At 33.9% G+C, this 57671-nt stretch carries 49 protein-coding genes, 1 tRNA gene and 1 pseudogene (2 of these 51 running past the window's edge); 24 read left to right on the top strand and 27 right to left on the bottom strand.

All coding sequences use genetic code 11. The features are described from left to right. A protein-coding gene (locus tag AC3WRL_RS16425; RefSeq protein WP_492330769.1) for a hypothetical protein crosses the window boundary here: on the top strand, positions 1–494 show its 3' portion. The gene continues 157 nt to the left of window position 1, outside the view; 494 of the gene's 651 nt are visible here — the last part of the coding sequence; its start codon lies beyond the left edge, outside the window; it ends in the stop codon at positions 492–494. 71 nt (positions 495–565) lie between these two features. Here the strand turns inward: AC3WRL_RS16425 and AC3WRL_RS16430 are convergent, their stop codons facing one another. From AC3WRL_RS16430 to amaB, 12 genes are all read right to left on the bottom strand, one after another. Continuing rightward, positions 566–943, bottom strand: a complete 378-nt coding sequence (locus AC3WRL_RS16430; RefSeq protein WP_214825281.1) for a membrane lipoprotein lipid attachment site-containing protein — start codon at positions 941–943, stop codon at positions 566–568. Between the two features lie 26 nt (positions 944–969). Beyond that, positions 970–1043: transfer RNA gene (locus AC3WRL_RS16435), tRNA-Ala, on the bottom strand. A 578-nt stretch (positions 1044–1621) separates the two neighbouring features. Next, positions 1622–2101 (bottom strand): MarR family winged helix-turn-helix transcriptional regulator, encoded by a 480-nt coding sequence (locus AC3WRL_RS16440; RefSeq protein ID WP_214825283.1) that lies wholly within the window; start codon positions 2099–2101, stop codon positions 1622–1624. Further along, positions 2101–2595 carry a GNAT family N-acetyltransferase gene (locus tag AC3WRL_RS16445; RefSeq protein ID WP_492330770.1) on the bottom strand — a complete coding sequence of 165 codons (495 nt, stop codon included), beginning with the start codon at positions 2593–2595 and terminating at the stop codon, positions 2101–2103. Before AC3WRL_RS16445 ends, AC3WRL_RS16440 begins: the two co-directional genes overlap by 1 nt. Positions 2596–2739: 144 nt before the next feature. Then, positions 2740–4155: an efflux transporter outer membrane subunit gene (locus AC3WRL_RS16450; protein WP_214825288.1), complete on the bottom strand. Its 1416-nt coding sequence runs from the start codon at positions 4153–4155 to the stop codon at positions 2740–2742. Positions 4156–4246: 91 nt separating this feature from the next. Beyond that, a complete protein-coding gene (locus AC3WRL_RS16455; protein WP_214825290.1) occupies positions 4247–7393 on the bottom strand; it encodes an efflux RND transporter permease subunit in 3147 nt (1048 codons plus the stop codon). Beyond that, on the bottom strand, positions 7393–8577 hold the full coding sequence (locus AC3WRL_RS16460) for an efflux RND transporter periplasmic adaptor subunit (protein WP_214825292.1): 1185 nt from the start codon (positions 8575–8577) through the stop codon (positions 7393–7395). The genes AC3WRL_RS16455 and AC3WRL_RS16460 overlap by 1 nt, the downstream gene beginning before the upstream one ends. Before the next feature lies 1 nt (position 8578). Then, complete coding sequence (locus AC3WRL_RS16465) at positions 8579–9034, bottom strand: transcriptional regulator (RefSeq protein ID WP_214825294.1); 456 nt, start codon at positions 9032–9034, stop codon at positions 8579–8581. A gap of 114 nt (positions 9035–9148) precedes the next feature. Continuing rightward, positions 9149–9661, bottom strand: coding sequence for a GNAT family N-acetyltransferase (locus tag AC3WRL_RS16470; protein ID WP_492330771.1), 513 nt, complete (start codon positions 9659–9661; stop codon positions 9149–9151). A gap of 154 nt (positions 9662–9815) precedes the next feature. Next, a complete protein-coding gene (locus AC3WRL_RS16475) occupies positions 9816–10046 on the bottom strand; it encodes a DUF2007 domain-containing protein (RefSeq protein ID WP_214825298.1) in 231 nt (76 codons plus the stop codon). A gap of 61 nt (positions 10047–10107) precedes the next feature. Next, positions 10108–11433: an L-lysine 6-transaminase gene (lat, locus tag AC3WRL_RS16480; RefSeq protein ID WP_492330772.1), complete on the bottom strand. Its 1326-nt coding sequence runs from the start codon at positions 11431–11433 to the stop codon at positions 10108–10110. 88 nt (positions 11434–11521) lie between these two features. Beyond that, positions 11522–13072 (bottom strand): L-piperidine-6-carboxylate dehydrogenase, encoded by a 1551-nt coding sequence (gene amaB / locus AC3WRL_RS16485; RefSeq protein WP_214825303.1) that lies wholly within the window; start codon positions 13070–13072, stop codon positions 11522–11524. A gap of 133 nt (positions 13073–13205) precedes the next feature. Between amaB and AC3WRL_RS16490 the strand changes: the two genes are divergently transcribed. Then, the gene (locus tag AC3WRL_RS16490; RefSeq protein ID WP_214825305.1) at positions 13206–13400 is read left to right on the top strand and encodes a hypothetical protein; all 195 of its coding nucleotides are present in this window, start codon (positions 13206–13208) and stop codon (positions 13398–13400) included. A gap of 153 nt (positions 13401–13553) precedes the next feature. On the opposite strand, the gene AC3WRL_RS16495 is transcribed toward AC3WRL_RS16490, so the two are convergent. The 7 genes from AC3WRL_RS16495 to AC3WRL_RS16525 form a co-directional block, all read right to left on the bottom strand. After that, a complete protein-coding gene (locus tag AC3WRL_RS16495) occupies positions 13554–13748 on the bottom strand; it encodes a type II toxin-antitoxin system antitoxin (protein ID WP_214825307.1) in 195 nt (64 codons plus the stop codon). Positions 13749–13821: 73 nt separating this feature from the next. Further along, positions 13822–14688 (bottom strand): SPFH domain-containing protein, encoded by an 867-nt coding sequence (locus AC3WRL_RS16500; protein ID WP_214825309.1) that lies wholly within the window; start codon positions 14686–14688, stop codon positions 13822–13824. A gap of 173 nt (positions 14689–14861) precedes the next feature. Further along, positions 14862–18128 (bottom strand): cytochrome c biogenesis protein, encoded by a 3267-nt coding sequence (locus tag AC3WRL_RS16505; RefSeq protein WP_492330773.1) that lies wholly within the window; start codon positions 18126–18128, stop codon positions 14862–14864. 196 nt (positions 18129–18324) lie between these two features. Beyond that, positions 18325–18906 (bottom strand): Crp/Fnr family transcriptional regulator, encoded by a 582-nt coding sequence (locus AC3WRL_RS16510; RefSeq protein ID WP_214825314.1) that lies wholly within the window; start codon positions 18904–18906, stop codon positions 18325–18327. 78 nt (positions 18907–18984) lie between these two features. Beyond that, entirely contained in the window at positions 18985–19542 is a 558-nt protein-coding gene (locus tag AC3WRL_RS16515) for a cysteine hydrolase family protein (protein ID WP_492330774.1), read from the bottom strand. Positions 19543–19732: 190 nt separating this feature from the next. After that, a complete protein-coding gene (locus AC3WRL_RS16520) occupies positions 19733–20242 on the bottom strand; it encodes a phage tail-like protein (protein ID WP_261512105.1) in 510 nt (169 codons plus the stop codon). Between the two features lie 64 nt (positions 20243–20306). Next, the gene (locus tag AC3WRL_RS16525; protein WP_492330775.1) at positions 20307–23354 is read right to left on the bottom strand and encodes a DUF8202 domain-containing protein; all 3048 of its coding nucleotides are present in this window, start codon (positions 23352–23354) and stop codon (positions 20307–20309) included. 836 nt (positions 23355–24190) lie between these two features. On the opposite strand from AC3WRL_RS16525, the gene AC3WRL_RS16530 reads away from it, so the two are divergent. The 4 genes from AC3WRL_RS16530 to AC3WRL_RS16545 all read left to right on the top strand — a co-directional run bounded on the left by AC3WRL_RS16530 (position 24191) and on the right by AC3WRL_RS16545 (position 29721). Then, positions 24191–26701, top strand: coding sequence for an FtsK/SpoIIIE family DNA translocase (locus AC3WRL_RS16530; protein WP_214825320.1), 2511 nt, complete (start codon positions 24191–24193; stop codon positions 26699–26701). A gap of 69 nt (positions 26702–26770) precedes the next feature. Then, positions 26771–27418 (top strand): outer membrane lipoprotein periplasmic chaperone LolA1, encoded by a 648-nt coding sequence (gene lolA1 / locus AC3WRL_RS16535; protein ID WP_261512102.1) that lies wholly within the window; start codon positions 26771–26773, stop codon positions 27416–27418. 66 nt (positions 27419–27484) lie between these two features. Beyond that, complete coding sequence (locus AC3WRL_RS16540; protein ID WP_214825324.1) at positions 27485–28942, top strand: LptF/LptG family permease; 1458 nt, start codon at positions 27485–27487, stop codon at positions 28940–28942. A 128-nt stretch (positions 28943–29070) separates the two neighbouring features. After that, positions 29071–29721: a hypothetical protein gene (locus tag AC3WRL_RS16545; protein WP_214825327.1), complete on the top strand. Its 651-nt coding sequence runs from the start codon at positions 29071–29073 to the stop codon at positions 29719–29721. A gap of 101 nt (positions 29722–29822) precedes the next feature. Here AC3WRL_RS16545 and frr read toward each other — a convergent pair whose 3' ends face one another. Continuing rightward, positions 29823–30377 carry a ribosome recycling factor gene (frr, locus tag AC3WRL_RS16550; RefSeq protein WP_214825329.1) on the bottom strand — a complete coding sequence of 185 codons (555 nt, stop codon included), beginning with the start codon at positions 30375–30377 and terminating at the stop codon, positions 29823–29825. Between the two features lie 142 nt (positions 30378–30519). After that, positions 30520–31227 (bottom strand): UMP kinase, encoded by a 708-nt coding sequence (pyrH, locus tag AC3WRL_RS16555; protein WP_214825331.1) that lies wholly within the window; start codon positions 31225–31227, stop codon positions 30520–30522. Positions 31228–31395: 168 nt separating this feature from the next. Here pyrH and porQ point away from each other — a divergent pair, with 168 nt between their 5' ends. From porQ to AC3WRL_RS16580, 5 genes are all read left to right on the top strand, one after another. Next, on the top strand, positions 31396–32385 hold the full coding sequence (gene porQ, locus AC3WRL_RS16560; protein ID WP_214825333.1) for a type IX secretion system protein PorQ: 990 nt from the start codon (positions 31396–31398) through the stop codon (positions 32383–32385). A 64-nt stretch (positions 32386–32449) separates the two neighbouring features. Beyond that, complete coding sequence (gene cmk / locus AC3WRL_RS16565; RefSeq protein ID WP_214825335.1) at positions 32450–33124, top strand: (d)CMP kinase; 675 nt, start codon at positions 32450–32452, stop codon at positions 33122–33124. 96 nt (positions 33125–33220) lie between these two features. Next, positions 33221–33568 (top strand): YtxH domain-containing protein, encoded by a 348-nt coding sequence (locus AC3WRL_RS16570; RefSeq protein WP_214825338.1) that lies wholly within the window; start codon positions 33221–33223, stop codon positions 33566–33568. 83 nt (positions 33569–33651) lie between these two features. Beyond that, positions 33652–33960, top strand: a complete 309-nt coding sequence (locus AC3WRL_RS16575) for a phage holin family protein (protein ID WP_214825341.1) — start codon at positions 33652–33654, stop codon at positions 33958–33960. A gap of 3 nt (positions 33961–33963) precedes the next feature. Continuing rightward, positions 33964–34461 carry a phosphoribosyl-ATP pyrophosphatase gene (locus AC3WRL_RS16580; RefSeq protein ID WP_214825344.1) on the top strand — a complete coding sequence of 166 codons (498 nt, stop codon included), beginning with the start codon at positions 33964–33966 and terminating at the stop codon, positions 34459–34461. 35 nt (positions 34462–34496) lie between these two features. Here AC3WRL_RS16580 and AC3WRL_RS16585 read toward each other — a convergent pair whose 3' ends face one another. Beyond that, positions 34497–35228, bottom strand: a complete 732-nt coding sequence (locus AC3WRL_RS16585; RefSeq protein WP_261512095.1) for a TrmH family RNA methyltransferase — start codon at positions 35226–35228, stop codon at positions 34497–34499. On the opposite strand from AC3WRL_RS16585, the gene tamL reads away from it, so the two are divergent. Next, positions 35214–37823, top strand: a complete 2610-nt coding sequence (gene tamL, locus AC3WRL_RS16590) for a translocation and assembly module lipoprotein TamL (RefSeq protein ID WP_214825348.1) — start codon at positions 35214–35216, stop codon at positions 37821–37823. The genes AC3WRL_RS16585 and tamL overlap by 15 nt on opposite strands. On the opposite strand, the gene AC3WRL_RS16595 is transcribed toward tamL, so the two are convergent. Further along, positions 37820–38419, bottom strand: coding sequence for a SanA/YdcF family protein (locus tag AC3WRL_RS16595; protein ID WP_390882597.1), 600 nt, complete (start codon positions 38417–38419; stop codon positions 37820–37822). The two genes, tamL and AC3WRL_RS16595, sit on opposite strands and share 4 nt — an antisense overlap. A gap of 14 nt (positions 38420–38433) precedes the next feature. Continuing rightward, the gene (locus tag AC3WRL_RS16600) at positions 38434–39558 is read right to left on the bottom strand and encodes a flavin reductase family protein (RefSeq protein WP_492330776.1); all 1125 of its coding nucleotides are present in this window, start codon (positions 39556–39558) and stop codon (positions 38434–38436) included. Positions 39559–39587: 29 nt separating this feature from the next. Between AC3WRL_RS16600 and AC3WRL_RS16605 the strand changes: the two genes are divergently transcribed. The 10 genes and pseudogenes from AC3WRL_RS16605 (at position 39588) to AC3WRL_RS16650 (ending at position 50162) form a co-directional block, all read left to right on the top strand. Continuing rightward, on the top strand, positions 39588–40151 hold the full coding sequence (locus tag AC3WRL_RS16605) for a TlpA family protein disulfide reductase (RefSeq protein WP_492330777.1): 564 nt from the start codon (positions 39588–39590) through the stop codon (positions 40149–40151). A gap of 25 nt (positions 40152–40176) precedes the next feature. Next, the gene (locus tag AC3WRL_RS16610) at positions 40177–41148 is read left to right on the top strand and encodes a FecCD family ABC transporter permease (RefSeq protein WP_214825355.1); all 972 of its coding nucleotides are present in this window, start codon (positions 40177–40179) and stop codon (positions 41146–41148) included. A 500-nt stretch (positions 41149–41648) separates the two neighbouring features. After that, a complete protein-coding gene (locus tag AC3WRL_RS16615; RefSeq protein WP_492330778.1) occupies positions 41649–42572 on the top strand; it encodes an ABC transporter ATP-binding protein in 924 nt (307 codons plus the stop codon). Between the two features lie 166 nt (positions 42573–42738). Further along, entirely contained in the window at positions 42739–43188 is a 450-nt protein-coding gene (locus tag AC3WRL_RS16620) for a MarR family winged helix-turn-helix transcriptional regulator (RefSeq protein ID WP_200249134.1), read from the top strand. Between the two features lie 62 nt (positions 43189–43250). After that, positions 43251–45656 carry a 3-hydroxyacyl-CoA dehydrogenase/enoyl-CoA hydratase family protein gene (locus tag AC3WRL_RS16625; protein WP_214825361.1) on the top strand — a complete coding sequence of 802 codons (2406 nt, stop codon included), beginning with the start codon at positions 43251–43253 and terminating at the stop codon, positions 45654–45656. A 120-nt stretch (positions 45657–45776) separates the two neighbouring features. Beyond that, complete coding sequence (locus tag AC3WRL_RS16630) at positions 45777–46958, top strand: acetyl-CoA C-acyltransferase (RefSeq protein WP_214825364.1); 1182 nt, start codon at positions 45777–45779, stop codon at positions 46956–46958. Between the two features lie 129 nt (positions 46959–47087). Beyond that, positions 47088–47357 (top strand): annotated as a pseudogene (locus AC3WRL_RS16635) (four helix bundle protein). Between the two features lie 58 nt (positions 47358–47415). Further along, positions 47416–49197, top strand: coding sequence for an acyl-CoA dehydrogenase FadE (locus AC3WRL_RS16640; RefSeq protein WP_214825369.1), 1782 nt, complete (start codon positions 47416–47418; stop codon positions 49195–49197). 102 nt (positions 49198–49299) lie between these two features. Further along, positions 49300–49635, top strand: coding sequence for a YegP family protein (locus tag AC3WRL_RS16645; RefSeq protein WP_492330779.1), 336 nt, complete (start codon positions 49300–49302; stop codon positions 49633–49635). 80 nt (positions 49636–49715) lie between these two features. Beyond that, positions 49716–50162 carry a phosphohydrolase gene (locus tag AC3WRL_RS16650; protein ID WP_214825373.1) on the top strand — a complete coding sequence of 149 codons (447 nt, stop codon included), beginning with the start codon at positions 49716–49718 and terminating at the stop codon, positions 50160–50162. Here the strand turns inward: AC3WRL_RS16650 and AC3WRL_RS16655 are convergent. Together AC3WRL_RS16655 and AC3WRL_RS16660 are read right to left on the bottom strand one after the other, a co-directional pair. Then, positions 50159–50875, bottom strand: coding sequence for a DUF2490 domain-containing protein (locus AC3WRL_RS16655; RefSeq protein WP_492330780.1), 717 nt, complete (start codon positions 50873–50875; stop codon positions 50159–50161). The two genes, AC3WRL_RS16650 and AC3WRL_RS16655, sit on opposite strands and share 4 nt — an antisense overlap. A 52-nt stretch (positions 50876–50927) precedes the next feature. Beyond that, positions 50928–52739: a TonB-dependent receptor plug domain-containing protein gene (locus AC3WRL_RS16660; RefSeq protein WP_492330781.1), complete on the bottom strand. Its 1812-nt coding sequence runs from the start codon at positions 52737–52739 to the stop codon at positions 50928–50930. Between the two features lie 655 nt (positions 52740–53394). On the opposite strand from AC3WRL_RS16660, the gene uvrA reads away from it, so the two are divergent. After that, the gene (gene uvrA, locus AC3WRL_RS16665; protein ID WP_492330782.1) at positions 53395–56187 is read left to right on the top strand and encodes an excinuclease ABC subunit UvrA; all 2793 of its coding nucleotides are present in this window, start codon (positions 53395–53397) and stop codon (positions 56185–56187) included. A gap of 62 nt (positions 56188–56249) precedes the next feature. Here uvrA and AC3WRL_RS16670 read toward each other — a convergent pair whose 3' ends face one another. Next, entirely contained in the window at positions 56250–56888 is a 639-nt protein-coding gene (locus AC3WRL_RS16670) for an NAD(P)-dependent oxidoreductase (RefSeq protein ID WP_492330783.1), read from the bottom strand. Positions 56889–57251: 363 nt separating this feature from the next. Here AC3WRL_RS16670 and AC3WRL_RS16675 point away from each other — a divergent pair, with 363 nt between their 5' ends. After that, positions 57252–57671, top strand: the beginning of a protein-coding gene (locus tag AC3WRL_RS16675) for an epoxide hydrolase family protein (protein WP_261512087.1). The gene runs 690 nt beyond the window's last position; 420 of the gene's 1110 nt are visible here — the first part of the coding sequence; the start codon lies at positions 57252–57254; its stop codon lies off the right edge, out of view.

Genomic DNA, 57671 nt, shown 5'->3' on the forward strand with positions numbered 1-57671 from the left:
CTGAGTTTGGGCATTGTTCTAAAGTGGGAAAAACAATTCGCCAGGCACTTGATTCTTTCATTAAGGCAGCGGAAGATCCTCTACTCTATCAGAGCTTTGCTAAGCTGATGACGGAAATAAAAGATTTGGATATTGTATCGGGAAGAGGAAAGCGTAGTGTAAAAAACGGTATTTCTTTACAGGAAGGAAAAGACTTGCTCAGGAAGTTTCAATTTGGAAAACTTCCTAATTTAGAAGCAATTGCTTCAATTTCATTTGACCTATGGGAAAATAACCTTCAAATAAATAAAAGATTTGACGCTGATGAAGTTATTATTGTTACTTTAAAAATGGATTTTGATTTATATTCGATCGAAAAGTTTGAAGAAATCATCTCTCTGAAACAACAATCTGAAAGTATAAAATTTGAAAAGCATTTTTCTGATGATGATCTTATTCTTTATTTTATTGTTTTAAAGAATATCGGGGAAATCGTAAATATGGGATTTGTTTAAAAATGACTATAAAAAATTAAAATAAAAAAGGCTACCAATTGGGTAGCCTTTTTCAATATTATAATGTCATATTATTCCTGCTTATCTTTTCCTCCAGACCATGATCCGGATCTTGTAGGAGTTGGAACTTCATTTGTCCAGCTTCCGCTTCCTTTTTTATCAGTTCCTAAATTCCCTCTGAAATCACCATCTGCTGGTAAACCTACTGAAGCATTTAATTCTCCTGAATCGTTAAGGTGACCACTAATTTTGTAGTTCTCATTATTCGTATCAGAATGCATTGTTCCATTTACAGTTCCGTCACTCCCTACCACGATGTTCCAAATTCCTTTGTCACTCCCGTCATAAGTTCCGGACCAGGTTCCAATGTAGTCATAGATCGTATCATCATCTGAACTACATCCTATTAGTGCAAAAGTCGCTAACAAAAGAAAAAAAAGTTTCTTCATAGTTTAATAAGTTTTACCAATATATGTGGAGAATACGGGGATCGAACCCGTCACCTTTAGACTGCCAGTCTAACGCTCTAGCCAGATGAGCTAATTCCCCAATGTTTCTCACTTCTAATTTCTGAAGCGGTACAAAAGTAAGTATTTATAGCACATATACAAATAGTTTGTTAGATTTTATTTAACAAGATTAGCAATTAACTGGATAATAGTTACAAATTTTGTGAATTTTTAGACGATAAATAATTCAAATTGGAAATATTTTAGAACCATCATATTTTACCGTCTTACTTTAAAACAAAAAATCTCTAGTAAAAACTAGAGATTTATCTTAAATAATATATAAAAAAATGATGTGGTGTGCTGCTTTTATTAAAATCAATTGTAAAGAAAACTTCAATATTGATGCGTCTTAAAGCATAGTTTGCATTTGCGTTTTTGTTACTTGCAAATACTATACCCTATGTCGTAATTATTTTAATAAAATTTTAAGTTTTTTTTCAACTGATGCAGTATCAACACATTAATTTTATACTCTCTTCAGGTTAAAATATAAATAAAAACAAAAATTGAAAGACAAAATCGAAAATTACCATGAAATAACAAACAAACCCAGAATAAACGGGGTTTACAATAGATTCAAAATGATCAGATTTTAATTCTTACAATCTTGTAATACTATTTGTTATTCTTAAGTTGCAATGTGCGCTGTAAGAATGATTGATTGGCAATTTTTTCCTCAGCTTCATCAATTGCTTTCAGCAAATGATTTTCGTTATCTGCTATCTCCGCCAATACCGTTGAAATCAACTCCCATACAGGTTTCATTTTCTCTATAAGTTCAAGACCTTTAGGAGCAAGTTCAATCATTCGTTTCCGTTCATCATGTTTATCTTTTTTTGAGATGATCATTTTTTGTTTTTCAAGCTCTTTCAATAAGCTAATAGTGGACGGGTGAGTATATCCTATCTCATTTGCTATTTCTACAACACTGAGTAATTTTTTATGATGCAATGTAAAGATGACTGGAAACCACTTAGGTTCAAAGTCAATACCGAAAGCTTTATAAATTAAAGCCCCATCCTTCCGCAACTGCTCACTAAGCCTTTGTAATCTCGTGGATATAGCAAGAATACCTGATTCGTTAATAACATTCATTAGACTTCATTTAGATTACGTATATAAAAAATATTATCTGCATTCATCAGAGGAAATTTAGCTGGAAGATCTTCTTTAGCTATTACTTTAAATTGGTTACGCTCATAAAAACGCATTGCAGCATTCAATACTGAAACAGTACCCAACATGATCTTATCGATCTTATTTTCAATACAATAAGAGATCAAAATTTCCAGTAATTTCTGTGCAAGCTGATGTTCTTTGCCTCTGAATTCTTTCTTAACGAACATTTTTCTGATGGCTCCGGCATTGTCGTCAAATTTAACTAAAGCTATAGTTCCCACAAGTTCTCCATCTATGAAGGCTCCCCAAAAGTTCCCCCCTCTTTCTCTGTAAAAGCTTTCTATCTTTAGAAGATCCGGTTGGTCTTCAATGGTAATGGGAATATTAAATTCTTTTTGCTGAATATTCAGAATCAAATCTATGACCTGCTCAGAATATGTATTGCCGATGGGTTGAATTTCTAATGTCATCACTTTTTCTTTAATGTACAAAACTACGTAGTTAACTACATATATGCAAATTAAATTGTATAATATTGATTAATTATTCTATCTATGAAATAAAAAAGACGCATGCAATTCCGCATACGTCTTTTATTCTGACTCATCGTTTTATTATTTCCAGCCTCCTCCAAGAGCCTGATATAAGTCAACACTAGCTTTCATTTTGTTATATTGAGCATTTGAAATATTCAATTCAGCGTTCAATGAATTCACACTCGCATTCAACACTTCAAGATAGTTGGCCATACCATAGTTAACCAATTCCTGAGAGAAGTCAACTGATTTCTTATAAGCATTCAGTTCTTTTCTTTTCAAATCAATGAAAGAATCCTGAACGGAATAAACACGGATTGCATCAGAAACTTCTTTCCCTGCTGTAAGAACTGTTTTTCTAAAGTTTAAATAAGCTGTTTCCTGATTCGCTAAACTAACGTCGTAATTGGTTTTGATCGTTCTTCTGTTTAAGATCGGCTGTGCCAGTCCTGTAACAACGTTAGCAAACAATGAATTGACACTAAATAAGTGATCAATATCTACTGATTGAACTCCCCCTGTTCCTGTTAGTTTTAAAGTAGGATAAAACTGTGCTTTTGCTGAATTTGTCAGTTCAAAAGCATTCATCAGGTTGTACTCTGCTTTCATAACATCAGGTCGGTTAGCTAATAATTGAGCCGGGTATCCTAATTTTATATCATTTGGAAGGCTTTGGTTTTCTAAAGTCGATCTTTCGATTGCATGAGAAGGCTCTCCCATTAATAAGCTCATTGTATTTTCCAATGACTGAATTTGTGTATCAATATCAATCAGTAATGATTGGGCATTAAAAACAAGTGCCTCACTTTGCTGAACTGCAACTTCAGTTACCGTTCCTGACTCTTTTAAAGCTTTTGTTGTTTCCAGATTTTTTTCACGAACGTCAATCGTTTCCTGAATAATTTTCTTTTGTGAATCAAAAGTCAGCAATTGGTAATAAGCAGATGCCACAGATGCTACGAGACTGCTCTTTACTGCTTTATGGGCAGCAACAGTTCCTAAATAACTTGCTAGCTGAGCTTTTTCCTGTGCTTTCAATTTACCCCAGATATCAGCTTCCCAGCCAATACTTGCTGTAATATCAAATTGGTTGACATACCTTCTTTCTCCAATGATCTGACCAAACTGTGTATTAATAGACTGGGTCTGAAATGTGTAGTTAGGTCCAACTGAAACAGTGGGTTGATATGCTGCTTTACTCTGCTTTAAATAAGCTTCTGCAGATGCAATACTTTGCAAAGCAATTCTAATATCTAAATTATTTTCTAAAGCTTTTGAAATATGTCCCTGCAATATTGGATCTGTGAAAATTTCTTTCCATGAAATATCTGCGATAGATGCACTGTCTTTAGGAAGCATATCCGTACGGAAAAGCTTTTCGTCCACAACATTTTTCGGTCTTTCATAGTCTTTTCTTGCCATACAAGATGAGATGGCAGCCAGTACGAAAGCTGAAAAAGTTATTCCTTTTATGATGTTTAATAAACTTTTCATTTTTAAAAATTGGAAGTTAGAAATTAGAGGTTAGAAGCTAGATTTAAGATTTTAGACTAATATCTAACCTCTAACCTTTCTAATCTATATTTTATTCTGCTAAATTGATGTCTTCTCTTTTAATAGGCTTGATCTTTTCTTGCAGTGTTTCGAAAATCACATACAACACAGGAATCACAATAAGTCCTAATACTGTTCCTATCAATAACCCGATTGCTGCACCGGTTGCAATAGATCTGTTACCTACCGCTCCGATACCACTTGCTAATACCAATGGCAATAATCCAAAGATGAAAGCAAAAGAGGTCATCAAAATTGGTCTTAATCTCGCTTTCGCAGCATTGATCGCAGACATTACAATGGTTTCACCGTGGTGCCTTCTCTGAACAGCAAATTCGACAATCAAGATGGCATTCTTCGCCAGCAATCCAACCAACATGATCAAGGCGATCTGGAAATAAATATTATTTTCCAAGCCCATGATCTTTTGTCCAAAGTAAGCCCCCATTACCCCTAAAGGAAGTGAGATCACAACAATTAACGGAAGAATATAACTTTCGTACTGAGCAGAAAGGATAAAGTAAACGAAGATCAAACTTAATCCGAAAATTAGTAATGTTTGAGATCCTGAGTTCAATTCCTCTCTCGTTAATCCAGTAAATTCTACATCATAATTCTGATTCAGGGTTTCTTTTGCTACTTGCTGTACTGCAGTAATAGCATCCCCTGAACTGAATCCCTGAGAGTTACCACCAGTGATTTTCACAGATGTAAACAAGTTATAACGGCTAACAGATTGTGGTCCGTATGCCTTTTTTAACGTTACAAACTGTGAAATTGGCGACATTACTCCTGAACCTGTTTTTACATATAGTTCATTAAGATTATCTATATTTTTTCTGTTCTCAGGAAGTGCCTGAACCATTACTCTAAACTGTTTCCCGTATTTCGTAAAGTCAGCCGTATAAATCCCTCCGATATACCCTTGCATTGTACTTAGGATATCACTTACAGAAACTCCTAATTGCTTAGACAATGGAACATTAATTTCCATTTGATACTGCGGATATTTTGTATTAAAAGAGGTTTGTGCAAATTCGATTTCGGGTCTTTCTACAAGCTTACCAATGAATTCATTGGTCTTATCATCAAGAGCTGCATATTCACCACCCGACTTATCAAGTAATACCATCTCAAACCCAGCACTGTTACCAAAACCAGGTACACTTGGTGGTTGGAAGAATACGATTTTAGCATCCGGTACATTTCCAGAAATTCCAAATAACTTTTTCGTGATATCTTCAGAAGTCAGATTATCTTTTTTCCTTTCATCGAAAGGTTTCAATTTGATGAATGCAAGACCATTGTTACTTCCGTTTCCTGATAAAAATCCTCTACCTGTTGAAATAGTGACATTCTGCACTCCCGGAATTTTCATTGCACTGGCCTGTAGTGTTTTCAATGCGTTATATGTTCTTTCCATAGAAGCTCCCGGAGGCAGCTGTACATCGGTAAAGATAATTCCACGGTCTTCGGTAGGTACAAAACCCTTTTTCATTGTTGAGCTTGCCCAGAATAAGATTCCTCCTGTAACAGCAAAAATGATCAGAGTAACCCACTTATGTCTTAACAAGAAAACGAATCCTCTTCCGTAACGTTCAGTAGTTGTTCTGAAAGCAATATTGAATTTATAGAAAAACTTCTGAAGGAAATTCAGTTCCTTGTATTCTTTATGATGTTCAGAGTGAGGTTTCAGGAATAATGAACATAAAACCGGACTTAATGTTAATGCATTAACAGCAGAAATGATAATCGCAACAATAAGCGTAATACCAAACTGCTGGTAGAATACCCCTGTAGGACCTGTAATAAAGGTTACCGGAATAAATACGGATGCCATTACCAATGTAATTGAAATAATAGCTCCTGTAATCTCATCCATTGCTTCTACAGTTGCCTTTTTAGCATCAGAAATACCATGTTCCATCTTGGCATGAACGGCCTCGACGACGACAATCGCGTCATCCACCACAATACCAATTGCTAGTACTAGTGCAAATAAGGTTAAAAGGTTTAATGAATATCCAAATAAATTCAGGAAGAAAAATGCTCCTACAATAGATACCGGAACTGCAATGGCCGGAATCAAAGTGGATCTGAAATCCTGTAAGAAAATATATACCACAATGAATACCAGAATAAACGCTTCAATTAAGGTATGAACAACCTTTTCAATAGACGCATCTAAGAATTCATTGGTATCAAAGTTAAAGGTATATTTTATCCCTTTAGGAAAAGTTCCTTCAGCTGATTTTAAATAGATTTTAATATTTTTAATGATCTCCTGAGCATTAGAACCCGGTGTCTGAAAGAATCCCATACTAATAGAGGGACTGTTTCCGTTTTCCCCAATTCCTGTATAAGATTGCCCGGCTAATTCAACTTTTGCAACATCCTTAAGCATCAAATTCTGTCCGTCTCCTAGAGACTTGATAATGATGTTGTCATATTGAGATTTTTCGTTGAATTTACCAACATATTTAATGATGTACTCAAAAGAGCTACCGCTGTTTTGTCCGATGGACCCAGCTGCTGCTTCTCTACTTTGTTCATTAATAGCTCCTGTAACGTCATCCGGTGTTACTCCGTACGCTGCCATTTTTGCAGGATCCAACCACACTCTCATAGAATAGTTTTTCCCACCAAAAACAGTGGCATCCCCTACACCATTAATCCTTTTAATATTAGGAATAATATTAATATTCAGGAAATTTTGAAGGTATACATCATCAAGATCCTTATTTTCAGAATAGAAGGACATATACATCAAGGCACTGGTCTGCTGTTTCTGAGTAACAACCCCTGAACGCGTTACCTCACTCGGAAGCAATGGTGTTGCTCTTGTTACACGGTTCTGTACGTTTACCGCTGCAATATCCGGATCAACTCCTTGTTTGAAGAAAACCTGGATATTTGCAGAACCATCGTTACCAGCTGAAGAAGTAATATAATCCATTCCTTCTACCCCGTTGATCTGTTCTTCCAAAGGAACTACTACACTTTTCATTACAGTCTCCGCATTGGCTCCCGTATAGTTCGCTGTAACACTTACTGTAGGAGGTGCAATATCCGGATATTGGGTGACAGGCAATGAAATAAGGCCTAAAACACCGAGTATAACAATTAATATTGATATAACAGTGGATAAAACCGGTCTGTTAATAAAGTTTTTTATCATTAGAATTTCGGTTTTATAGATTGAACCAGGCTATCCATTTTTACAGGTTTTGGTTTTACAGCAGTTCCTGATTTCAATCCACCGATACCTGCTGCAACTACTACTTCTCCTTTATTTATTCCTGATTTTAATAACGCCATGTTATCAATTCTGTCAATTACACTGACAACTACATTCTTAGCAGTGTCTTTTTCTACTTTATAAACGTAAACAATTCCCTGTTGTTCATAGGTAGCACTTTCAGGAACTACCAAAACATTATCGTAAGCTTTAGGTAATCTAATTGTTCCACTATTTCCATTACTTAGTAATTTTTGAGCATTTGAAAATGCCACTCTGAACTGAATAGTTCCTGTAGTTGGATCAATTTGCCCGGTAATGGCCTCGATCTTTCCTTTTTCAGGATAAAGACTTCCATTAGCCAACTGTAAATCAACCATGGGAAGATTTTTGATTTTTTCCGGCATAGTTGCACCTACAGATTTCTCCAGAAAGTCAAAATATTCCTTCTCATTCATTGAGAAGTAAGCGAAAACCTGAGAAGTATCAGAAATCGTTGTTAGCGGAGTCTGATCTGTCGGACCTACCAAACTACCTACTTTCAAAGGCAGCTTTCCGATAACTCCTGAAATAGGGGCACGGATAATAGAATATTCGATATTCGCTTCTACTCCTTTATAATTAGCACTTGCCTGACGTTTTGAAGCAATAGCCTGCTGTAATTGCGCCTGAGCTTGTGCTAAATTAGCTTGTGCTGTTTGTAATTGAACGTTACTGATGATATTCTTCGCAACCAAAGGTTTTAGCTTATTTACTTCTACCTGAGCTGCATTTACTGAAGCCTGTGCCGCTGCAATTGTAGATTCGGCAGCGCCAATTCCTGCTTTTGCTGCAGCTGCATTTTCAGTTAATATATTTGTTTCCAAACGGAATAAAGGCTGTCCTTTCGTTACGTATTGTCCTTCATCAACTAAAAGCTGTGTAATATATCCCTGAATTTTAGCTCTTACATCATTGTTTACTCTACCTTGTATACTCGCAGGGAACGTTTGATATCCAATGATATTTTTTTGTTCAACCGAAATTACAGGATAAGGCTTGGCACCATCCTGTTTCGGAGCTTCTTTTTTGCAGGCCGTCAAAGAAATAGCTGCAACAGAAAGTATAATTAGTTTATTTGTCATTTTATAGTTTATTAATAGATTCCTGAATATTTGAAATATTTTTGTTTAATAGCGCCTTATAAATTGTAAGTTTTTCATTGTAGTCTTCATCTTTTACTTTTCTTAAGTTGTTTAAATCATTTAATAATTTTAATTCGTCTTGTAATCTTTGTACTATTTTTTCAAATCTTATCTTCATATGTTCATCATTAATAAAAAAATACCTTTTCCTCTCATCCATCTTATTAAGATCTATAATAAGCTGTGAGTTTAGCAACAATGAAATACTGGTGGAAACGGAACTTTTACTGGCAGAGAGTACCTCTACAAATTCGTCAAAAGTAATTCCTACTTTCTCAAAATCGAAAATGAGGTAGGAATAGATTTTTGAAGCTAATGGTGGTATATTCAAAGAGCTGCCATAAAATTTCACAGCATCTTGAAAAACTTTTTCATCAACTTCTATACTTTGATGCATAATTTAAATTTGAACAAAAGTATAAATTAGTTCAGAACTAAACGAACAAACTCAATAGAGTTTATAAATACATAGCGTTTTAAAAATTCAATGGAAGTTGATTTAACTTTTTACTCAAATTATAATCTTCTCAAATGCTTTTCTTACGCCGCCTGCTAAAACGACTTCACCACAATAGGAGTATCCCTGTTTCTCAAGAATCTTCAGCATGGCAATATTATCGTAATTGGTATCTACTTTTACACTTTGAACCCCTTGGGATTTTGTGTAATCTTCTATGCGTTCAAAAAGTTTCTTAACTAAACCTTGTCCTGCAAATTCTTCGGAAACGGCTACTCTGTGTACAACCACAAATTCACCATTGCTTAGCCAGGCTCCTTCAATCGTGCTGTAAGCAGGTTCATCATTGAATATTAAAGCAACATATACTGCAACAGCTTCATCTACTGTAAGTACAAATCCAAAACCTTTGGCAATATCACTTTCTACAGTATCAGCATTAGGATATCCATTCTGCCATTGGGTACTCCCATCCGCCTTCCTCCTTTGTATAGCTTGCTGGATAATTTCCCAAATGATATTTCTGTCTTTAATTTCTGCCTTCCTGAATTTAACTTGCTGCGTCATATATTTTTAATTGTTGAAAAAATTTAAAAGACAAAAAATAGGATTATTTTAAATCATTTATATTTCCTTAGCATTAAATTTAAATAAAAAAACCGAAAACTAATTAAATTAATTTTCGGTTCGAAGTAGTAAAATTTAAAATTATGAAATTCTTTTATTGGTTTGCACTTTGTTGTATATAAGTGTCAATAATTTCGAATGCTTTTTTCTCATCCTCTAAATCCACCATAACTTTTAGTGATGTCGCTGTTGGCGTTGTCGTAAAAGTTAAATAATTATTTTCAACAGTGTTTGTGATTTGGGCGTCATCTAATTTAGATTTGATCAATTGAATTTCTGAAGGATTATCACTTTCAAAAACTGATACTCGCGTACTTCTTTCCATATTTTATCCTTTTTGAAATCTAAATATAGTAAGATTTTTCCAAAATTACAAATCTGTGGTTTTAAATTTTGTTAATATTATTTTCTATTTTATCCAAAGCAAGCTGAATTTCTTCTCTGGAAACATTCAGATGTGGTCTAAAACGAATCGATTGATCTCCACACGATAAAATAATTAAACCATCATTGAAAAGTTCATTAATTAAATGGTTTCTCTGCTCTCCCGAAGGAAGGTCTATAGCACACATTAATCCTCTTCCTCTTGCATTGGAAATTTTTTCAGGATACTTCTGAGCTAAATTCTGTAAGCCTTCTAATAAGTACTCACCTACCAGCTTAGCATTCTCCACAAGATTTTCTTTTTCAATAACTTCCATTACCAATTGGAAACGAAGCATATCGATAAAATTCCCTCCAAAAGTGGAATTAATTCTTGAACTTTCTCTGAACACATTATTAGGAATCTGGTCAAATTTCTCTTTATTTGCTAAAACTCCACATACCTGTGCTTTTTTACCAAAAGAAATAATATCTGGTTTTGCAGTAAAATGTTGGAAAGCCCACATTTCTCCCGTAATTCCAATACCGGTTTGTACTTCGTCAAAGATTAAAAGAATTTCATTCTGATCACACAGTTTTCTTAATTCAACAAAAAACTCATCTCTAAAATGGTTATCTCCACCTTCAGCCTGAATAGGTTCAATAATGATACAAGCTACTTTGTCAGGATTGGAAATAATAGCTTCTTCGATATGCAATAGCGCTAATCTTTCATTTTTGATCGTTTCCTCTAAATTCTCTTCAGTGATTGGAAAGCTCAATTTTGGATTAAGGATTCTTGGCCATTCAAACATTGGGAAATATTGATATTTCCTAGGATCAGAAGTATTTGTTAAACTTAATGTATAACCACTTCTTCCATGGAATGCCTGTCTGAAGTGAATACAAATTCCAGCTTCAGTTTGAAGTCCTTTTTCAAAATTCTTACGTGTTTTCCAGTCAAAACATGCTTTCATTGCATTTTCAACGCCTAAAGAACCACCTTCAATAAAGAAAGCTAATTGTAATTCTTCGGGGATAACTACTCTTTCAAAAACCTCTAAAAAATGAGCATATTCCTCTGAATATACGTCTGCAAGCGTTGGTTTATTAACCGCCATTTTTCCTAGCCATTCTGATTTCCCTACAAGGTAAGGGTGATTGTATCCGATAGATGCTGAACCGAACATCGAAAACATATCTAGAAATTCTTTATCTGTAAGCCTGTCATACAGCCATGAACCATGAGATTTTTCGATATCCATTACGAAATCAAAACCGTCTGCCAGTACGTGTTTTCCTACAGTCTCTTTAACTTTATTTGCTTTTATATCAATTGTCTGTTCCATATTGTTGTGATTGAAAGATTAAAGATTGAAAAAAAATTAATTAAAATATATACATTTTTCAATCTTTAAATGATTTTAAATGTTTTAATTAAATATCAAACTTAATTCCTTGTGCTAAAGGAAGACTTGTCGTATAGTTGATCGTATTCGTTTGTCTTCTCATGTAATATTTCCAAGCATCTGAACCCGATTCTCTACCGCCTCCTGTTTCTTTTTCACCACCGAAAGCACCTCCAATCTCAGCACCAGAAGTTCCTATATTTACATTCGCAATTCCACAGTCTGAACCCGCTTGAGAAAGGAATAATTCTGCTTCTCTTAAATTTTGAGTCATAATTGCAGAAGACAATCCCTGAGGAACATCATTTTGAATAGCAATTGCTTCTTCAAGAGTTTTGTATTTTATTAAATATAAAATGGGAGCAAAAGTTTCATGTTGTACAATTTCGTAAGAGTTTTTTACTTCAGCGATACATGGTTTTACATAACATCCAGACTCATAGTCTTTACCGCTTAGAACACCTCCTTCAACAATGAACTTCCCACCTTCTTTTTTACATTTTTTGATTGAATCTTCATATTGAGTAACAGCACCTTTATCAATTAGTGGTCCAACATGATTAGTCTCATCTAATGGATTTCCGATTTTTAACTGTCCGTATGCTTTTACCAATCTATTTTTTACTTCATCATAAACATCTTCATGAATAATCAGTCTTCTCGTAGATGTACATCTCTGACCCGCAGTTCCTACAGCTCCGAAAACAGCACCAATGATCGACATATCGATATCAGCATCTTTAGAGATAATAATGGCATTATTTCCTCCCAGCTCAAGGATAGATTTACCAAATCTTTCAGCAACTTTAGAAGAAACCATTCTTCCTACTCTTGTAGAACCTGTGAAAGAGATTAATGAAACACGCTTGTCATCAACTAGTTTTTGTCCGATCTCGTGATCAGAAACCATCACACTTGAAATTCCTTCAGAAAGGTTATTTTCTTTAAGAACTTCAGCTAAAATATTTTGACATGCAATTGCACAGAAAGGTGTTTTTTCAGAAGGCTTCCAAATGGTTACGTTTCCACATATCCAAGATAATGCTGTATTCCAAGCCCAAACAGCTACCGGGAAGTTAAATGCTGTAATAATTCCTACAATTCCCAGTGGATGATATTGTTCATACATTCTGTGACCTGGTCTTTCAGAATGCATGGTAAACCCGTGAAGCTGTCTTGATAAACCAACAGCAAAATCACAAATATCAATCATCTCCTGAACTTCACCAAGACCCTCCTGTAGAGATTTTCCCATTTCATAAGAAACAAGTTTCCCTAAATCATCTTTATATTCTCTTAATTTTAGACCTAACTGTCTTACAATTTCTCCCCTTTTTGGTGATGGGATCATTCTAAATTCCTGAAATGCTTTTTGAGCAGATTGAATTACCTTTTCATAATCAGCTTCATTTGAAGTTTTTACTTTAGCAATTAATTTTCCATCAACAGGAGAATAACTTTCTATTATTTTTCCTGATGCAAAGTACTTTCCACCTACGGAAGTTCCTTTGTTATCATCTTTAATACCTAGATTTTTAAGCGATTTCTCGATACCGAAATCCTTGACTTTTTTAGACATAAAATATTCCTTTTCGTTTTCTCTAAAGATAAAAATATTATGCGAAACCCAAAATTTTAATTTTCGTTGCGTTTTTATTTGGACTAATTATAAACATGCTTATCTTTGTAATACCAATATTTTAATTTCAGAAATGGAAAATAAGAAACCAATAAACGAACCCGAAAAAGAGGATACTTCAAAATGGAAACAATGGGTTAAGCGTTTTGGGATCGGAGGGATTATATTTTTTACTGTAAAAGGGATTATAACTTCTACACTGATCTATTTCCTGGGAAAGAATTTCTGGACTATTATTAGCACGTATTTTACTACTTTATTTGATTAATAAGGTTATTCATAAAATAAAAAAGCAGAGAAAATTTCCCTGCTTTTTTACTATGCTTTAGTTAAGTTTTCTTTTATTAATCACAAAGCGGATAAAAATCAATAATTTTCTATATCAATTCTGCAACTTTACGATTTGAGTTTTCACTTTTAACTATTCCTTTTTCTTTCTTCCGGACTCAACAAGATTTTGATGAAGCAAATACTCAATTTGTCCATTTACACTTCTGAATTCATCATTTGCCCATTTTTCCAGAAGTTTGTAAGTAGATTCTTCGATCCTTATCACAAAGGATTTTTTGCCTTTTTGAGTGCTTTCGGAAGAATTTTGAGATTTTTGAGGTTTCATTTTTTATTTTTAAAATTTCAAACAAAGACTTTTTTAAATTTCAAGTCTTCTTGCTTTTAAGTTGGCAGGAATTTTAATTATATAAAGTTCCTGCATTTAAAATAGGCTGTGCCGCTTTTTCACCACAAAGAACCACCATAAGATTACTAACCATTGCAGCCTTTCTTTCATCATCTAATTCTACGATATTCTCTGCAGAAAGTTTTTTTAATGCCAGATCAACCATTCCAACGGCCCCTTCTACAATTTTTGTCCTTGCCGCAACAATAGCAGTGGCCTGCTGTCTCTGAAGCATTGCTCCCGCGATTTCTGATGCATATGCCAGATGTGATATCCTAGCTTCCTGAATCACAATTCCTGCCTTTGAGAGACGATCTGTAAGTTCCTGTTCCAGGATAGAATTGATCTTGTCACCACCCTCTCTCAAGGTAATCGGAGCATGATCATCCTCTAAATTATCATAAGGAAAACTCATAGCCAAATGACGCACAGCAGCTTCACTTTGCATTTTTACAAAATCAGAATAACGCTCAACATCAAAAGCTGCTCTATAAGTATCGCCCACTTTCCATACAATAACGACAGCAATTTCAATTGGATTTCCCATCTTATCATTCACTTTTAAAGTCTGTCCCTGTAAATTTTCAGAACGGAGTGATATTTTTTGTGAGGAATACAATGGGTTAATAAAGAACAGTCCGTTATCTTTTACTGTTCCAACATATTTTCCAAAGAAGTTCAATACTCTTGAATGATTAGGCTGAATGATCATTAAGCCTTTCAAAAAGAAACAAGAAGTTAGAAAACATACCATTGCTAAAACAACATAAGTAATACTTTGATCTACTCCACTTATAAATAAGTAAACAGCAGCTATAAATAAAACAAGGCAAATTACCAGTGTTATATAGCCGGACATAGGTTTTAGGATTTTTTCCATATAAATATAAATTTTAAAATGATATTATTTTGATATCATAAAGATATAAATTAGTTTTAAAATATAACAGATAAGTTTCAAGTTTTTAAACCATTAGAAAAATTCCTTTGCAGATCACAACAAAAAATCCCGGAAAATATATTTCCGGGATTTTGTTATTTTAATTGCAAACCTTATTTTTTATTTAATGCTTTAAATTTAAAGTAAGAAGCAGCGGATAATAAGAGCATAACAGATAATCCGATATATACCCAAGCCGGAACCGGAACCGGATCTCCTGCTGCGTAAGAGTGAAGACCTGTTAAATAGTAATTAACTCCAAAATAGGTCATTACCATCGAGCAGAAAGCAAACATCGTAGCTACATGGAAAGCCCATTTACTTCTCAATCCAGGAACCAATCTCATGTGCAGTACAAAAGCATACACCATGATAGAGATGAAAGCCCACGTTTCTTTTGGATCCCAGCTCCAGTATCTACCCCATGACTCATTCGCCCAGATCCCCCCTAAGAAGTTCCCTACAGTTAAAGCAAATAAACCTATAGTAAGAGACATTTCAGAAACAATTACCAATTCTTTTAAAGTGGTATCATGGTGAATTTTATAGGTCTTTTTACTTGAAATAATATAGAATACTAATGATATCACTGCAATGATCATAGATAGGGCAAAGAACCCATAGCTTGAAGTAATGATCGCTACGTGTACAATTAGCCAATATGACTTCAATACAGGTACCAAAGGTGTAATTTGTGGATCAAGAGCAGATCCTCCGTGTGCAAATCCCATCATAATTACTGCAACCATAAATCCTGCAGCAGGAATTAGTGCATTGGCATTTCTGTACAATAATAATCCTGCAGAAATACCGACCCACGAGATAAATATAATAGCCTCATATCCATTACTCCAAGGTGCATGACCTGAAATATACCATCTTGCCACAAGACCTAAGAAATGGAATATATATCCTATCAGACCTAAAACAATAATTGCTTTGATTACTTTACTTAATACTTTGTTAGGCTTGAATAAATCAACAAAACCTAATAACAATAGCAATCCGCCAATTAAAGTATAGAAAATTAATAATTTAAAGTTGATATTCACTTTGTTCATGAACACCTCAAGATCTACTTTAGATTTTGAAGGAACTACACTTTTCCCCCACTTTTGCTGGTAATCTGAAAGCTTCTTCAGTTCAGTATCAGCTTTTTTCCAGTATCCTGATTTCTGAGCAGTTAAAGCTTCTGCAAAATAAGGTCCCATTACCTCCTGAGATTCCATATCCGGTTCAAATTTTTGATCCAACCAAGAATGCCAAGTGTGATTCGGGTCATTTTTCACAGGAACAATTCTCATAAACTGCCCACTAAAAAATTCGTTGAAAATCTGAACTCTTTCATTTACAGAAATAATCTCTTTATCATAATTAGTCTGTTCAGCAGGTTTTTTACGGAAAGCGATGTTATAATCGTGCTCCAGAATATAAGTAAGATTACCATTGGCATCCGCTGGGAAAAGATTCATTAATGAAGTATAACCTTCATCATCAGCCTTTGTTTTATTCTTTAATTCGTCTCCTCCTTTAGAACCTACTTTAATAATAGGAACCATTGTCCAGCTTGGGGTATCAGTATTGATAGACAGAAACCATTGATTGGCTGTAAGAGACTTTCCATCTGTTCCTTTAAATTCGTCCTTTTTGTATAGTTTTCTTAAAACATCCAGCGCTTCAGTATTGATAGGAACAATTCTTCCTTCAAAATTCTGAACTAAAAGATATCCGAATTTATCTGCGTGTTCTTTACTTATTTTATTTCTAGCAATAATTTCATCTGCAGAAATCATTCTCATTTTACCTAATGGACTAGCTAATGAATTTTGTCGCGGAGCTATTTCTTGCTGGTTCGTTTCAGGAACTTGTGCATGAGAATGCCCATCGCCTTCTATATGAATATGTTCTCTGCTTCCATCAGTGGTTCCGTGAGTTTCAATTTTTTGAGCATTTAACCCTAAACTTAATAGCAATAATACGACTGTTGCCGCTCTTTTCTTATTAACATCTCTCAACATTTTATTTAACTTCCAGAAATGAGTTCCTTTCCAGAAGAAAATAATAAACATTCCAAGAAATAATAAATTGTATCCCAAATAAGAAATCATAGTTCCCCAAAAATCATGATTTACAGATAATACAGTCCCCATTCTATCCGGATCAAAACTTGCCTGGAAAAAACGATATCCGCCATGATTAAGAACGTGGTTCATATAAATTTTATAAGGTGTCTGCTTTCCGCCATCAATAATTTTCACATGGCTTTCGTAAGCACTTGGTGAAGAACTTCCAGGATAGGTTTCCATTACGAAATCATCCAGTTTCAATGCAAAAGGAGTATTATATACTTTAGGACCAAAACCAGCCATAATATTCAGCCCGTCCATGGTAATTTGCTTATAGGCATTTGGATTTCCTTTTTCTACAGACAACTCAACAAGCTGTTTTGTTTTAGGACCCTGAATTTCAATTTTCAACATATCAGGAACAGCCTGATCCTTCTTTCTATCGCCTTCAATAGCCAATAACTTCCCTTTTCTAAGTCCTTCAGGTACTACCAACTTTAAATCATTGATACTGTATAAACTTCTTAATGCTAAAGGTTGGAATTCATCTTTTTTAGTATTTCCGGTAGCCTGAGTTGCCATCGTCATATAGGTTGCATCAACCGGAGTTTTAACGAATAACTTCCCGCCTTCATTTTTAAACTCTACAGCACCTTCAATGGCTCTGTTAAAAGTAACAAGAGTTCCATTGATGGATTTTGTCTCTCCCGGTTTGATATAAATATTTTGTCTTCCGGTCTGTCCTGTTGAAACCAAATGAAGGTATTCTGCACCATTCAGATCAGCAATCAGACTGTCTTTTTTTCTTTGAATATATTCTTTAGCAAAGATCTTAACTTCTTTTCCATGGAAATCATAAGTTGCACTAAAGTCTTTATGTAATGGAGACATTAGATAAGGAATATCCTGATAGTTCAGAACATCTCCTTTTTCTTCGATCTGAATTTTGAAGAAATTCTTATCCGTTACAATTTCGTTTGAAGTTTCGCCTTCTCTGATGTGCATTGTTCCTTCAAAACTTACATATCTTGTAATGGCACCACCTATAAAAATAAAAACAAATGCGAGGTGAAACATAAGAACCGGCCACTTCTCTCTCTTCCATAGTCTATATCTACCGATATTTCCAATGAAATTTAAGATCAGCAATACCATAATCAGCTCAAACCATTTTGCTTCATAAATTAATGCTTTCGCTGTAGGGGTTCCATAATCGTTTTCGAGAAACGTTGCATACGCCATAGAGAATGCAAAGACCAGCAGCAACACAGCCATTGTTCTGGTTGAAATAAGAATATCTTGGATCTTCTTCATGATTTATTTTACTTGACATGCAAAAATAAGCATGATTAAGTAAAAGGTCGATAAAAAAAGATGTTTTTTATCATTTTAAAGCCTATATTAGTTATTTTGAATTATTCTTAATAAGCCGAAAAACATTGAGGAAAATTTAAAACTAAAAACCCCGGGATTGTGAATAAAAAAAAGCTATGTGTATTATTGAGTACATCTATTTACCAAGCATTGTTTTCTTTCTTATTTTACTTAAAAATTCATGAGAAATACCCAGGTAAGAGGCCACTTGCTGTTGTGTTATCCTTTGTTCCAGTTCAGGATATTTTTCCAGAAATTCAATATAACGTTTATCAGCTGTCTTATTTAATAATGAAAGTATCCTTCTTTGTAGCGCAATTGAAGATTGTTGATTCATAATTCGGAAGAGCTTTTCAACTACTGGCATGGTTTCATACAGATGAAGCTTTTCTTTTTTTGAAATCATTAATACTTTACTGTCTTCCAGAGCTTCAATATTCAGTGTACTCGGAACGTGATTAATGAGGCTGTCCAGATCTGTGATCCACCATCCTTTGACTGCAAAATACAAAGTCTGCTCGGCACCATTTTCATTTAAAAAACAGACCTTAAAACAGCCCTCTGTCACAAACCCTTCAAAAAGACAATAATCTCCTTCCTTAAGAACTACTTCTTTCTTTTTAAACGCTTTAAGTTTAAAAGGTTCAGAGAATTTTTTAAACTCTTCATCTGAAAACAGGATGTGCTGGTTTATGTTTTTATGTAGTAGATCAAGCATAAAGTTTTAAAAAATTTATAAAATATAAAGATACCAACAATGATGGTATCTTTATAATTCTACTGAAATTTTAGATATTTACCTTTCTTTAAGAAATTCTTCTGTGGTCATTACATTTGCATACAAGTTACCTAAAGCTGTAAATCCAGCAAGATAAGATGAGTGTATCTCTTTTGCATTTATTGCTTCACCATACAACTCACGATTTTCAGTTGTACAGGCATCACCAATAACCGTTGTTTTAAAGCCAAGATCCATCGCAGCTCTTACTGTAGCATCTACACAAACATCCGTCATCATTCCGCATATAATTAAATTTTTAATCCCTTTTTTCTGAAGGTGTGCTAAAAGATCCGTATTTCTGAAACTGTTGGGATAATTCTTAATAATGATTCTTTCTCCTTCTACTGGTTGCACAAAGGCATTTATTTCGGCTCCATAGGTATCCGGTAAAAAGAAATCAGCACCTTCATTCACAGACAGATGTTGAATATGAATAATTTCAATTTTTTTACTGCGGACATACTCCAATACTTTACATGCATTTCTCCCTGCCTGTTCGGAACCTGACAAAATGTGTTTACCATCTGGAAAATAATCATTTTGAATATCGATGATCAAAAATGCTTCTTTCATAATAATTCTAATTTTAAAATTTAATAAAGCAAAGTTATTCCCATCCTATTTCCTGACATTTGAACTAGTTCAAAAAATAAAACTATTTAAAATATAAAGGCGGCTAAAGCTGGATTATCATATAGAATCGGGGCATAACCGTCCTATCATAATCAGCATTTAGACCGCCAAATATTATTTGATCATCATATTACTTCCAATAGCTCCATTTCAGGCCGTCAAATACGGCTAAAGTTTTACTAGTAGTATCATAACATATCATTCCGGGAAATGGACTTTTCACATTGATATGGGGTGTTGCCACTTTCGGCAGTATCAATGCTTTGTCGAGGGATTCCAACACCAATACTCCAGGCGCATTGGAAGTATGAGATCCCATGATTATTCTGTTTTTTCCCGATAATTCATTATTAGTATTAAAAACAACACCAGTAATAGATCCCGGATCACTTAATTGAACCCACGCAGCACCTGTATTCATTTTTAGAATTTTATCATTTTTATCCATTAAGATAGTACCCCCTACAGCATCGTCAGGAAGTATTTCTACAATTGGCAACAAAATACCATTTGTAGTATTCGCTGCAAAATCAAGAAGACCATCCCCATCCACTTTCTCCTTATTTATTGCTATCTGTGCATGCATTGATCCAATAAACAACAACCCTACTATCGTTATAATTCTATTTATTTTTTTCATTTTGTTTTTTGTTTATGCCATCCATTTTATTCAACGATTTATGGAATTAATGGCTTTAAAATTATTAATCGTTACAAGATCTTGATATACAATTCCATGTAGTACCGTTATAAAGTTTATAACACTTATCGGTAGTATCAAAAATCAACATCCCCTCTACAGGACTAACTATTTTATCAGAAGTAGTTCTGGTAATTACAAATCCTTTGTTCTTTGATTCTAATGCTAAAAATCCATTAGGAACATTAGCTGGCCAGTTTTGCTGCAGATTAGTATGCCCGCTAATACCCATTCTTGTTATACTATTAGGGGTTCCCGATGCTGGATCTTTGGTACATATCCCATTACAAAGAGGAAGAAGCAAAGCATTGGAATATGCTGTAGAAGTACTACTACAAGGATTATCAGGATCTATTTCTATAATAAACTGACTAACAATGCCTGAGGTATTATTGTTATCATAAGAGTCTTGTAGATTTACCACCATATCAATTGTACTTGTACCTACCGGTATGGTAACATCATTTAAATGAAATATAGTTGCTCCTACTGGATTTACAGCTGGTGTTCCAGTAATTCCGTTGAGAATATAGCTTTCTATTGTCTGACCACCCTCAAGGTTTTCTTCTAAATTTGCTCCTGTTACTGGTGCTCCAGAATTATTCTCAATTGTTAATCTATATGTTACTTTTTGGTTATTTACACCACAAGATACATTAACAGATTTTGTTAATTTATATTTTGAGATATCTACTTCTTGGCCCTTTAATACTTCTAAAGGAGAAGTCTGAAAGCCGGGAACTGAAGCATCTCCATCACTTTTGTAATTATTTCCCGTATTAAGCACAGTGAAATCGGCTTGTGTCTGATAAGTAGTCCCCGTATTATTTGTAGGTTTCACGTCCACATAAATAGTGTGAGTTCCAGGTGGAACCACTAAATTATTTAATGAAAAAACTTTCCCGGCATATGTTGGTTGCGGATTACCTGATAATTCTACATCATTATAGCTGTCGGGTACATACGCTAAACCTTCAGGAAGATTATTGCTGATACTAATCTTTCTATTAGCCGAATTGTTATTTATAATTCTCATAATCATAGTTGTTTCATTACAAGAATAGACAGGATTGGTTGTAAATGACTGGTAGATATTCATATGATCAGCTGTTGGTTCTGGATTGGCAGCACATTCCAATGCCATATCGCCCCAAGTTAATGATCGCAAAGTTTTTCTTGCGTTAACCCGATTTACTTTACATTCAATTTCTATTTTCTGTACAGGACGATCAAATACAATATTCGCAGTAGAATATAAATAAGTGAAACCTCTAAATGGTCTTATTCCAGTCAGCAAATTTCCATCTATGGAAAAAGTCGTTCTTGTATCATTTACAGGGTATGCATAAGTAACTTTAGGATATACTACCTTTCCATCGCAATATCCTTTTACAGTAAATAGATTTCCATTTCTCAGATAGGTATTAATATTGGAAATTTGAAATCTTGCCTTTACAGATTGATTAAACTCCACAAAATGTCTTGCAACAGCCTTAGTATTATCATACCTTCTAGTAATCACCCAGGTTCCCCGATACATTCTAGGATAAGCTCTTGGTGCATATTCCATTGAAGGGTTTTCTGTATAATCGGAAACCATTTTAACAACTCTAAGCCCTCCCTCTGTGGTATTTCCTAATAAAATATTAGAGATTTCATTCGAAGTTCTACCTGACTGCCCTGCTTGTAACCATGCATAACCTGTTCTGAATCTATATGTTTTTCCTCCTGTACATTGTACACAGTTACCTTCTGTAATCTCCCCTCCGAAAGTAATGTAGCTGTTTTTAGAAAAAATATGATTAAATACGACCTTACCACCGGCATTTATTACACCGGGAACTATTACTAAATTGTTTTGAAAACTTGCATCATCGGCCACCATCATAAAAATATTCGTGTTAATCGAATATGCTGATAAGTCGGCTTGAAGCCATACAGAGCCACTATTATTTGTTTTTTCTACCTGCCATACTCTCTGGATTCTTTTTCTTTCTCCATTTGGATTTATAACTGCTGGAACATCCGTAACATTTCTAGAGGTATTGTTATTATCTCCAAACATCAAAAAAGTATTGTCTGCAGTAAAAGACGTTCTGCTTCCTGAAGAATTAGCTGAAGTAAAATCATTAACAGTAGCAACAGTAAGTATCGTTCCACTGTTGATGCTGTTAGATACTCTCTGATCTAATGCTGTCTTATCATCTTTGGCCAGTCCAAAAATATTGCTGTTAAAGCTAGAATTCCTATTGGAATTCCAGGAAATAGTTGTTCCGTCAGAGGCTATATAATTTTGAGGCTGAGCTAATGTAACGCCATATTTAATAGCCAAATAAGAACGAACTCTGTTTCTTTCCCCCAGCGTAATATCTCTTTGAAAACCAATTACTTCTGAAATATCAGCTGCTGCAACTTCTCTCTGTGAGCCTAGAATCGCCCCACCAGTCAGTCTATTAGAAGCAGCCCTGATAATGGGTCCTGAACTATTTATCCCATCAAGACCTGATCTCACAGAACCGCCTTCACTGTAAGAAAAATCAATTAAATGGTTTTTATTTAATGTTCTTCCAACAGTACTTGCTGCTGTAGGATAAAGCAATGCAGAGGTATTATTATTGTTATTATTAGTGATTACAGGAAGGTTAGCTTGTGATAAACTCGAACCTGTAGTAGTTCCTCCAAAACCAATATAATCATGAAACCCCACTAAGTCCTTTGCACTAACCATCATTAGAACAGTGTTTGCTGATTTATTCGTGTATGGTCCGCCATTAGGCACCACCATAAACCTAGCATCAGTAGCACTTGAGGCTCCAAAATCAGCAGAAGGATTAAAATTATGTTTTGGTGATGGCAATATAAGAAAAGGCCTTCTAGTGCTGTTGCTTTGAGTAAAGTTATTACCGGAACCTGAATGGTCCTTCCATGAGTTTGATGAAAACCCATCATTGGCTTTGAGCCAGATTCTTAAATTCGCGTTGACACCTCCGGGTGATTGCCCCCATAGCATATAGCATAGGGTAAAGGAAATAAAAATAAATAATTTCTTCATTTTGTATAATTTTCAATATATGTTTAATTATTGGAGTACTTTACAAGTCGCATTCATTATTCAAAAAAGTAAGTTGATCAAATAATAGAATTTTCACCTCTTAAGAGCTCGCGGAGATAGAAATCAATTCTTCTATAAGAATATGATTTAATCACCTGTGTGTATGCATAATAACATACGCAAGCAGCCAAAGAAGTACTCTTTGCTATCTAATGCGGATTGTAAATTATTTAATTGAGATCCTATAAAACTATAGATAAGTTTTTTTAATCGTAGCTAGAAACAAGTTCTGATCTTATTAAAAGAATCCTGAATTGTGGATATTCTTTTCATAATAACTCATTATAGAATAAATAACAAGGGGAAAACTGATCGATTTAATAGTGTTTAATTTCATACTTGTGTGTGTGTGTGTTAAATATATGCCAATCAAACGATTCGCTTTCTACTAAGGGTTAAATCCTTAACACAGTGCAACAATACAAAAAAAAAATTAAAGGAATAGGCATTGGATTTTAGGAAAAATCATACAAACATAAAAAGTTATCAAAGTCACACGAATAATACGAATAAAAATTTAACCCATTATAGGACCATACTTTATATTTATTAAATATCAAGAAAGAATATAAATTGATCAAAAGAGAAAATATACCTGTTTCTGGTTTAAAATTATAGATACCCTTATACATTTAATAATAGTTCTCTTCTTCCTCTGGTACTCATTACAATCGTATGGCAAAGACTGATTATTTTGATTAAAGCTAAAATCGAAAAGTTAGTTAAAAAATATTCTTTAGTATTGAAAAAACACTAAATTTGCCGACATTGATATTATGGATAAAAAGACACAAACTAAGCAACAAGATATGTCTGAAAAGGGCAAAATTCTATCTAAACCCCGTATATTTTTCGGGCTTACTTTCATACTTTTTTCTGTCGTCCTTATTTTCTCTTTCATTTCTTATTTAATGAATTGGAAAGCTGATCAAAGTCAGGCTGGAACAATGATGGATAAAAGCATACAATCTTCAAATGTTTTTGGCAAAGTTGGAGATTGGTTAGGAAACATTTTTATATTTGAAAGTATTGGTGTAGCCTCTTTTATCATTGCATTTTTGTTTTTAGTGGTTGGAACATTAATTTTAAAAAAGAAAATATTCAAACCTTGGAAAACCATAGGACATTCTTTGTTTTTTATTTGCTGGGTTCCCATTTTCATGGGTGCCATTACAAAAGGTCAAGGTGTTTTAGGTGGAGTTTATGGTTATCAGATCATGGATTCTCTTAATGCAATTATAGGAACAGTAGGGCTTTGGTTGGTATTGGCTTCAAGTATTGCATTATATTTTATTTTGGAATTCAATCTTCGTCCTAGCTCTATTAAAGCTAAATTAAATAACATCAATGAAAATACAATAGGAAAAGTAAGATCAATGATGCCTAGTTCAGATGAAAACTTTGAAGCAGACGAAGAACTGGAAGAGGAGGTTACTGAAGATCACCCAAATATTTCGGTTACTGACACAACAGTCTCTGCTAAGGCTCAGGAACCTGTAAATGTACCCAAAGGTTTTCCGGATGTTCCAGTATCAACAAATCTTGAAACTATTGCCACCCCTAACCATACTTCATTTGAAGGAGATGAGGATCTTTCTAAATCACTTAATTTAAATCTTAACACCAAACCTACAATACCGGTTTCAACACCTGAACAGGCATTTGATATTAAACCAACTACACAAGATGATATCAAATTTAATGTTGAGATAGCTCCAGTAATTGATGTTTTAGATGATACAGAAAAGAAATCTCAAGAACTTATCGAGAAGCATGGTCTTTATGATCATAAACTGGATCTTCCTAATTTCCAAATGCCAACGGTGGAACTGTTAAAGGATTACGGGAATGAGGAAATCTCTATTAATAAAGAGGAGTTAGAAGAAAATAAAAATAAGATTGTTGGTCTGTTAAAAAACTTCAACGTAGGTATCGCTGAAATAAAAGCGACGATTGGTCCAACCGTTACTTTATATGAAATTGTTCCGGAAGCAGGAATCAGAGTAGCGGCTATTAAAAAATTACAGGATGATATTGCTTTGAATCTTTCGGCATTGGGAATCAGAATTATTGCTCCGATGCCAGGAAAGGGAACAATTGGAATTGAAGTGCCAAGAAAGAACCCTACTATGGTTTCTATGCGTTCTGTAATTGCATCACATAAATTCCAGAATACAGATATGGATTTACCTGTGGTTTTCGGGAAAACAATTTCCAACGAAATCTTCATGGCTGACTTATCCAAAATGCCTCACTTACTAATGGCAGGTGCAACAGGACAGGGTAAATCAGTAGGTATTAATGCTATTCTTACTTCACTACTATATAAGAAACACCCTAGTGAATTGAAATTCGTGATGGTGGATCCGAAGAAAGTGGAACTCTCTTTATACTCTAAAATAGAGAGACATTATTTAGCGAAACTTCCTGATACGGACGATGCAATCATTACAGATACCAATAAGGTGATCAATACTCTGAACTCTCTTTGTGTTGAGATGGATAACCGATATGATTTACTGAAAAATGCTTTCTGTAAAAATTTAAAAGAATACAATAAAAAATTTGCTGAAAGAAAATTGAACCCTGAAAACGGACACCGTTATTTACCTTATATTGTCTTGGTAGTTGACGAGTTTGCAGATTTAATTATGACTGCAGGAAAAGAAGTAGAATTACCAATTGCAAGATTGGCGCAGCTGGCAAGAGCTGTAGGCATTCACCTTATTGTTGCTACTCAAAGACCTTCCGTAAATGTAATTACAGGGATGATTAAAGCTAATTTCCCTGCAAGAGCAGCATTTAGAGTAATTTCAAGTGTAGATTCCAGAACGATCTTAGACTCTACTGGAGCAGATCAGCTGATAGGAAAAGGGGATATGCTTTATTTTAATGGAAATGAAATTTTAAGACTTCAATGTGCATTTGTTGATACTCCTGAAGTAGAAAGAATAGCTGAATTTATTGGTGAACAAAAGGGATATGCTTCTGCATTTTTACTTCCTGAATATGTTTCTGAAGATTCAACAAGTACAGTGGGCACTTTCGATCCCAATGAAAAAGATGCGTTATTTGAAGAAGCAGCAAGAATTATTGTTTCAACACAACAAGGTTCCACTTCTATGCTTCAGAGACAATTGAAGTTAGGATATAACAGAGCCGGAAGAATTATGGACCAGCTTGAGGCTAGTGGTATCGTAGGTGGATTTAATGGAGCTAAAGCAAGAGAGGTTATTATTAGTGACCTTCATTCTTTGGAACAGTTTTTGGAAGATCTGCGTAAATAAAGGGAAAACACCCTGTGCTGTTTAACTTTTTAAACAGGAAAATGTCTAAAGATTAATAAAAGTAAAAAAATGAAAAGTATTATCTCAAAAATTATATTAGGAGGATTTGTGGTAGGGGCTGTTGGTTTATCTAATGCACAGAAGATAGATGCAAAAGCGAAAAAGATATTAGATGATATTACTGCTAACTATAAATCCAAAAAAAACACCTATTTCAAATTTTCTTTTGGAAGCGGTGTTAATGGACAAGTTGCTAAAACTGAGCCTGGAATTTATTATTCTGCAGGCGATAAATATAAATTGAAGATCATGGATACGGAACAGGTGTTCGATGGGAGTAAAATATATAATATCAATGCAGATGATATGGAGGTAACCATTGCCAAGCCTAATGGAAGTGGCACCATGTTCTCCCCCATCAATTATCTTTCCACTTATAGAAATGATTACAATGTAGCCTATGGTGGTAAGAAAACCGTAAACGGTGTAAGTACAGACCTTATTAAGTTAACACCTGTTAAACCAAACGGTCTAAGTTATGTCTATCTATTTGTAGATTCTGCAAAGAAACAGATGGTGAAACTGGAACAACATGGAAATAATAAAGACGTTGCTGTAATTGCTATTAAAGAATACAAAGAAAATCAGGAATTAGATCCTAATATGTTTGTTTTCGATAAGAATAAATTTAAAAATTACGTCATTACAGAATTGTAATTTAAAAAAGTAATAAAATGTAAAGTCACAAAGTAAACTTTGTGGCTTTTTGATTAATTTTGGCGAATGTTAAAAATACTAGACCGATATATTATAAAAACCTTTTTCGGACCATTTTTCTTTATATTCAGTGTATTGTTTTTCATATTTATTGTAAACATTATCTGGGTTCAATTAGGGCAATTTATGGGAAAAGGATTAAGCTACTGGCAAATCCTTAAACTTCTTTTTTATCTCGGAGTAAGCGTTATCAGTATGGTATTACCGCTTACTATTCTTTTGGCGAGTATTATGTCCTTCGGGGAATTCGGGGAACGCTATGAACTTGCTGCTATGAAAGCAGCCGGAATCTCTTTAACCAGAGTTATGGTCCCTCTTTTAGGGGTAACTGCCCTATTGTCCATAATGCTTTTCTTCTTCTCTAATAATATCATTCCGGACTTCCAAAGGAAGGCCAAGAATATGCTTTTTAACATTGCTCAGACAAAACCGGCCCTTAACTTTACTCCGGGACAGTTTATCGATCAGATCCCAGGATATATGGTAAAGTTTGATAAAATTCAGGGAGAAAATGGTGAAAATATCGAGGGCGTTTTTATTCACAGAAAAGCCAGTACTTTTGAAAATCAACAATCTATTGTAGCGGAAAAAGGAAAATTTATTCCTGCTGCTAATAAAAACTATCTGAAGCTTGTTTTATACAACGGATATGTATTTGAAGATAACTTTGCAGGTAAGGGAGAAGCTGTAAGATTAAAACAGCCTGATCAAGCCATCAAATTTGACACATTGGTTTCTCACTTTGACATTAGTGAGATCATTAATAAAGCAATTGAAGAAGAACAAATCACAGATGATTACCGTTTCCAGACTTTTAATCAACTGAATAAGACCATTGATCTTAATAAAAAAGATAATGACAAATTTTTCACTACCATAACAGGTGATGTTTTGAATCAGACCAATTCTGTGGTTACCTATATGGATAAAAATAATAAATCCAAGGCTCCGGTTAAACAGCAGTTAAAGTTGGATACTGTAAAGGTTAATAAAAGAATGGAGATCATTTATAATGCCTACAATCGTTTGGAAAATTTAAAATCAACTCTTGACGGGAAAACAAATGATTTTAAACCGAATGTTAAATATTTCAGTAAAATCGTTATTTATCAGCAAAGGATACTCTCCTATTCGTTTACATGTATCATATTCTTTCTGATTGGCGCCAGCTTAGGTTCTATCATCAGAAAAGGAGGAATGGGTCTTCCTGTCATTATTGCGATTGTCATATTTATCATTTTCTATGTAATTAATGTGGGTATGGAAAACCTTGCCTGGGCGGGCACCTTAAATCCTTATCTGGCTGCATGGCTTCCTAATATTATACTTTTCCCATTTGGAGTGATCATGACCTATAAAGCACTTACAGATTCACAGTTATTTGATGCTGAGAAATACAAAGCATTACTCAAACCTATTACAAAACGATTCTCAAAAAATAAAGAACATAAGAGATACCAATAATAAAAAAGATCCGGAATTACCGGATCTTTTTTATTTTAATTTTTAAATTTACATATGAAATAAGATGATAAATGAATCTAGTAGACAGGGGAAAATTTCTGAGTCCTTTAATCTTAAATTATCTTTATATGAAACTCCTATTTCTTATACTTAGCCTGGCATTTATTTTTTCGTGTAAAAAAGAAACCAATAAAATTCCTGTAAAAAATACTGATTCTTCAGATACATTAACTTCCAACCATAAAAGGGATTCTTCAACGGTGAATAATAAGTTGTTAACCATTGAGGACATCAGAAAGGAATATTATACGATAAACAAGCAATTAAATAAGAAAGAACTTGATTCGGTAAGCTTTGATTATAATTGTAATAATGAAAGATCAGGAACAGTCACTTTTTTTTCCGATCAGAGTGGGCTTAAAATAATAAAACACTTTTATGCAGAGTACAGTCATTTTTCTTCCGTTGAAAGTTATTTCATTAAAGACAATACCCTGTTTTTTATTTTTAAGGAAGACACTTCATGGAATTTTGATGGTGGAACACCTGAAAAGCCAGAAACAAAAGATGATATTATTGAACAGCGTATTTATTTACAAAATAGCAAACCTATTAAATGTTTTGAAAAAAGATATACTATACGCTCAAAGGAATCTACCCGTCCCGATATTGATAAAATTGCCAATAAGGAAATACCATGCTCAGCTGATGAGTTATTGAGTACCTATCAGCAGCTCTTAAAAAACAAAGAAAAGAGAGGCGAAATTAAATGTCTGTAAAAAAGAAACTATTGATCCATCGCTTTCCCCTTATAGATTTTTACAAAAAAGAAGCTGCCCAATCAGACAGCTTCTCTTATATTATTTAAAAAAACTAAAAATTATACTTTCATAATTTCAGCTTCTTTTGTTTTTAAATGGTCATCACAAGCTTTTACATACTTGTCTGTTAACGATTGAATATCATCTTCAATCCCTTTGATAACATCTTCAGAAACGCCTTCAAGTCTTTTAAGTTCTTTCAAACCATCCTGTCTTGCATTTCTTACAACAATCTTTGTTTGTTCTGTTTCTCCTTTAGCTTGTTTTGCCAAATCTCTCCTTCTCTCCTCTGTTAAAGGCGGAACATTCAAAATAATATTTTCCCCGTTATTAGAAGGTGCAAAACCCAAGTTAGAATTAATAATAGCTTTTTCAATAGCACCGATAGCCGTTCTGTCCCAAGGTTGAATAGAAATTGTCATTGCATCCGGAACTGAAACGTTTGCTACCTGGTTAATAGGAGTTGGAGCACCATAATATTCTACCATAACATCCTGAACCATTGACGTAGAAGCACGTCCTGCTCTGATTCTTTGAAATGCATGCTCCAAATGTTTAATAGCTGCGTCCATGTCCTGATTTACAGACTCTACTATAAGATCTAATTCTTCCATTATATAATAAAAATTTGATAGGTTACACAAAATTATAAATGATAATTGATAAGTTACAAATGATAATTAATAGTAGTGACTAATCATCTTTAAGCCCTTGAATCTTGTAATATTTAATTGCCTAAATCCTACTATCGCTTAATTACAAATCAACTAAAGTACCAACATTTTCTCCGTCTACGATTTTCCCTAGATTACCATCCTTGTTCATATCAAAAACAATAATCGGTAATTTATTTTCATGACTTAAAGTAAATGCAGTCATATCCATCACTTTAAGGTTTTTTTCAAAAACTTCATCGAAAGATAAAGAATTATATTTTACAGCGTTTACATTTTTTTCAGGATCACTATCGTAAATTCCATCTACTCTTGTTCCCTTTAAAATGACATCAGCACCAATTTCAATTGCTCTCAATGTTGCTGCGGTATCTGTTGTAAAATAAGGGTTTCCAGTACCAGCTCCAAAAATAACAACTCTCCCCTTTTCTAGGTGTCTTACGGCACGTCTTTTAATAAAAGGTTCAGCTACTTTATCCATCTCAATAGCTGACTGAAGTCTTGTTTTGATTCCGACATCTTCCAAAGCACCCTGTAGAGCCATTCCATTGATTACTGTTGCCAGCATCCCCATATAGTCACCCTGTACCCTGTCCATCCCTTTTGCAGCACCTGCTACTCCACGGAATATATTTCCTCCTCCAATTACAATGGCAACTTCACAACCTTTATCTACTACTTTTTTTATTTCAACAGCATATTCCTGTAGCCTGTCATTGTCAATACCATATTGTCTATTCCCCATTAAGGCTTCACCACTAAGTTTTAGAAGGATTCTTTTATATTTCATTTTTAATTTTTAATAACTTTTTTAATAGGGCTTATTTCCCTGAAATTTGATTTTGCAAATATAATCATTAAAAATATTGGAGAAAGAAAAATATTTAGCTGTAAATAATGTGGGAAATATTTTGACAACTACAAAAAAGGATTATTTTTGCAATAATTATAAACTGAATTGAAGAAAATTATCATTCTTTCATTATTTCTGTCAGGAATTGTTTCTTTTGCACAAACGGGAACAAATGTTTATCCATTCTTAAACATTCCCGTATCTGCCAGACAAGCTGCATTAGGTGGCGATGCAATTACTATAAGAGATTATGATGTTTCCTTTGCTATTGCAAATCCGGCTTTACTTAATAAGGACTCAGACAAACAGCTTTCTGTGAACGGAGCTGCGTACCTCGCAGATTCTAAATATGGAACTATTGCTTTTGCTAAAGACTTTGATAATGGCCATATGGCTACGATCAATGCTCGATATATGAGCTATGGTGATATCCCCAGAACAGATGAAAGTGGTTTTGAAAATGGGCAATTCACGGCTTCTGATGTTGCTGTAGGTGCAGGTTATGCTTATCAGTTTGAAGAAGACTGGACAATTGGAGGTGGAATTAATTTTATCACTTCAAAAATTGATACTTATACTTCATCAGCGCTTTCAGGTACTGCAGGGATAACGTATCATAATAAGAAAAATAAAGAAGTCGTTTCCCTTGTTGCCAGAAATTTCGGATACCAGTTTAAATCCTTTAATGGAACAAGAGAAGATCTTCCGTTCCGTATCGATTTAGGATACACCAAAATATTAAAGGCAATTCCTCTTGCTATCACGATTACGGCACACGATTTACAACAATTCGATATCTCTTCACAGTTTAATGTAGACGGCCAGGAAGTTAATGTAGGAAGAAAAATTGCTGATCACTTTTCAATAGGCGCTGAGTTATTCCCTGAAAAGAACTTTAACATCCGACTGGGATATAATGTAAAAAGAGGTAATGAACTTGCTGTAGCAGACCAAAGAAACTTCTCTGGTTTATCTGGTGGATTTGGAATTAAGATTTCAAAATTCCGAATTGACTATGCACATGTAAGGTATCATAACTCTTCTAATGTGAATCAAATAGGAATCTCTATGGACCTTAGCGGACACCGCTACTAAAACTTTTTCAACATTTAATTTTCCATTTCCTTGATTTTTTAAAAAAAATCTTGAAATTTGTGGTATGAAAAAACCAGTAATAGCTATCGATGGGTACTCGTCTACCGGAAAAAGTTCAATATCAAAGGTCATTGCTGACAAATTGGGGCTTATTCATTTAGATACAGGGGCGCTTTATAGAGGAGTTACCTGGTTTGCTTTGCAAAATTGTAAGAACGAAAATGGTTCTATAGACCTAAACCTACTCTTTTCATCGTTACATAAAATTCATTTGGAATTTAAAAATAACAATGGTGAACTTGTTCTTTACCTTAATCATAATGATATTTCGAAAGAGATACGTAGCAATGAAGTTTCCGATAATGTAAGTCTTGTTGCCAAGCAAAAAGAAGTACGTGATTTTCTATTGCAATCACAACGATCTATTGCCGAAAAAGGCGGAGTTATAATGGATGGCAGAGATATCGGAACTATTGTCTTACCTGATGCTGATTTTAAATTTTTCCTGACAGCCAGTATTGATGAAAGAACAAAAAGAAGATATAATGAACTTTTAAGTTTAGATATAGAAGCTAATGAGCAGCAGGTAAAGGAAAATCTTATCGAAAGAGATAAAATAGATAGTGAGAGGGAGATTGCGCCATTAAAAAAAGCGGAAGACGCTATTATCATTGACAATACAGAACTTTCCAAAAAGGAAACTATTGAGGCGATACTGGCCTATATCAGAAAGATTTAACAATATTTAATAAGAACAATCCGTCATTTGGTATATTAATTGTAATATTTATCACAGTAAAAAACTAATATTATTAACTATTAAAAAAAACAAGAAATGTCAAGAAAAGGAAACAATACAGCAGGTATATTAGCAGGTCTTCTTGCAGGTGCAGCAGCGGGTGTAGTACTGGGAATGCTTTACGCACCGGAAGAAGGAAAAGAAACTAGAAAAAAAATAAAGACTAAAGCTAACGATCTTAAAGATCAGGCTAAAAGCAAGTACGGAGAAGTTTCTGAAAGAGTAAAAGATCAGTATGGTAATATATCTTCTACCTTCAAAGAAACAGCAAATAGTGTTGCTCACACCGTAAAAGATGGATACGACAAATATAAAGATCAGATTGTTTCTAAAACTACTGATGTAGTAAAAGATGTAGAAGCAGAATTGAACGATCTTAAATAGTAATAATTTTCAATTAATTTTTAAATTATGAAAGGGACTTTTTGCATTAAAGTTCCTTTTTTTGTAACTTTAAAAAAAAACAGATGATAGAAACTATTAAAGAATATGCATCTAAGAGAATAGATCTACTTAAAATAGAAGCTACCGAAAAGTCATCACTTTCCGCAGGTATGATTACCTATCTGGTTGTATTACTTGTTGCTTTTGCCTTTTTTATTATTCTTTTTAACTTTGGAATTGCATTTCTTATAGGTAAGGCAATGGATAATTATTCTTACGGATTTTTAATTGTTGCTGCATTCTACCTTGCAGTAATGATTCTTGTTATTCTATTTAAAAAGAGAATAGTAAATTCCGTGGCAGATCAAGTTATTAAATTTTTAAATCATTAACCAATGGGCAGAAACTATGAAAGTTTAAAAGAATTAAGAATAAAAAAGAAATTACTGAAAGAGGAATTAGGTGATTTGGAAAACCTTCTTACATTCAAAAATACAAAGGAAAGTTTAAGCGCATTTACGAATGGTTTAACTGATCAGTATTTACAAGAAAAAGTAGATGAAGATGGTGATGAAAAGATTGTTTTGAGAAAAGATGTTATTGCAAAGCAGCTTACTTCTGAAGTAAAAGATATGCTTATTAGTAAAAATACGGCTATGGGAATTGCAAGTTCTGCATTGTCAGGAAATGCATTAGATGGTATTATTAGGTTGGGTGCCACTGCTTTAGTTGGAAATTATGCAAAGAAAAATATGCGCAGCTCCAACTGGAAAAAGAAATTATTGGGTGTTGCAATGATCTATCTGGCGCCGATTGCCTTAAAATATGTCAGAAAAAAGCTTGAAAGCTATCAAAAAAATAAAAGTGTATCCAGTATGGAACAACTTATATAAGTTTAAAATTTAAAACCGCATTTCAGCGGTTTTTTTTATTTTTCAGATGAAAACAATTGTCCCAATATTATTCCCGCAGCCATTGATACATTTAGACTCTCTGTAGACTGAGACTTTCCAAATCTTGGAATACTTATGCTCTTATGAAGTAATTTTTCGGTTTCGGGACGCATTCCATTTCCTTCATTTCCCAGGATTAGATTTAATTTATGAGGCTTTTCAAACTGATAAATATTTTCTCCATCCATATCAGTTCCTATATTTATATTATCCGTCTCAGAAAGATACTCTACAAGATCACAGTATACAATATTTACTCTCGTAAAAGATCCCATACTGGCTTGGATCACTTTAGGATTATAGAAATCCACAGTATCCTCACTACAAATAATCTGTTCTATTCCAAACCAATCTGCCAGACGAATGATAGTGCCTAAATTTCCAGGATCCTGAATCCCATCCAGTACAAGCTGAATATTTTGATCTGTTATTTTTTTTTCAGGCTCAATATGGCAAACAGCAATAGAATCTTTAGGTGTTTTCAGAAAACTAACTTTTTTCAACTCATTTTCAGATATATGAGTCATCATTATTCCCGGAAAATCCAATTTATGTGGATCCGTAGATAATATTTCTTTAATTTTAAAGTTAGAATTCGGAAGTTCAGAAATGATTTTATTACCTTCAACCAAAAACAAATTGTATTTTTGTCTGAACTTCTTTTTATCTAAAGACTGTAAAATTTTTATTGTATGAGCTGTAAGCATTATAAGAATTCTCCTCAAAAATATTATAAAATTATATCATTTGCAACATTTATTGCTCTTCTTTGTGCTTGTAGTACTACAAAAAAAGTTCCTGATGGTGAATATTTGCTTACAGAAAACAAATTTAATTTTGAAGATCAAAAAGAAGCTTTTGACAGTGAGTTAAAGGGTTATGTACAGCAAAAACCTAATAAAAAACAATTCCTGTTTATGCCATTAGGGTTATGGTTATATAATGCAGCTAATCCTAAATACGATACTATTCTTAATGAATACATGACCTACCCTAGTGAAATGCGAACTCAAAAATTAAGAGATTCCCTTTTCATTAAGTACAACATGAAAAGTAGCATAGGAAAAAGCTTATTACTTGACAGATTATACCACAACTGGGGTGCAGCACCTGTTATTCTGGATCAGACAAAAGTTGAGAAAGGAGCTGAATCTATTAATAAAAGACTTACCTACAGAGGATACTGGGATGGTGAAGTGAAATTTAAGACAAAGATTGATTCAGCAGCAAAAAAGGCAGCAGTTACTTATTTTATCACTCATAATGATCCAACTTATATCAAAGAATATTATTACAATATTCCAGATCCGGTTGTTCATAATATATATCAGCAAAAGATTCATGAAACCCTTATCAGATCAGGGCAGGTTCTGGATCAGACAGTACTTGAAAAGGAAGTAATGAGGATCAATGAGATCATGAAAGATTATGGCTATTATAGGTTTAATAATTTTAATGATGAAGTTTATTTTGTTGCTGATTCATTAAAAAGCAGAAAACAGGTACCTCTTACTTTAGAGATTCACAATGATTCTATTGATACTCCATATAAAGTGGCTACAATTGGCAATATTGATGTTGCTATAGTAAATGAGGCAGGAGATTTTCGTAAAAATACAGCGAAGGACAGTTTAAGAGGAATCAGATTTCATAAGGTTAATAATAAATATCAGACACGATCTATATGGAGAAATATTATTGTCGGTCATAAACAAATATATGATCAGAAGAAACTTGATCTGACCAAAAGAAATATTTTGTCAATGAATAACTTCACCATTCTGAAAGCTAAAGATTCTTTAAGACAGGGCGGCGAAGGATCTCCAAATGACAGTATTATTGATGTCTTGTATTTGCTGAAACCGCTTCCCAAATATGAATTAAAAGTGGGAACAGATATTAATTATTCTCAAATATTAAATTTAGGAATCTCACCTTCTATTGATCTTACCACAAGAAATATTTTTAAAGGCGCAGAAAACCTTTCAACAAGTTTATCGGGGACATTTGGGTCGATAAGAAGTACCAAGGATATTAGCCAGAGAATTTTAGCTTATGAATTATCTGCACAGGCATCAATTAATTTTCCAAGACTTTTGCTACCTTTTGATTATTATAAATTGATCCCTAAAAGATACAGCCCAACATCATCTATTGTTCTTGGTGCCACCGTACAAAATAATATAGGTCTAGGAAGGGTTAACTTTAATACAGGATTAAATTATCTGGCAACAGTAAATGATAAAGTATCTCATAGGTTAACACTTTTCAACACACAGTTAAGTTTAACAAAGAATAAATCGGCTTATTATGATTTTTTCACCAATGATAATGAGTTAAGAAAAGAAATATTTACTAATTACTTTCAAAGCGGCCCGGTAGGTCAGTCAACGGAAACTAAATATTTGGCCGGACAACTTACAATTGATGAAGTTTCCCAACAAATTGTAACTGATACCAATTACATTACAAGTCTTGATCAAAAAGGAAGGGATCTTTTTACCGCATTTACAGGAACCCTGGTCAATAAGGACAGACAAACTCAAGATGTTCTGATTTCATCTATGATCTATAATTATGTGTATAATGAGATCGGAAAAAAGGAATACCCTAATGCATTTTATTTTAATGGAAAGGTAGAATTGGCAGGTAATATATTGAGTATATTTAACCAGAAAAGAGATGATGGAGGGGTTGTAACCAGCCCGCAAAGAACTATTTTCGGAGTACCTTATGCTCAGTTTGTGAAATTCGACTTTGACGTAAGAAAGTATTTTAAATTTAATGGAAATCAAACCTTGGTTCTTCGACAGTTTATTGGTGTAGGAATTCCTTACGGAAATTCCACTTCAATGCCTGTGATAAGATCTTATTTCAATGGAGGTTCCAATGACATCAGAGCCTGGGTTGCTTTTGGTGGTTTAGGTCCTGCTGATTCTCAGATTGATGAAAGGGTTCGAACCTACATGACGGATAATTTAAAACTGACAACCAATATCGAATATCGAATTCCTTTTACTGATATGTATGAGGGAGCTTTATTCACCGATATTGGTAACACATGGAGTCTTCGTAATTATAATGACGGATATGGTGATGAATTTAAATTCAATAAATTCTTAGGCCAGGTTGGTGTTGGTAGTGGATTTGGATTAAGAGTGAATGTAGCTTATATTACTTTAAGGCTAGATTTTGCTTACAAGATCTATGATCCCAATAAACCTAATGGAGACCGATGGAGATTTAAAGATTTCCAACCTTTCAAGCCAACATTAAATATCGCATTTGGTTATCCTTTCTAATCAGGAGAAATTCCCAGTAAGAAATACACTACAGCAATCATTCTGGCGAATATTTCTCTGAATTGGTTTCTGTAGTAACTTTCAGGTTTATTAACATCTTGTGCATCAAAACCTAAAGCATTCATATTATTATTTCTTGCAAAAAATAAAGCACGTAGATTATGAAAACCCTGTGAAACAATGATTACATTATTTTCCTTATAAATGTCTTTACAGCGTAAAATACTTTTGTAGGTGTTAAAACCTTTGGGATCTTCTATGATAATTTCTTCAGGTACCCCTTCCTGATAGACTAAATAGTTTTTCATCGCTGCCGGTTCGTTATAGCCTTTGCTTTTTTCGCCACTTACAATTATCTTTCTAATTTTTCCATGGTGATAGAGTAAAGCAGCAGCATCCATCCTCTTTGTGAAATAAGGATTGGATAAGCCTGATCTCATTTTAGGAGATGTTCCTAACACTAAAGCAATTTCGCGTGGTGGTATTTTTGATATTTTGGTATAGGTCCTACCATTAGTAAGAGCAAAAACCCATGCATTAGCAAGACATATCACTAGAATTCCAATTTCTATTGATGATATAATAAGATTAAATATGTTTCTTACAACTCTCAAATGAGATCAAAGTTAAGCTTTATTTTCTTACTTTTTGCAATAGACATGCAAGCTAATATTTTTCCTTGCGATTCTTCTTTTTCGGTCAAATATTCATTCTCTAGTAATTCAACTTCTCCTTCTTCCAGATAACATTCGCAGCTCCCACAGATTCCTGATTTACAGGAATACGGAACTTGGAATTTTTGAATAAGTAATTGCTGTAGAATTTTCTCTCTATTATCGGGAAGCTCTGCCGAATATTTTTGCCCCAGTATCTTAAAGTCTACTTCCACATTTTCTATTAATGGAAATTCTTTTTCTATAGGATATATATCATCATTAAATTCTTCGAAAAGCTCAAAATGAATATTTTTTTTGGGAATACCATGGTGGTAACAAGCATTTGCAAGGGTTTTGATCATCTCTCCTTTTCCACAGATCAAAACTTCATCTACAGCATCCCAAATGGTAGATTCTTCATCTGTATCATCAAGATGTAAAATCTGGTTGATAATTAAATTTAATTTTTTAGCATCCAGCCTGCCATAGAAAAATTGATCCGGAGTTTTTTCCTTAGAAAAAAAATAAAAAATTTGTAATCTATTATTATGTTTCCGTGCAAGATTATCCAGAAGATCTCTGTAAACTAATTCCTCAGAACTCTTGTTTCCAAAGAATAAGAACAATCTCGTTCGTGGTTCATTATGGAGAATATTTTTAAAATGACTTAAAACAGGGGTGATACCAATTCCTGCAGCAAAGGCGATAATTGTTCTGAACTCACTCGGTTTTGATACTAAAGTAAATCTACCACTTGGCTCACTGATTAGTACTTGATCGCCTACATTGTAATTTCTAAAGAGTTCTGAAGTTGCTCCTTCAGATGAATTTATCTTTATTCCTAAACTTATCTTTTTCTCATAAGGAGCCGAAGTCATTGAATAATCATTAACGATATCTTCTCCGTGAGACTGAAATTTAATACTAACAAACTGCCCTGCTTCAAATCGAAAATTCTCTTGTAAATTCTCCGGAATTTCGAATTCCAGAGAAAAAGTATTTTTGGTCAGGTCTTCCTTTTTCGCTATTTTTAACCAATGAAACTGCGTAAGTTTCCCTTTATAGATTTGTTGTTCCATACTTCAAATTCAAAAATACTAAAATAATTATGAAGAAGATAATTTTATCAACGCTTGTTATTATTACACTGGTAAGCTGTAAAAAAGAAAATCAAAAAATTGATGATACAGCAAGTCCTAAAGATTCGATTTCTGTCGTAGACAATAATGGATCTGGTAATACAGCATATATTTCCAAAGAAATTTTACCTAATAATATAGGTGATTATCTTGCTAAAAATAATGATACGTTGTATGTCACCAACTTCTTTGCTACCTGGTGTGGGCCGTGTATGAAAGAAATTCCTCATTTCAAGAAAAAGATGGAGGAATTAAAAGGAAAACCTGTTAAATTCACTTTCGTTAATCTGGATGATCAGTCTGAATGGAATACCTCCGTTAAGAAATTCGCAGAGGAAAACGATCTAGCAAAAAATATTGTTTTATTGGATGGAAAAAAGCTGGATCAGAATTTCTTCCCTAAAAATTTCAAGCAATGGGATGGCGGATCTATTCCTTTTACATACATGAGAAAAGGGACTAAAACTGATGAGTCTTTGGGAATGATGAGTGAAGAACTTTTAGATTCAAAAATCAGTTCATTTTTAAAATAAAATCCTACAGAATTATTTCTGAACAATGTCTAAAAAATTTAAAATCCTGTGTTCATTATTTGTAGTCGCTATTATTATTACTGCGATTATCAATATGAATACAGGATTTTTAAGCTTAGAACTCCAGGACTTTTTTTACAATTCACCCAATAGTCAAATTGCAGATATTCGAATCAATCGAGTATTGGTAATGCTTTTAGCGGGTTTATCAATTCCTACTTCAGGTTTTCTGATGCAGGAATATTTCCAAAATCCATTAGCAGGTCCTGATATATTAGGAATCACATCAGTAGCAAGTTTATCCGTTTCGTTTTATATTTTCTTTTCACACGATATTTTGCTCCCTGAATTTTTACAAAATAGTTTTCTAAGCTTATCAGCAATTGTTGGCAGCTTATTATTAATGTTGGTTCTATTATCTATTTCCAATAAATTCCAGGACAAATCATATCTGATCATTTTTGGTTTTTTGGTTTCTGCTTTAGCCGGAGCGATTGTCTCATTACTTCAATTATATGCAGAAAATCAGAACTTAAAAAACTATATTCTATGGTCTTTCGGGGCTAATAATATGGTAACTAGAAATCAGATTTTAGTATTATTGATTTTAGTATTATTAGGTTTGTTTATGTCCTTCAAAACGATAAAACCACTTATAGGAAACTCATTGGGAAGTTCATATGCTCAAAGCTTGGGTGTGAACCTGCATCATCTGAAATTATCGATAATTGTAGCATCTTCCCTCCTATCGGCATCAATTACAGCCTTTTTGGGACCTATTTTATTTATTGGGATTATTGTTCCCCATTTTTGCAGATTAATTTATAACCCCGCAAAACTATGGCAGCAATGGATATTAAATATGATGCTTGGAATGCTTATGATGCTGGTATTTTCAATTATAGCAGAAAAAAGTCAGATTCCTTTAAATGTGATAAGCTCTATATTTGGAATACCTGTAATTTTGGTGATGCTCTTGAAGCAAAGTAAAGTTTAGAGTACAATTAAAGAAAAAGATGAAGATTAGATCTTAGAATATGAATTTTATTATTTCAAAAAATGGTTTAGATTCCTATGGAATAACTCCTAACATTTGTCATTCTGAAAGAATCTAAAGGAAGTACATAGAAGAACGCAAGTTCATAGATTTGTACCAATAAAATAAGTACCCTTATTAGAATAAGCTAGATAAACAATGAGTATAAGAGTATCACAAAAAAAATTAATTACTATTCACATCTTTCTATTTGTGTTTGGTATTGCTTTTTTGGAATTATCTAGTAGGTTTAGATTTAATAAAGATCTACATTGGATCTATTCAGCAGGGCGTAATTATCATTTTCTGATTACTTTACCATTATGTTTCTGTGGTTCTCTTGCTTTAGCTATTTACAGTTTATGGCAGGGAAAAGAAAATAAATTTTTATATTTAATCTTTAGTGCAATACCACTTATTTTATTTTTGATAATGATTTATCTAACTTATTAAAATTCAACATGCACCTACAAATAAAACAAGCAACTATCGGCTATGATAAGTCTTTAATTTCAGATGTTCATACAAATTTGAACCTGGGAGATGTATGCTTGTTAATTGGAAATAATGGTGTAGGAAAAACTACTTTAATTAAGTCCATTCTTCACCAGACGCTCTTATTAGGAGGAGACATCCTAATTAACAATAGAAATATAAAAACACTTTCTGTTAAAGAGATCGCAGAAAATATCGCGGTTGTGTTTTCAAAGGCTCTTATCCCTCAAAATTATACGGTGGAAGATCTTATTTCATTAGGTAAATATATTTATTACCCCTATTATTTTGAACTCAAAAAAGAGGATAAACAAGAGGTTTCAAATATCATTAATGAACTGGATCTGGATCAATATAAACATGTTTTGCTTAAAAACCTTTCAGATGGCAATCTTCAAAAAGCATTCATAGGTCGTGCTATAGCACAAAATTCACCTATTATCATTTTGGATGAACCAACTAATCATCTTGATGAAAAAAATAAATTAATTATTCTTAAAACACTTCGAAAATTGGCCAAAGAACAAAATAAACTGATTTTGTTTTCCTCTCACGACTGGCGACTGGCAAAAGAGTTCGCAGATAAGATATGGTACGTAAAGGATACTGTGCTATACTCAGGAATTGTTGAGGATATACTTCTTCAGCATGAAGAGCTTATTAATGTCTCTTTATTTCAGGTAAACGAACGTTTTATTGCACCAGCAATTGTTGCTCCCGCCATTCATAGGGAAATGCTGTATTCATTACTTCAAAAAAACTTCCAAAAAGACCTTTCTTCTTTCCAATTTGGCTTCCAGGATAGCTTTTGGGTTATTTCTCATCATAACACAAAACAGCAATGCGAATCCTTTGAGGAAATCATCGATTACATTAAGAACATTCATTAATACTTAGTTTTTATTAAATATTTCACATACTATGCATGCATAGTATTATGCTACTCATACAATTTAATCGACTTACTACCAGATTGTTAACAAATTTTAACGTTAATAAATACTATGCATGCATAATATTTACTAAATTTGATAAAAACCTATTACCACAAAAATGATGGATAATAACAAGGAAAAAATAGAAAACGTAGATCTGGTCCTGAAACAAACTTGGCTGGCTGTATCTAAAATGTATACAGAACTGGCTCAGGAACATGATTCTACAGCAGTTCAAGCTCTCACACTTCTTAAAATAGATCCTAAAGAAGGCACAAGAAGTACTAATCTTGGTCCTAAAATGGCCATTGAACCAACATCTTTAACCAGGATTATAAAACTATTGGAAGACAATGGTTACATCTATAAGGAAAAGACAACCACTGATAAGAGAGAAGTTATTATAAAACTTACTGATAAAGGATTAAACTCCAGAAATCTCTCTAAAGAAGTTGTCGTAAGCTTTAATAAAAGAGTTATGGAAAAGATTGCTCCCGAAAAATTGGAAACCTTCAAAGAGGTTATGCATGAAATCATGAAAATTGCAAACGATCTAAATAATAGAAAATAAATTAAACTGAAACCGAAAGGTTCCATGTGACAAAATAAAAATAAACAATAAATAGTTTACAAATGAAAAGAAGAATCAAACACGTAACGGTTCTTGGTTCAGGAATCATGGGAAGCGGTATTGCAGCTCACTTTGCCAATATTGGTGTAGAAGTTTTGCTGTTGGATATTGTTCCTTTTGAATTAACTGAAGCGGAGCAAAAAAAAGGTTTGACCAAAGATGATAAAGCGGTGAGAAACAGAATTGCTGCAGAAAACTTTGAAAAACTTAAAAAGGCGAGCCCTGCACTACTCTATTCTCCAAAATTTGCAGATAGAATTAAAGTGGGGAACTTTGATGATGATTTACAGACAATAAAAAATACAGACTGGATTATTGAAGTTGTTGTTGAAAAACTAGACATCAAAAAATCAGTTTATGAAAAAATTGAACAATTCAGAAAACCGGGAACATTAATTTCTTCTAATACATCCGGAATTCCTATTCATTTTCTAACAGAAGGAAGAAGCGAGGATTTTAAAAAGTATTTTGCGGGAACCCACTTCTTTAATCCTGTAAGGTATCTTCCTCTTTTGGAGATTATTCCAACAAATGATACAGATCCTGAAATTATAGATTTCTATATGACCTATGGAGCTAAATTTTTAGGTAAAACAACTGTTTTAGCAAAAGATACTCCAGCATTCATTGCCAATAGAATTGGGGTATTCTCTATGATGGATCTTCTTCATAACGTACAAAAATTAGGCTTAAACGTTTCTGATGTTGATAAATTAACAGGCCCTGTAATTGGTCGTCCTAAATCTGCGACTTTCAGAACGGCTGACGTTGTTGGTTTAGATACATTGGTTATGGTGGCTAATGGCGTTCGCCAAAGTGGTGCTGAAGCTAATAATTTTAATGATGTATTTGCTTTACCTGATTATATCCAGAAAATGATGGATAACAAATGGTTAGGATCCAAGACTCAACAGGGATTCTATAAGAAGGTGAAGAACGCAGAAGGAAAATCTGAAATTCATGGATTAAATCTTGATACTTTAGAATATGAACTTCAAGGAAAATCCTCTTTCCCTACTCTGGAACTAACAAAAGCTATTGATAAACCAATTGACAGATTTAAAGTTTTAATTGGTGGAAAAGATAAGGCAGGAGAACTATACAGAAAATCTTTAGGAGCGTTATTTGCCTATGTCTCTCATAAAGTTCCTGAAATCTCTGATGATATCTATAAAATTGATGATGCCATGCGGGCTGGTTTCGGATGGGAAAATGGACCATTTGAGATATGGGATGCAGTAGGAATTCAGAAAGGAGTTGAATTGGCTAAAGATGCAGGATATGATGTGTCAGACTGGGCAAAAACCCTGGCAGAAAAAGGAGAAACTTTTTATAAAGTAAATGATGAGGGACAAAGTATCTATTACGATAAAAACTCTGGAAATTACAACAATATCCCAGGTCAGAATGCTTTTATTATTTTAGACAATATCAGAAAGAACAAAACACTTTGGAGTAATTCAGGTGCTGCTATAGAAGATTTAGGAGACGGAATTATCAACTTTGAGATCCGTTCTAAAATGAATTCTCTTGGAGGCGAAGTTCTTGATGGACTAAACAGAGCCATTGATTTAGCAGAAAAAGAATACGACGGTTTAGTAATCGGAAATCAAGGAACTAACTTTTCAGTAGGAGCTAATTTAGCAATGATCCTAATGATGGCTATTGAGCAAGATTGGGATGATCTGAATATGGCCATTGCCTACTTCCAGAAATCAATGATGCGGGTTCGTTATTCTTCAATTCCTGTCGTTGTAGCTCCTCACGGAATGACTCTTGGAGGTGGTTGTGAAATGACTATGCATGCAGACCGGGTAGTTGCTGCTGCTGAAACCTACATTGGTTTAGTAGAAACCGGAGTTGGTGTAATTCCTGGTGGTGGTGGTACTAAAGAATTGACTTTAAGAACTTCTAGAGAATTCCATAGTGATGATGTTAAAAATAACAGACTTCGTGAGGCTTTCATGAATATTGCCATGGGTAAAGTTGCAACATCTGCTTATGAAGCTTATGATATGGGAATCCTTGAAAAAGGAAAAGATATCGTTTCTGTAAGTAAAAACAGACAGATTGCTGAAGCTAAAAAGATTGCAAAATTATTAGCCGAACAGGGGTACACTCAGCCAATCGAACAAAAAGTAAAAGTACTGGGAAGAGACGCGCTTGGAATGTTCTATGTAGGAACAGATCAAATGTTAACAGGAAACTTCATTTCTGAACACGACAAGAAAATTGCAGATAAATTAGCCAATGTAATGGTGGGAGGAAATCTTTCTGAACCAACTGTAGTGACTGAACAATACCTACTGAACCTTGAAAGAGAAACTTTCCTTCAGCTTTGTGGTGAAAGAAAAACGCTTGAAAGAATTCAGTATATGTTACAAAATGGAAAACCGTTAAGAAATTAGGATTTTCAAAAATTAACACACACCTTGTCATTCCGTAGGAATCTAAACTACGTTAAGATGCTTCCAGCATGACAAACTAAGTGTATAATTTTTATAATTAATCAATTAATACTAAAAAAAATGTCAAAGACAGCATATATAGTTAAGGGTTTTAGAACTGCCGTTGGAAAGGCTCCAAAAGGAAGTTTAAGATTTACCAGACCCGATGTAATGGCGGCTACAGTCATTGAAAAATTAATGGCAGAGCTTCCACAATTAGATAAAAACAGAATTGATGACCTTATCGTAGGAAACGCAATGCCTGAAGCTGAACAAGGCCTGAACGTTGCCCGTTTAATTTCATTAATGGGATTGAATACCGATAAAGTTCCCGGAGTTACTGTCAACAGATATTGTGCATCGGGAAGTGAAGCAATTGCTATTGCTTCAGCAAAAATTCAGGCTGGAATGGCAGATTGTATCATTGCTGGGGGTACAGAATCAATGTCTTATATCCCAATGGGTGGTTATAAGCCAGTTCCTGAAACAGATATAGCAAAGACAAATCCTGATTATTATTGGGGAATGGGCTATACCGCTGAAGAGGTTGCTAAGCAATATAATATTACAAGAGAAGAACAGGATCAGTTTGCTTTTGAATCCCATATGAAAGCTTTAAAAGCTAATGCTGAAGGTAAATTCGCCAACCAGATTGTTTCAATTCCTGTTGAATATAATTTCTTAGACGAAAATCAGAAAATGCAGACTAAAAAGTTTGACTTTTCAGTAGATGAAGGTCCAAGAAAAGATACTTCTTTAGAAGGTTTGGCTAAACTTAGACCTGTTTTTGCAAACGGAGGAAGCGTAACAGCCGGAAACTCTTCTCAAATGAGTGATGGAGCAGCTTTCGTAATGGTAATGAGTGAAGAAATGGTAAAAGAACTTGGTCTTCAACCTGAAGCAAGATTAGTAGCTTATGCTGCGGCTGGTCTTGAACCAAGAATTATGGGTATGGGACCAATCTATGCTATTCCAAAGGCCTTAAAACAAGCAGGCTTAGAATTAAAAGACATTGAACTGATTGAATTAAATGAGGCTTTTGCTTCTCAATCTGTTGCTATAAAAAAAGAATTAGGATTAAATCCTGATATTCTGAATGTAAACGGAGGTGCAATTGCTCTTGGTCACCCACTGGGATGTACAGGAACAAAATTAACCGTTCAGCTACTTGATGAAATGAGAAAGCGCGGAAACAAATATGGAATGGTTTCAATGTGTGTAGGAACAGGACAAGGAGCAGCTTCTATTTTTGAACTACTTTAGAACAATTTTGAATTATGAATTTTAAATTTTGGATTGAATGCAAAAGGAAAATCTAATTAAAGATATGTATTCAATTTTGCTTTATCAATTATCGAATTATATAAAATCTGCAAATCTCAGAATGAATTTATTCTTTCAAAACAATTATTAAGAAGTGGAACTTCTATTGACGCTAATGTTTAAGAAGCTTTAGCAGGATTTTCGGAAAAAGATTTCCTCCATAAAATGTCAATAGCAAGTAAAGAAGCTAGAGAGTCTCAATACTGGATTGATTTACTATCACAATCTAAATTAGTTCAGTTTGATGAGATAAGATATAAATTAGAGATTCAAAGTATTGTAAATATTTTAACATCGATTGTTAAAACGCTTCAAGATAAGTTAAGACTGAAATCATAATTCAAAATCCACAATCTAAAATTCAAAATTAAATAACTAAAATTTAAAATAATCAATAATGAGTGATACACTTAATAAAACATTAAAAGGTGGTGAGTTTTTAATTAAAGAAATTCCTGCTAATGAAATCTTCTCTTTGGAAGAACTTTCAGAAGAGCAAAAAATGCTTCGTGATTCTGCAAAAGAATTTATTGACAGAGAAGTAATTCCTCAAAAAGAAAGATTTGAGAAAAAAGATTATGCCTTAACTGAAGAAAAGATGCGTCAGTTGGGTGAAATGGGACTTTTAGGAGTTGCTGTCCCTGAGGAATATGGTGGTCTTGGAATGGGCTTCGTTAATACCATGCTTGCTTGTGACTACTGCTCTGGAGCTAATGGTTCTTTGGCTACAGCTTATGGCGCGCATACGGGAATCGGAACACTTCCTATCCTGTTATATGGAACAGAAGAGCAAAAGAAAAAATATCTTCCGGATCTGGCTACAGGAACGAAATTTGGAGCATATTGTTTGACAGAACCGGATGCTGGTTCTGATGCAAATTCAGGGAAGACAAGAGCAAAACTTTCTGAAGATGGAAAACACTATATCATCAATGGACAAAAAATGTGGATCTCTAATGCAGGTTTTGCAGAAATATTCATTGTTTTCGCTAAAATTGATGATGATAAAAACATTACAGGTTTCATCGTAGAAAAAGAAGGAACTACAGGTCTTAGTTTCGGTGAGGAAGAGCACAAATTAGGAATCCGTTCGTCTTCTACAAGACAGGTTTTCTTTAATGATATGAAAGTTCCGGTAGAAAATCTTTTAGGTGAAAGAAACAACGGTTTCAAGATCGCTTTAAATGCTTTAAATGTTGGAAGAATTAAATTAGCTGCAGCAAACCTTGACGGACAAAGAAGAATTTTAAACCATTCTCTTCAATATTCTAACGAAAGAAAACAGTTTGGTGTTTCTATTTCAACTTTCGGAGCAATCAGAAAGAAATTAGCTGAAATGGCAACTGGGATCTTTGTTGCTGAAGCAGGATCTTACAGAGCAGCAAAAGATGTTGAAGATAAAATCAATGAATTGGTTGCTGGCGGAATGAATCACCAACAAGCTGAATTAAAAGGAGTTGAAGAATTTGCTGTAGAAGCTTCTATTTTGAAAGTTTTTGTTTCAGATTTAACACAACATACTGCTGATGAAGGAATTCAGGTATATGGAGGAATGGGATTCTCAGAAGATATGCCAATGGAAGCAGCCTGGAGAGATTCAAGAATTGCAAGAATCTATGAGGGAACCAATGAAATCAACCGTCTTCTGGCTGTTGGAATGTTGATTAAAAAAGCAATGAAAGGAGAACTGGATCTGCTTTCTCCAGCAATGGCTATCAGCAAAGAATTGATGGGTATTCCTTCATTTGATGTTCCTGATTACTCTGCATTCATGAGTGAAGAAAAAGCTATTATTGCTAACCTTAAAAAAGTGTTTTTAATGGTTTCAGGAGCTGCTCTTCAGAAGTATATGATGGATATTGAAAAGCAACAACATTTACTGTTAAATGCTTCAGAGATCCTTAACCAGATCTATATGGCAGAATCTGCTATTTTAAGAGCTGAGAAACACTTCTCTCCTGATTCTGTAGAAGCTGCAATGGCTCAATTAAATCTTTACAAAGCTGTCGAAAAAATTATCGTAGCTGCTAAAGAAGGAATTATTTCATTTGCTGAGGGCGATGAGCAGAGAATGATGCTTTCAGGATTAAGAAGATTTACAAAATATACGAACCATCCGAATGTCGTTGCTTTAACTGAAAAAGTAGCAGCACATTATATTGGAAAAGGAGCTTATTAGCCTTTTACATATAAATTTGATTTTCAAAGCGTCTCATTTTTTTGAGACGTTTTTTATTTGCATTTTTTTTTATAATTTTAAGGAAATCATAAATTAAAAATTATGGGAAAATTTATTATTTCAAAAAGAACAAACGGAGACTACCAGTTTAATCTAAAAGCCAGTAATGGGCAGGTAATTTTAACCAGCCAGGGGTACAGTTCTAAATCAGGATGTGAAAATGGTATTGAATCTGTCCGGGTAAATTCCAAGGATGATTCCAAATTCGAAAGAAAAGCATCTTCCAATGGGAAATCTTATTTCAACCTGAAAGCCGGAAATGGGCAGATCGTTGGAACAAGCCAAATGTATGAGTCGGAAAGCGGTATGGAAAAGGGAATAGAATCTGTAAAAGTCAATGCTCCAATAGCGTCCGTAGAAGAAGAAACTACCGGATAAAATAATCTAAAATAAATTTTAGAAAATGTCTTATTTATGTAAGGCATTTTCTATTTTTGTACGAATCTTTTCAAGAAAAAATGACTAAAGAAGAACTTTTACATAGAGCCATAAAGATAGCTGATAAAGCACATAAAGGTCAGACTGATAAATACCACGCTCCATACATTGCCCACGTAATGCGTGTTATGGAATATGGTAAAACTCTGGATGAAAAAATTGTAGGGGCATTGCATGATGTTGTAGAAGATCATCCTTCAGAATTTAGTCTTGATTTTCTACGTAACGAAGGCTTTCCTGAGTATGTTCTGTTTGCTGTAAGCTGTCTTACAAAATTTGATCCCGAAGAGGATTACGATGATTTTGTAAAAAGAACAGAAAGATCCCCTCTTGCAGTAGCAGTAAAATTAAATGATCTCCGCGATAATATGGATTTACGCAGGGTAAACAGAGAACTGACTCCTAAGGATATCAAAAGATTCAATAAATACCTTAAAGCCTATCATTATCTGATTGAGAAATATTAATCTGCTCCAGGGAAATCAAATGTTTTGGTATGATGATCTGTACCATCGATATTGATATTTAATGCTAGATAAATAAAGTGTAAATTCCTGTTTCCTGAAGCTTCAAATTCCCTTTGCCACAAATAACCACAGAGAACCCCAAAGTATTCATCGACCTGGTATCCGAAACCACCGTATACTCTATTTCTTGCGAAGGTAGGTTTTATGGGGCTCACTAAAAATATTTCATCGTAAGCATTGGCGAAAACGGTTCCTTTCTGTATGGTTTTGGCATTTAATGGGACACTTACATTCAAACGGTAACGGTAACGCATCCTTTGGGAACTATTGTCTGTTTGAGGCTCATAAAACCAGCTCTTTTCTACACGAAAACGATTTTCAAACTTTACAATACCTTTTTTGATATCAATGACATCCTGAAGCCATATTCTGAATTCTTCTTTACTCAGACTATGATCTTTATAATTCACATATCTCCCCAGACCAACAAATGGCTTATGATTTTTTGTAAGATTATATCCTACCCCACCTTTTATTTCATAATAATCAGGATACGAGTATTCTTGATTACCACGGAGCTGCCCTTCAGCATACAGGAAAAATTTGGGATGAAATTTATAGGTAAGAGTCACTGCATTGAAGCTTGAAACATGCTCTTGAGCTTTAAAAAAAGTAATACTAAAAAGTAAGCTTAAACCTAAAAAAAGTTTCATGAAAAAAATTTCTGCAAAAGTAAAATTAATTAACCACCCCTTAATATTAAGTTTACTTAATATTAATATTGTACGTAAAACCAATATGAAACCACCTGTTAGGCATTTGAACACCAAATGTTTCTGTATATTTCGTATTCGTAATATTATTAATCAAAACATAGACAGAAAAATCATTTTTCACAAAACTGATCTTCTCATCCAATAGATTATAACTTCCAAGATTTAACCTGTCATTATATCGGTATACCAGTTCATTGGTGAAATATTGCAAGAAACTTGTTTCCAGTTTTGCTATGAACTGATGCTTTAAATTATCCAGAACATACCTTGAAACAAAATCATTGGATTCTTTAACTTTGGTATCCAGATACGTATATCCGACACTGTATTTCAGCCAATCCGACAATCTGTGATTAACTTCAGCTTCAATACCTTTTGTATCTATATTTCCAACATTCTGAGCATACCAAACAGGATCTGTCAGTGATTTTTTCACCCAGTCAATCGAATTATTTGAATTACGCATAAAACCACTGATCTTAGCTAATAAACCTTTATTCTGATATTGATATCCTATTTCTGTAGATACTGCATTTTCAGGGAGCAAATCAGGGTTTCCCTGCTCCGTTGGGCTTATATAATAAAGATCTGTGAAGGTAGGAACTCTATGAACTTTGGCAATATTACCATAGATCTTGTTATTTGGATTAAAGTTATAACCTACATCTAATCCCGGATAAAAGAAATTCCCTTCCTTGGAATAATTTCCCCAAGAAATTCCTGGTGTAATATTCAGTTTTTTATCTAATAATGAAAAATTATGTTCAAAGAAAATCTGGGAAACAAAACGGTTTCTATTTCCTAAATTATTACTTGCCAAAAGTTCTTTTCTTAACTCAATTCCAACACCAGTTATTCCCAATCCCCATGAATAGCTTGAGTTGACTTGCCCTCCTACATTGTTTCCAATGTGCATATTTCTGTATCCATCAGGTTTTTGCCTGTCATATAAATACATATCCTGTCCTCGTCTCCAGTACACATTAGAATTTAATTTTAATTTTCCGAAGGATTGTTGATGAGCTAAACTAATCACTGAAGCCTGAAGCTCCTCATATTGTTCAGTTGCCTTTGGAGAAGCATAAAATCCATTAGCCCCAAATTTCTTTTCTGAAATACCGGCCTGTAGCTTTAAGTCACCATTCTTAATAGCTAATCTGCTTTGATAAAAAACATTCCGTATTTCATAATCAGTGTTATGCATGAAACCTTGGGAGGTTGCAGAATTGGCCTGTAAAGAATTAGAAAATTTTTCATTTCCCAACTGAGCATTCAGTCCAAATCCATAGGTTTCATAATCCCCACCTTCAGCGCTTATCTTTACTCTTTTTCCAGGATTTGTTTTGGTAATGATATTAATGACTCCTGCATAAGCATTCTGCCCAAATCTCCTGGCAGCAGGACCTTTGACTATTTCGATTCTTTCAACATCTTCAAGATCTATAGGAATATTAAGAGAATTGTGCCCCGTTTGCGAATCATTCATTCTAATCCCATTTAATAGAAGAAGAACCTGTTCGGATGAACTTCCCCGAAAAGCGACATCACTCTGAACGCCATTTGCTCCTCTCCTTCTGATATCCATTCCGGGAACCTGTTGAAGGATTTCATCAATACTTTTCGCAGGAGAATTGGCAATCTCTTCTTTTGAAATAACAGTGATATTCTGATTGGCATTTTTATATGGAGTTGAAATAAATTTACCTTGAAATTCAACAGTTTCTATATCTGTAGTTTTTTCCTGCGCTTCAGTTATTACTAACAGACCAAGAAAAAATACAACGCCCAGCTTTTTCATCATATCCTTTAATTTTTAAGATTTTTTTAAGATTTCCAAAAATAGATGACTTAGACAACACTCACAAATGATTATTATCATAGATGTTGCCAGCGCATCAATAAAAATGAGATTTGGTATTTATAAAAAATAAAGATGCAGTGGATGCTGCATCTTGTGTGGGGGAATTATCTTTTTCTCATTAAATGTGTAACAAGGTCTCTGAATAATTTTACCATCGCTTTATTACATATTTATAGGTGCAATTTTAAATAATTTTGAAACACAAAACAATAGCTTAACTTAAAAAAACATAAAAAATCATAAAATTTATTCAAAATAAAAAACTTTAAACTACTAACTAAATATTTCGCTTACAGATGTTTAATTTTTTAAACCCATATATCCCTTATTAACTGATAAAAATGAGAGGTAATTAAAACACCTTGTTTAATAAAAGTCATTTGAAAATAAATGAGGTTGCTGGATTATTGAAAAAATCAATATATTTTTTTTATTAATGAACATAATAGCATTTGTATTTTAATCCCATCCTGATTTGATATTTAATTACGAAAATATTAACAGTCTGTTTAATAGATTTTTTGAATGGCAATGGGAATAATTATAGAAGAAAAATCCACCAAAAATTCGTATTTTTGTAGGTCTTAATTTTACTATGGCATCAATTACAGAAATAGATATAAAAAAACAGGTATTTGTTAAAAACGCACACCTTAACAACCTGAAAAACATCGATGTATTAATCCCCAAGAATAAACTGATTGTCATTACCGGAGTATCGGGAAGTGGAAAATCTTCTTTAGCTTTTGACACTATTTATGCGGAGGGACAAAGACGTTATGTTGAGAGTTTAAGCTCATATGCACGACAGTTTTTAGGTAAACTGGAGAAACCAAAAGTGGATGATATTAAAGGATTGGCTCCTTCTATTGCTATCCAACAAAAAGTAATTTCTTCCAATCCCCGTTCTACGGTTGGAACTTCCACGGAGATTTATGATTACATGAAGCTTCTATTTGCCCGAATTGGAAAGACCTACTCTCCGGTTTCTGGTGAAGAGGTAAAAAAAGATTCAGTGACTGATGTAGTAGATTATATTAAAGCATCGAAAAAAGATACGTCTTTTCTTTTAACAGCTCCTTTGGAATATGATACAGACAATTTCACTGAAAACTTAAATGTCTTAAAACTGGCTGGTTTTACAAGACTTGAGATCAATGACAATGTTGCCGGAATTGAAGATCTTGAAAGTTTTGGATTTACTCCTGAAAAAGGAATGGTTATCAACCTTGTTATTGATCGTTTCGCTTATGAGGAAGATGAAAGTTTTCTTCAAAGATTAGCAGACTCTATACAGATGGCTTTTTATGAAGGCCGGGGATATTGCTCTCTTAAAAATATAGAAACAGGAGCAGCTAAAGAGTTTTCCAATAAATTTGAATTGGACGGGATTGAGTTTCTGGAACCCAATGTTCATTTTTTCAGCTTTAATAATCCTTATGGTGCTTGTCCTACCTGTGAAGGGTATGGAAAAGTAATTGGAATTGACGAGGATCTTGTGATTCCAAATAAAACACTTTCCATTTATGAGGATGCAGTGGTTTCCTGGAGAGGTGAAACAATGAGTGAATGGAAAAAAGCATTTATAAAAAAAGCTGGTGAATTCCCTATTCATAAACCCTACCATCAACTAACCAAGGAACAGAAGAATTATTTATGGAAAGGAGATGGCAGCAGCAGTTTCCCATCGATCAATAATTTCTTCAAGATGCTTGAGGAGAATTTATATAAAATTCAATACCGTGTTATGCTTTCGCGTTACCGTGGAAAAACCCTTTGTCCAACCTGCGAAGGATTACGACTTCGTGAGGAAACGAGTTGGGTAAAAATTGACGGACACAACATTCAGTCTACTATTGAATTACCTTTAGATGAACTTTCCCCTTTAATCAATAGTTTAAAAATTTCAAATCACGATCGTGATATTGCCAAAAGGCTTTTGTATGAAATTACGACCCGTTTGGATTTTTTATTAAAAGTAGGATTAGGATATTTAACGATAAACAGGACTTCAAATACCCTTTCAGGAGGTGAAAGTCAGAGAATTAACCTGGCAACCAGTTTAGGAAGCTCATTGGTGGGTTCTATTTATATTCTGGATGAACCTTCTATAGGATTACACTCCAGAGATACAGAAAATTTAATTGGAGTTTTAAAAAATCTTCGAGATCTGGGCAATACCGTTATCGTTGTTGAACATGATGAAGATGTGATGAGGGCTGCAGATTATATTATTGATATAGGCCCTGAAGCCGGCTATCTGGGTGGTGAGTTGGTTTTTGCAGGAGATTATAAAGAATTGAAGAATGCCGATACTTTAACCTCTAAATATTTAACAGGAAAATTGGAAATTAAGGTTCCTGAAAAAAGAAGAAAGGCTAAAGAATGGATTTATATTAAAGGGGCAAGACAGAATAATCTGAAAAACATTGATGTAGATGTTCCATTGGAAAGTCTGGTTGTTATTTCGGGAGTTTCAGGAAGTGGGAAATCTACTTTAATGAAAGAAATCCTTACGAATGACATCCAGATACAATTAGGAATGGGTGGTAAAAAAGGAGATTATGATTCTGTAGAATTCCCTAAAAAACTCATTAAAAATATTGAGCTGATCGATCAGAATCCAATTGGAAAATCTTCGCGTTCAAACCCTGTTACTTATCTTAAAGCTTATGATGACATCAGGGATCTGTTTGCTAAACAGAAGATGTCTAAAATGATGGGTTATAAACCAAAACATTTCTCTTTCAATGTAGATGGTGGAAGATGTGACGAATGTAAGGGAGAGGGAGTGATCAATGTTTCCATGCAGTTTATGGCAGATATCGAATTGGAATGTGAAACCTGTAAAGGAACACGTTTCAAGAATGAAATTCTTGAAGTAAAATTTGATGAGAAAAATATTTCTGATATCCTTCATATGACAGTGGATGAAGCTCTTGAATTTTTCAAAGAGAATCATGAAGAAAAGATCGTTACAAAACTAAGACCTTTACAGGATGTTGGTTTGGGATATTTGCAGCTTGGACAAAGTTCATCTACTCTTTCAGGAGGTGAAGCACAACGTGTAAAACTGGCCTCATTCTTAGTAAAAGGAGTTACCACGGATAAGACTTTATTTATTTTTGATGAACCATCAACAGGGCTGCATTTCCATGATATCCAAAAATTACTGAAATCGCTGCAGGCATTGATTGATCTTGGCCATTCTGTGATTGTTATTGAACACCAACCTGATATCATTAAATCTGCGGATCATGTTATTGATATTGGTCCCGAAGCAGGAAAATATGGTGGTGAAATAGTTTTTGCAGGAACACCTGAGGAATTAGCAAAAGATAAAAAATCTCACACAGCAAAATATATTAAAGAAAAGCTGGAGAGTTAAATATAAATAGAGAGTCAAATTGACTCTCTATTTTTTTAACAATAGTTTAAACCATTCTTGGTTTAAGATAAATTATACAAAAAGGGACTTTGTTTAATGTAAGTTCTGTCATCAATTTGAGAAGTTAAAAACTCCGCTAAATCTGTAGCACTTATGTTCTCTCCTTTACAATCTTCAAGATTTGTCTCGGTTTTAAAACTTTCAGAAGTTTGAATAATTAAAGGAAGTCTTATTAAAGTCCAATCCAGATTGGTTTTTGTAAGAATCTCATACTCTGCCTGTCTGTCTTTTGTGGTTTTTGGATAGTTTTGATACATCCATTCTGTTGCCTGTTTCACCTTAATGCTTTTCTTATCAAAAGGAGTATCTACATTCAAACCCGCTATTACGATATATCTTTTAATTCCATGCAAGGCCATTGATCTGGTAATATTCTCTGCGGCATCACTAAATATAGATTCTTCTCCCACAGGTTGACTCAAAGTACTCATTACAACACTACAATCTTTAATCAAGGTATTGACTGAGTGATAATCTCTTGCATCTCCTTTTACGATTTCAATTAAAGGATGTTCAAGTTTAAAATTTTCTGGAGTTTTTAATAATAATTTCATCTTGTATCCTTTTTCTAAAAGATATTGCACAAGATATTTTCCCGATTTTCCGGTTCCACCGATTACGGCAATTGTATTTGTTTTCATAATGTTCTCTTTATTGTTATAAATAGACTAAAAGCACAAATTCTTAAATAGATAATTTGTCTTTAGTTTAAAAAATAAATAATAATGGGTTCAGGAATTTTGAACCTTAAGTATCAAGCTTCGAATGGCGCTTGAATGGGTGTGCTATTTATAAAGAGATATTAATGAAGCAAATGTAATCTTTTATTTTAAAACAACACGGTGAATAAATTCAATCTGAATTTTCATTAAATTTATTCAACGAATAAAGAATTACATTATATTTGTTATCAATTGTCATGCAGCCTGTTACCTCAATTCATGAAGTAAAACAAATCATAATTTATTACTAAATCGTTGCTTTTAAACCAAATTCAAAATATTATGAAACCATTTACCGTAAACATTTCACAAACTGTTCTCGATGATCTGAAAAACCGCATTCAAAATACCCGCTGGCCTGGAGAGGCTGAAGGTTCCGGCTGGCATTTTGGTACCAGTGAAAAATACTTAAAAGAACTTGCTGATTACTGGATGAATAGATATGACTGGAAGAAGTATGAACAACAGCTGAATCAATATCCACAGTATATGGTAGAAATTGATGGGATACAAATTCATTTCCAACATATAAAAGGTAAAAGCAGCAACTCAAAGCCGTTGTTATTAACTCACGGCTGGCCAGATAGCTATTATCGCTTCCACAAGATCATTCCATTGCTTACCGAAGGGGAACAAAGTTTTGATCTCATTATCCCTTCTATTCCTGGATTTGGATTTTCTGATCAAACAGCTGTTAGCAGT

The organism is Chryseobacterium sp. FW101-FHT12H09, assembly GCF_058790395.1.

Excerpts from the sequence above, each read along its gene's own strand:
- AC3WRL_RS16475 (WP_214825298.1), bottom strand. The coding sequence starts at position 10,046 with ATGGAAAGAAGTACGCGAGTATCAGTTTTTGAAAGTGATAATCCTTCA.
- AC3WRL_RS16430 (WP_214825281.1), bottom strand. The coding sequence starts at position 943 with ATGAAGAAACTTTTTTTTCTTTTGTTAGCGACTTTTGCACTAATAGGA.
- AC3WRL_RS16645 (WP_492330779.1), top strand. The coding sequence starts at position 49,300 with ATGGGAAAATTTATTATTTCAAAAAGAACAAACGGAGACTACCAGTTT.
- uvrA (WP_492330782.1), top strand. The coding sequence starts at position 53,395 with ATGGCATCAATTACAGAAATAGATATAAAAAAACAGGTATTTGTTAAA.
- AC3WRL_RS16440 (WP_214825283.1), bottom strand. The coding sequence starts at position 2,101 with ATGAATGTTATTAACGAATCAGGTATTCTTGCTATATCCACGAGATTA.
- AC3WRL_RS16620 (WP_200249134.1), top strand. The coding sequence starts at position 42,739 with ATGGATAATAACAAGGAAAAAATAGAAAACGTAGATCTGGTCCTGAAA.
- AC3WRL_RS16640 (WP_214825369.1), top strand. The coding sequence starts at position 47,416 with ATGAGTGATACACTTAATAAAACATTAAAAGGTGGTGAGTTTTTAATT.
- AC3WRL_RS16585 (WP_261512095.1), bottom strand. The coding sequence starts at position 35,228 with ATGCTTACAGCTCATACAATAAAAATTTTACAGTCTTTAGATAAAAAG.
- AC3WRL_RS16470 (WP_492330771.1), bottom strand. The coding sequence starts at position 9,661 with ATGACGCAGCAAGTTAAATTCAGGAAGGCAGAAATTAAAGACAGAAAT.
- AC3WRL_RS16520 (WP_261512105.1), bottom strand. The coding sequence starts at position 20,242 with ATGAAAAAAATAAATAGAATTATAACGATAGTAGGGTTGTTGTTTATT.
- amaB (WP_214825303.1), bottom strand. The coding sequence starts at position 13,072 with ATGTCTAAAAAAGTCAAGGATTTCGGTATCGAGAAATCGCTTAAAAAT.
- AC3WRL_RS16605 (WP_492330777.1), top strand. The coding sequence starts at position 39,588 with ATGAAGAAGATAATTTTATCAACGCTTGTTATTATTACACTGGTAAGC.
- AC3WRL_RS16610 (WP_214825355.1), top strand. The coding sequence starts at position 40,177 with ATGTCTAAAAAATTTAAAATCCTGTGTTCATTATTTGTAGTCGCTATT.
- AC3WRL_RS16660 (WP_492330781.1), bottom strand. The coding sequence starts at position 52,739 with ATGATGAAAAAGCTGGGCGTTGTATTTTTTCTTGGTCTGTTAGTAATA.
- AC3WRL_RS16525 (WP_492330775.1), bottom strand. The coding sequence starts at position 23,354 with ATGAAGAAATTATTTATTTTTATTTCCTTTACCCTATGCTATATGCTA.
- AC3WRL_RS16505 (WP_492330773.1), bottom strand. The coding sequence starts at position 18,128 with ATGAAGAAGATCCAAGATATTCTTATTTCAACCAGAACAATGGCTGTG.
- tamL (WP_214825348.1), top strand. The coding sequence starts at position 35,214 with ATGAGCTGTAAGCATTATAAGAATTCTCCTCAAAAATATTATAAAATT.
- AC3WRL_RS16575 (WP_214825341.1), top strand. The coding sequence starts at position 33,652 with ATGATAGAAACTATTAAAGAATATGCATCTAAGAGAATAGATCTACTT.
- AC3WRL_RS16570 (WP_214825338.1), top strand. The coding sequence starts at position 33,221 with ATGTCAAGAAAAGGAAACAATACAGCAGGTATATTAGCAGGTCTTCTT.
- AC3WRL_RS16490 (WP_214825305.1), top strand. The coding sequence starts at position 13,206 with ATGGAAAATAAGAAACCAATAAACGAACCCGAAAAAGAGGATACTTCA.
- AC3WRL_RS16495 (WP_214825307.1), bottom strand. The coding sequence starts at position 13,748 with ATGAAACCTCAAAAATCTCAAAATTCTTCCGAAAGCACTCAAAAAGGC.
- AC3WRL_RS16445 (WP_492330770.1), bottom strand. The coding sequence starts at position 2,595 with ATGACATTAGAAATTCAACCCATCGGCAATACATATTCTGAGCAGGTC.
- AC3WRL_RS16615 (WP_492330778.1), top strand. The coding sequence starts at position 41,649 with ATGCACCTACAAATAAAACAAGCAACTATCGGCTATGATAAGTCTTTA.
- cmk (WP_214825335.1), top strand. The coding sequence starts at position 32,450 with ATGAAAAAACCAGTAATAGCTATCGATGGGTACTCGTCTACCGGAAAA.
- AC3WRL_RS16530 (WP_214825320.1), top strand. The coding sequence starts at position 24,191 with ATGGATAAAAAGACACAAACTAAGCAACAAGATATGTCTGAAAAGGGC.
- frr (WP_214825329.1), bottom strand. The coding sequence starts at position 30,377 with ATGGAAGAATTAGATCTTATAGTAGAGTCTGTAAATCAGGACATGGAC.
- AC3WRL_RS16625 (WP_214825361.1), top strand. The coding sequence starts at position 43,251 with ATGAAAAGAAGAATCAAACACGTAACGGTTCTTGGTTCAGGAATCATG.
- AC3WRL_RS16600 (WP_492330776.1), bottom strand. The coding sequence starts at position 39,558 with ATGGAACAACAAATCTATAAAGGGAAACTTACGCAGTTTCATTGGTTA.
- AC3WRL_RS16655 (WP_492330780.1), bottom strand. The coding sequence starts at position 50,875 with ATGAAACTTTTTTTAGGTTTAAGCTTACTTTTTAGTATTACTTTTTTT.
- AC3WRL_RS16650 (WP_214825373.1), top strand. The coding sequence starts at position 49,716 with ATGACTAAAGAAGAACTTTTACATAGAGCCATAAAGATAGCTGATAAA.
- AC3WRL_RS16515 (WP_492330774.1), bottom strand. The coding sequence starts at position 19,542 with ATGAAAGAAGCATTTTTGATCATCGATATTCAAAATGATTATTTTCCA.
- lolA1 (WP_261512102.1), top strand. The coding sequence starts at position 26,771 with ATGAAAAGTATTATCTCAAAAATTATATTAGGAGGATTTGTGGTAGGG.
- AC3WRL_RS16455 (WP_214825290.1), bottom strand. The coding sequence starts at position 7,393 with ATGATAAAAAACTTTATTAACAGACCGGTTTTATCCACTGTTATATCA.
- AC3WRL_RS16630 (WP_214825364.1), top strand. The coding sequence starts at position 45,777 with ATGTCAAAGACAGCATATATAGTTAAGGGTTTTAGAACTGCCGTTGGA.
- pyrH (WP_214825331.1), bottom strand. The coding sequence starts at position 31,227 with ATGAAATATAAAAGAATCCTTCTAAAACTTAGTGGTGAAGCCTTAATG.
- AC3WRL_RS16460 (WP_214825292.1), bottom strand. The coding sequence starts at position 8,577 with ATGACAAATAAACTAATTATACTTTCTGTTGCAGCTATTTCTTTGACG.
- AC3WRL_RS16510 (WP_214825314.1), bottom strand. The coding sequence starts at position 18,906 with ATGCTTGATCTACTACATAAAAACATAAACCAGCACATCCTGTTTTCA.
- AC3WRL_RS16465 (WP_214825294.1), bottom strand. The coding sequence starts at position 9,034 with ATGCATCAAAGTATAGAAGTTGATGAAAAAGTTTTTCAAGATGCTGTG.
- AC3WRL_RS16545 (WP_214825327.1), top strand. The coding sequence starts at position 29,071 with ATGAAACTCCTATTTCTTATACTTAGCCTGGCATTTATTTTTTCGTGT.
- AC3WRL_RS16580 (WP_214825344.1), top strand. The coding sequence starts at position 33,964 with ATGGGCAGAAACTATGAAAGTTTAAAAGAATTAAGAATAAAAAAGAAA.
- lat (WP_492330772.1), bottom strand. The coding sequence starts at position 11,433 with ATGGAACAGACAATTGATATAAAAGCAAATAAAGTTAAAGAGACTGTA.
- AC3WRL_RS16540 (WP_214825324.1), top strand. The coding sequence starts at position 27,485 with ATGTTAAAAATACTAGACCGATATATTATAAAAACCTTTTTCGGACCA.
- AC3WRL_RS16500 (WP_214825309.1), bottom strand. The coding sequence starts at position 14,688 with ATGGAAAAAATCCTAAAACCTATGTCCGGCTATATAACACTGGTAATT.
- AC3WRL_RS16450 (WP_214825288.1), bottom strand. The coding sequence starts at position 4,155 with ATGAAAAGTTTATTAAACATCATAAAAGGAATAACTTTTTCAGCTTTC.
- AC3WRL_RS16670 (WP_492330783.1), bottom strand. The coding sequence starts at position 56,888 with ATGAAAACAAATACAATTGCCGTAATCGGTGGAACCGGAAAATCGGGA.